This window comes from Streptomyces sp. NPDC093111 (genome assembly GCF_040683955.1).
Taxonomy (GTDB): Bacteria; Actinomycetota; Actinomycetes; order Streptomycetales; family Streptomycetaceae; genus Streptomyces.
In genome coordinates, this window is the sequence record NZ_JBFBNW010000014.1 from 54,326 (window position 1) to 109,579 (window position 55,254).

Here is a 55,254-nt window from a genome sequence, read left to right on the forward strand (position 1 = left end):
CGTCGTGGCCGGCGCCGGGGCCGAGGTCGATGATCCAGTCGGCGTGGGCCATGACCGCCTGGTGGTGCTCGACGACGATGACGGACTTGCCGGAGTCGACCAGCCGGTCGAGCAGGCCGAGGAGCTGCTCGACGTCGGCCAGGTGGAGGCCGGCGGTCGGCTCGTCGAGGACGTACACACCGCCCTTCTCGGCCATGTGGGTCGCCAGCTTGAGGCGCTGGCGCTCGCCGCCGGAGAGCGTGGTCAGCGGCTGTCCAAGGGTCAGGTAGCCGAGGCCGACGTCGGCGAGGCGTTCGAGGATCTTGTGCGCGGCCGGGGTCCTCGCCTCGCCCGCGCCGAAGAACCGCTCCGCCTCGCTCACCGGCATCGCGAGCACCTCGCTGATGTCCTTTCCGCCGAGGCGGTAGTCGAGCACCGAGGCGTCGAAGCGCTTGCCCTCGCAGTCCTCGCAGGTCGTGGCGACGCCCGCCATCATCCCCAGGTCGGTGTAGATGACCCCGGCGCCGTTGCAGGTCGGACAGGCGCCCTCGGAGTTGGCGCTGAACAGCGCCGGCTTGACGTCGTTGGCCTTGGCGAAGGCCTTGCGGATCGGGTCGAGCAGCCCCGTGTACGTCGCCGGGTTGGAGCGCCGCGAGCCGCGGATCGCGCCCTGGTCGACCGAGATCACCGACGCGGAGGAGGGGATCGACCCGTGCACGAGCGAGCTCTTGCCGGAACCCGCCACGCCGGTCACGACGGTCAGCACCCCGAGCGGGACGTCGACGTCGACGCCCTTCAGGTTGTGCGTCCGCGCGCCGCGGATCTCCAGGGCGCCGGTGGGCTCCCGTACCGCGTCCTTCAGGGAGGCCCGGTCGCCCAGGTGGCGGCCGGTGACCGTGCCGCTCGCGCGGAGCCCGGCGACCGTCCCCTCGAAGCAGACCGCGCCGCCCGCCGTGCCCGCGCCGGGGCCGAGGTCGACGACGTGGTCGGCGATCTCGATGACCTCCGGCTTGTGCTCGACGACCAGCACCGTGTTGCCCTTGTCGCGCAGCCGCAGCAGCAGGTCGTTCATGCGCTGGATGTCGTGCGGGTGCAGGCCCGTGGTCGGCTCGTCGAAGACGTACGTGACGTCGGTGAGCGAGGAGCCGAGGTGCCGGATCATCTTCACCCGCTGCGCCTCGCCGCCCGACAGCGTGCCCGCGGGGCGTTCGAGCGCGAGGTAGCCGAGACCGATCTCGACGAACGAGTCCAGCGTCTGCTGGAGCGCGGTGAGCAGCGGCGCCACCGAGGGGTCCTCGATGCCCCGCACCCACTCCGCCAGGTCGCTGATCTGCATCGCGCAGGCGTCGGCGATGCTGACCCGCTTGATCTTCGACGCCCGGGCGCCCTCGCTGAGCCGCGTCCCCTCGCACTCCGGGCAGGCCGTGAAGGTGACCGCCCGGTCCACGAACTCCCGGATGTGCGGCTGCATGCCCTCCTTGTCCTTGGCGAGCATCGACTTCTGGATCCGCGGGACCAGACCCTCGTAGGTCATGTTGATGCCCGCGATCTTCATCCGGACCGGCTCGTGGTGGAGGAAGTCGTGCAGCTCCTTCTTCGTGAACCTGCCGATCGGCTTGTCGGCGGGGAAGAAGCCGGACTCGCTGTAGAGGCGGTAGTTCCAGCCGCCCGGCTTGTAGCCGGGGATGGTGAGCGCGCCCTCGTCGAGGGACTTGGCGCCGTCGTAGAGCTGGCCGAGGTCGAGGTCGGTGACGCTGCCGCGGCCCTCGCAGCGCGTGCACATGCCGCCGGTGCGGTGGAAGGTCGCCTTCACCGTCTTCTTGTCGCCGCGCTCGACGGTGATCGCGCCGCTGGCCTTCACGGAGGGGACGTTGAAGGCGTACGCGCTGGGCGGGCCGATGTGCGGCTTGCCGAGCCGGCTGAAGAGGATCCGCAGCATCGCGTTGGCGTCGGTGGCGGTGCCGACCGTGGAGCGCGGGTCGGCGCCCATCCGCTGCTGGTCGACGGTGATCGCGGTGGTCAGCCCGTCGAGGACGTCGACCTCCGGGCGGGCCAGGGTCGGCATGAAGCCCTGCACGAAGGCGCTGTACGTCTCGTTGATCAGCCGCTGCGACTCGGCGGCGATCGTGTCGAAGACCAGCGAGCTCTTGCCCGAGCCCGAGACGCCGGTGAAGACGGTGAGGCGGCGCTTCGGGATCTCGATGCTGACGTCCTTGAGGTTGTTCTCGCGCGCGCCGAGCACGCGGATCACCTCGTGGCTGTCGGCGGCGTGCGGCGCGCTGGCCTTGCTCATCGTCTCGTCTCTCCTCATGTGGGACGGGCGGGCTCTGTCGGGCCGCCCCCGTCGGGCCGGATCCGGTGGACCGGCCCGCGTGCTCTCGGGCGGTCTTCCGCTACGGCTTGCGCGGCTGGTTGAAGCGGAGCATGTTGCCGGCCGGGTCGCGGAAGGCGCAGTCCCGCACACCGTACGGCTGATCGACCGGCTCCTGGAGGACTTCGCCGCCGGCCGCCCGGATCCGCTCGAAGGTGGCGTCCACGTCGTCGGTGGAGAAGATCACGCCGCGCAGCATGCCCTTGGCGAGCAGCTCGGACACGGCCTGCCGGTCGGCTTCCGAGGCCGAGGGGTCGGCGAGCGGCGGTTCGAGGACGATCTCCACGTCGGGCTGGTCCGGCGACCCGACGGTCACCCACCGCATGCCCTCGAAACCGACGTCGTTGCGGACCTCCAGGCCGAGCACGTCGCGGTAGAAGGCGAGTGCCTTGTCGTGGTCGTCGACGGCGATGAAGCACTGGGAGAGGCTGATGCTGTTCATGCCTCCGAAGCTACGAGGCCGCGGCGGATTCCGCTTCTCCGATACTGATCGGTTGCCCGGCCGGTGCGTCGGGGACGGGCCCGGGAGGGGCGTCGGTCCGCGGGTCGGGGTCGGGGTCCGGCTTCGGGCGCCCGTTCTTCAGCGGCCTGGTGATCACCTTGGCGACGCACGCCGGGATCGGGGCGCCCGACTCGTGGCCGCGGGCCCGGTAGGCGCTGGGCGTCTCGCCGACCAGCTCGGTGAAACGGGAGCTGAACGACCCCAGCGACGTACAGCCGACCTCGAAGCAGACCTCGGTCACGCTCAGGTCGCCCCGGCGCAGCAGCGCCTTGGCCCGCTCGACGCGGCGGGTCATCAGGTAGTTGTACGGGGTCTCCCCGTACGCGGCGCGGAAGCTGCGGGAGAAGTGCCCGGCGGACATGAGCGCGACCCGCGCGAGCGCCGGCACGTCCAGGGGCTGCGCGTAGTCGCGGTCCATGGCGTCCTTGGCGCGGCGCAGGCGCACGAGGTCCTCCAGGTTCATGCCGACCATGGTCCCACGCAGGCCCCCCGGGCGCGGGGGCTCCTGTCACATCCGCGCGGGCCCGGGCGTCAACGCGGTGACGGGCCGGGCCGGGCCCGCGAGGCCCCGACGAGGAGCGTTCCCCCATGCACGACGAGACCAGCTGCCTGACCGCCCGGTTCGACGCCCACCACGAGCAGCTGCGGGCCGTGGCGCGCCGGATGCTCGGCACCTCCGGCGGGGCCGAGGAGGCGCTCGCGCAGGCCCGCGCGGAACTCGGCGGCGGGGCGGGGATCCGCGCGTGGCTGCTCGTCTCGGTGGGACGGGCGTGCGTACGGCGGCTCCAGGGGCGGGCCGGGGCCGAGCCGCGCGCGGCGGACGCCCCCGACGGCCCGGACCCGGTGTGGCTCGCGCTGCTCGTCGTCCTGGAGGCCCTGGAGCCGGGCGAGCGGCTCGCGTACGTGCTGCACGACCTGTTCGGGCTGCCCCTCGACGACACCGCCCGGATCACGGGCGACACCCCCGAGGAGGCCGGCCGGCTCGCGAGGGCGGCGCGGCGGCGGGTGCGGGGCGCCCGTCCGAGCCGGCCGGACGGGGATCCGGCGCGGCGGCGGGCCGTGGTGGAGCGCTTCCTCACCGCCGCCCGCGCCCGCGACGCGCGCGCCCTCGCGGCCGTGCTCGACCCCGAGGTGGTCGCCTTCTCGGAGCGGGGCCCGGTGCACGGCGCCCCGGCGGTCGCCGAGGGCGCGGCCGCCTTCGCCCGCCGGGGCCGGGTGACGCGGCCGGCGCTGGTCGACGGGGCGGTCGGGGCGGTGGCCTTCGCCGACGGCCGGCCGGTCTCGGCGGTGGCGTTCACGCTGCGCGGCGACCGGATCGTGGCGCTGGACATCACGACCGGGGAGGAACGCGTACGGGGGCTGGTGCTGACCTTCCCGGACGCGTGAGCGGGTGGGCGGCGTGCGGCGGCGCGGGCGGGGTGACCGGCGGGTGGGCGGTGGCGGCTCCGGGGAAAACCGGATGCGGGGCCCCGGGCCCTCCCCGTACCCTGGGCCGCATGTCTACGCCCCGAATTTCCTAGCTCAAGGACCCGCTTCCACGCCACCCGTGTGTCCTTCTGCTTGTTCGGAGCGTTCCCTCATGATCACCCTTCGTGGTGCCGACGTGCGCGTCGGCGCCCGTCTCCTGCTGTCCGACATCTCCTTCCACATCGCGCCCGGCGACCGGATCGGCCTGGTCGGCCGCAACGGCGCGGGGAAGACGACCCTCCTCGACACCCTCGCCGGGCTGCGCGCCCCGGCCGCCGGCAGCGTGCTGCGGACCGGCGAGGTCGGGTACCTGGCGCAGGACTCGCGCGCCGCCGACCCGTCCGTCTCCGTCACCGACCGGATCCTGTCCGCGCGGGGCATGGACGTGGCCGTGCGCCGGCTGCGGGCCGCCGCCGACCGGCTCGGCGAGCGCGCCGACGAGCGGGCGATGGACGCGTACGTCCGGGCCGAGGCCGCGTTCGAGGCCCGTGGCGGGTACGCGGCCGAGGCCGAGGCGGCGCGGGTCGCCGCCGGGGTCGGGCTGCCCGCCGAGCTGATGGGGCGGCCGGTCGGCACGCTGTCCGGCGGACAGAAGCGCCGGGTGGAGCTGGCCCGGATCCTCTTCGCCGGGCACGGCCGCGAGGGCACCCTGCTGCTCGACGAGCCGACCAACCACCTGGACGCCGACTCGGTCGGCTGGCTGCGCGGGTTCCTCGCCGGGCACCAGGGCGGTCTCGTCCTCATCAGCCACGACCTCGAACTGATCGCCGCCACCGTCAACCGGGTCTTCCACCTGGACCCGCGGCGGGCGACCGTCGACGTCCACAACACCGGCTGGGCCGCCTACCTCGCCCAGCGGGACGCCGACGAGCGGCGCCGGACGCGCGAGCGCGCCAACACCGAGCGGAAGGCCGCCGCGCTGCACGCCCAGGCGGACCGGATGAAGGCCCGCTCGGCGACCGCGGTCACCGCCCGCAGCATGGCGCGGCGCGCCGACCGGATGCTCGGCGGCCTGGAGGAGGTCCGGCGGGCGGAGCGGGTGGCGCGGATCCGGCTGCCCGAGCCCGCGCTCTGCGGCCGCATGCCGCTGGGCGCGGTCTCGCTGACCAAGGGGTACGGGGGTGGGCGCCCGGTCCTCGACGGCGTGGACCTCGCGGTCGACCGGGGCTCGCGGCTCGTGGTGCTGGGGCTGAACGGCGCGGGGAAGACGACGCTGCTGCGGCTGCTCGCGGGGGTCGAGGCGCCGGACTCGGGGCGGGTCGTGCGCGGGCACGGGCTGCGGCTCGGCTACTTCGCGCAGGAGCACGAGACACTCGATCCGGCACGTACCGTCCGCGCGAACCTGGCGGCGGCGGCTCCGCACCTCACGGACGGCGAGGTCCGGCGGGTGCTGGGCGCGTTCCTGTTCCGGGGCGACGACGCCGACAAGCCCGCCGGGGTCCTCTCGGGCGGCGAGAAGACCCGGCTGGCGCTGGCCGGTCTGGTGCACTCGGGCGCCAACGTCCTGCTGCTCGACGAGCCGACCAACAACCTCGACCCGGCCTCGCGCGAGGAGGTGCTGGCCGCCGTCGGCACGTATCCGGGCGCGATCGTGATGGTCACGCACGACGAGGAAGCGATCGACGCGCTGCGTCCGGAGCGGGTCCTGCTGCTCCCGGACGCACAGGAGGACCTGTGGAACGAGGAGCACCGGGAGCTCGTGAGCCTGGCGTGACGGGCCGGGGTGGGACGGACCCGTACCGGACGGACCCTGGCCGGACGGCCCCGTACCGGAGGGGCGCCGGCCGGGCGGACCCTGGCGGGACGGACTCGTACCGGAGGGGCGCCGGCCGGGCGAACCCTGGCGGGACGGACTCGTACCGGACCGTCCCCGGCCGGACGGACCCCGACCGGACGACCCCCGGCCGGAGGGTCCCTCCCGCGGCTACCGCTTCACGGCTCTCAGCACCACGAACTTCCGGTCGCCGGCGACCAGTTCGCTGTTGCCGAAGATCCGGCGCAGGGTGACGTGATAGCCGAGGTGCCGGTTGCCGACCACCCAGAGTTCCCCGCCGGGCCGCAGCGCCCGGCGGGACTCGGCGAACATCCGGCGGGCGGTGCGGTCCGTGGTGGCCTGGTGGCTGTGGAACGGCGGGTTGTTCAGCACGAGGTCCACCGAGCCGTCGGCGACGTCCGCCAGGCCGTCGCCGACGGTGAACTCCGCCGTGCGTGCGGTCCCGGCGTGCGTGCGGAAGTTCTCCTCGGCCGAGGCGACGGCCTGGTACGACTCGTCGGTGAAGAGCAGTTCGGCCTCGGGCTCGGCGAGCGCGACGGCCAGTCCGACGACGCCGTTGCCGCAGCCGAGGTCGACCACGCGGGAGTGCCCGACGCCGTGCGGGAGGTGCTGGAGGAGGAAGCGGGTGCCGATGTCGAGCCGGTCGGCGCAGAACACCCCGGCCTGGTTGGCGACGGTGCGCCCGGCGAGCCCGGCCGGGGCGTCGGCGGGCAGCGCGTAGCGCAGGGGCCAGGGGTTCGTGGGCCGTCCCCCGGTCGGGGCGGCGGGGGTGGTGTGGATGAGCCGGGCCTTCTTCACCGCGAGGGAGGTCCGGGTCGGCCCGAGGATCCGCTCGAAGAGCCGCAGCGTGGAGGTGTGGATCTCCTTCACCATGCCGGTGCCGACCACGACGGTCCCCGCGTGCACGGCGGGGGCGAGGCGGTGGAGCTGGTCCTCCAGGAGCGCGAGGCTCTTGGGTACGCGGACCAGCAGCACGTCGACCCGTTCGGGCGGCGGGTCCTGCGTGGTGAGCAGCCGGACGGCGCCGGGCGCGGTGCCCGAGCGGGCGAGGTTGTCGCCGGTGGCCCGGCGGCCGAGGTACGAGTCGGAGATCTGCACGAGCTCCCCGGCCCCGGCCGCGGCGAGCGCGGTGACGAGGGCGCCCCAGCGGTCCCCGACGACGGCGACGGTCCCGGACAGGTCGGTGCCGCTCTCCGCGAGGTGCGCGAGCAGGTACTCGTCGGCGGCGTCCCAGGCGCGGAGGGGGTCGCGCGGGTCCTCGGGGTGCCGGGTGAGCGGGAAGGTGCCCCATGACGTGGTCAAACGGTTCATCGTGCCCCCAGGCTAGCGGTCCCGGCGGGCCGCGGGCGCCGTCGAGGGCGCGGGCCGGCGCGCGGCCGGCCGGCCGGACGGGCGGCTCAGCCCACCGCCGCAGCCAGCTGGAGGTGCCACAGGCCGGGGCGCCCGGTCAGGGTGACGGTGGAGAGCGGCCGGACGTCGACGTTCCAGTACGTGGCGGGCGGGGCCTTCAGGGCGTAGACGAGGGCCGCCCGGACGACGGCGGGCTCGGCGACGGCGACGATGGCGCCGCCGTCGGCGGGGCGAGTGTCGAGCCAGCCGCCGACCCGGGTGATGAAGGAGAGAAGCGTTTCCCCTCCGTGCGGCGCCGCGTGCGGGTCGCGGAGCCAGGCGTCGACGGCGCCCGGTTCGAGCGCGGCGACCTCGGCCAGGGTGAGCCCCCGCCAGCGCCCCATGTCGCAGTCGCGCAGGGCCGGCTGGACCAGCGGCGCGTAGCCGAGGGCCGTGCCGGTGGCGCGGCTGCGGGGCGTCGGGGAGCAGTAGCGCAGCTCCGCCGCGCCGAGCGGGATCAGCCGGGGCGCGGCGAGCTGCACCTCGTACCAGCCGGCCTCGTCGAGCGGCCGGTCGTCGTCGAAGCGTTCGGCCAGCAGGGAGGAGCTGCGTGCCGCCGCGACGAGCGTGACCCGAAGACCCATGGCGGCGATCGTGAGGCCGGGAGCCCCGCAGGTCAAGGGGTCATTGAGGGAAGCCGCGAGGGGCCGCGCTCACTGCTGTCCGAGTGCCATCCACTTGTCCGGATTCTGTAGTGGCGTGAAACCGACCTTCTCGTACACGCCGTGCGCGTCGGCCGTGGCGAGCATGATCCGGCGCAGCCCGTACGCCTCCAGGTCGTCACGGACGGCGGTGACGAGGGCGGTGCCGAGCCCGGTGCCGCGCGCCGGGTGGTCGACGTAGACGTCGCAGAGCCAGGCGAAGGTGGCGTAGTCGGTGACGACCCGGGCGTAGGCGCCCATCTCGCCCGTCTCGCGGTGGTAGGCCCCGTAGTTGAGCGAGCCGGCGATGGCGCGGTCCTGTTTCTCCCGAGGTCGGCCGAGGGCCCAGTACGCGTCGGTGGAGAGCCAGTGGTGGACGCGTGCCGCGTCGATCCGGGCGGGGTCGGCTGAGATCTCGTACGCCCCGTGCATGACGGGGCCGGGCGTGGTCGTGGTGTCGCTCATGGGCGCAGGCTGCCAGTCCCGGCGTCCCTTGTCAGGTGAATGTGCCGGGGGCGGCCGCCGGGGCGCCGGTGCGCGCCCCGGCCCGGACCGGGTCAGCCGAGGAGGCCGTCCACGGCGGTCCGCAGCCGCCGCACCCCCTCGGCGATCTCCGCGGGGCCCGCGACACCCGCGAAACTCAGCCGGATGTGGCCGGCGGGCGGCTCGGCGCAGAAGTACGGCCGGCCGGGCGCCACCGCGACGCCGTTGCGCAGGGCCGCGGCCACGAGCGCGGCCTCGGGAAGGGCGTCGGGGAGGCGGAACCAGATCTGGAAACCGCCGGAGGGGACGAAGGGCGGGGCGAGTTCGGGCAGGCGGTGGGCGACGGCGCTGGCCAGGGCGTCCCGGCGGCTCCTCAACTCGGCGGCGAGGGAGCGAAGGTGGCGGCTCCAGGCCGGGGAGCCGACGAGTTCGAGGGCGGCCTCCTGGAGGGGGCGCGGGACGAAGAAGCTGTCGACGACCTGGATGGCGCGCAGCCGTTCCAGGACGGGTCCACGGGCGGCCAGGGCACCGACCCGCAGGCTCGGGGAGGTCGGTTTGGTCAGCGAGCGGACGTGCACGACGACGCCGTCGGGGTCGTCGGCGACGAGCGGAGCCGGCAGCGGTCCGGCGTCCTCGTGGGCGAGCCGGCGGGCGAAGTCGTCCTCCACGACGAAGGCGCCGGCCGCGCGGGCGATCCGGACGACGGCGGCGCTCCGTTCGGCGCCGAGGACGGCGCCGGTGGGGTTCTGGAAGAGCGGCTGGCAGACGAAGACGCGGGCGCCGGTGGCCCGGAACGCGGCGTCGAGCAGCTCGGGCCGCACGCCGTCGGCATCGGTGGGGACGGGGACCGGGCGCAGTCCGGCGGCGCGGGCGATGGCGAGCATGCCCGGGTAGGTGGGCGACTCGACGAGGACCGGGGTGCCGGGCGGGGCGAGGGCGCGCAGCGCGGTGCTGAGGGCGGGCTGGCCCCCGGCGGTGACGAGGACCTCGGCGGCGGTGACGCCGCCGCCGATCTCGCGGGCGAACCATTCGCGCAGCTCGGGCAGCCCGTCGGTGGGCGGTCTGCCCCAGGCGCCGGGGCGGCGCCCGGCCCGGGCGAGGGCGCCGGAGAGGGCGCGCTCGGGCTGGAGGGAGGGGTGGAGGTAGCCGCCGTTGAACTCGACGACGCCCGGCTGGGGCGCGGCGAGGGTGACGAGGACACCGGAGGCGTCGACGGCCCGGGGGACGAGTTCGGTGGCGGTGTCGGCGCTGAGGGCGAGCTGCTGCCAGGAGGTGTCCCCGGCGGCGGGGGCGGTGGCGCGCGGCTCGGCCCGGTAGGCGCCGGCGCCGGGTCGGGTGACGACCAGACCCTCGGCGGCGAGCTGGGCGAGGGCCCGGGTGACGGTGACCGGGGAGACGCGGAAACGCTCGACGAGGGCCCGACTCGACGGCAGCTTCTCACCCACCGAGTAGCGGTCGAGCTCCGACTTCAGGGATTTTGCCAGTTCGGCGACGCTGCTACTCTCGTGCATGAGAGCAGAGAATAGCGCTACCCAGCCGATGACGATAGCGGTCACGAGCCCCCGGGCCGATTCGGCCGAGGCCGCCACAGCCACCGTCACGGCCACCGTCGCGGCCACGGCCGTCCCCACCGCTTCGGCCACCCCCGCCGCCGACCGCGGGACGCTGCTCGCCGCGCTCGGCGTGGTCGCCTTCTCGCTGACCTTCCCCTCCACCGTCTGGGGCCTGGAGAGCTTCGGCCCCTGGTCGCTGGTGGCCGTGCGTTCGGTGCTGGCCGCGCTGCTCGCCGGGGCCTTCCTGCTCGGGGGACGGGTGCCGCTGCCCGAGCGGCGCCACTGGGCCGGGCTCGCGGTCGTCGCGGGGGGCGTGGTGATCGGCTTCCCGCTGCTGACCACGCTGGCGCTGCGGACCTCCACCACCTCGCACGCCGCCGTGGTCGTCGGCCTGCTCCCGCTCACCACCGCGGCCTTCGCCGCGGTCCGCACCGGCCGGCGCCCGTCCCGTACCTTCTGGGGCGCGGCGGTCGCCGGGGCCGTCGTGGTGCTGGGCTTCACGCTCCAGCAGAGCGGCGGGGCGCTCGCACGCGGCGACCTCTACCTCTTCGGGGCGCTGCTCGTGTGCGCCGCCGGGTACACCGAGGGCGGCCGGCTCGCCCGGCTCATGCCGGGCTGGCAGGTCATCGGCTGGGCGCTGGTGCTCTGCCTGCCGCTGACGGCGGTGGGCTCGGCCGTGGCGCTGGCGCACGAGCCGGTGCACCTGACCGCCCACGGGGTCGCGGGGCTCGTCTGGGTGGCCGCCGGGTCCACGTTCTTCGGCCTGTACGTCTGGTACCGGGGCATGGCCGCGATCGGCATCCCGCGCGCCAGCCAGCTCCAGCTCGCCCAGCCGCTGCTCACGCTGGTCTGGTCGGTGACCCTGCTCGGCGAGCGGCTGTCGCCGGCCGCCCCGATCGCGGCGGGCGCGGTGCTGGTCTGCATCGCGGTGACCCAGCGGGCGAAGAGCTGACCAGGCCCGGCGGGACGACGGTCCCGCGTGACGGCGGGGGTGACCGGGGTCACAATGGCAGACAGAGGCAGACAGAGGCAGACAGGCAGCCATGGCCGGCCGAAGACCCTGCGCGGGGCGGGCCCGGCCGCGAGGAGGTCACCCCGATGCGTGCCAACGTGGGCGACGAGTTGCTGGTGCACGGCCGGACCGTCGGTCAGCACGACCGCATGGCCAAGGTCGTCCAGGTACTGGGGGAGAACGGCACTCCCCCGTACCGCGTCAAGTACGAGGACGACGGTCACGAGGCCCTGATGTCACCGGGCCCCGACACCGTCGTACGCCATCACCCGGAGACCCGGCCCACCGACCGCTGAGCCGGAGCCAGAGCCGGAGCCGGAACCGCCGGAATCACTGGAGTCACGGAGTCACGCCCCGCGCGGGGCGTCGTCCGCGAGGACCGCGGTGAGCGCCCCGAGCGGGTCCTTGGCGACCTCCTTCGTCGCGAAGTAGCAGTGCCCGCCGACGCCCGGGTACTCCCTGCCGAGCCGCACGTGGCGGACGAGCTCCTGCGGGTCCTGCCAGGCGGCGGGCTGCGCCGGGTCGCCGACCTTGTAGAGCGCCTCGCCGAGGTAGAGCCGTACGCCGGTGTCCCGGACCACGGCGTCCCACCAGGGCACCAGCTTGGCGTAGTCGGCGCGCTCGTTGCCGATGTGCCAGTAGAGCTGGGGGACCACGTAGTCGATCCAGCGTTTCCGGACCCACTTGCGGGTGTCGGCGTGCTGGTCGTCGTAGCTGGCGCCGGCCCGGGTGTCGGAGCCGAGCGGGTCGGTGGAGGCGTTGCGCCACACGCCGAAGGGGCTGATGCCGAAGGCGACGTGCGGCTTGAGCTGCTTGATGCGGGCCGAGGTCTCGGAGACGAGCAGGTCGACGTTGTTGCGCCGCCAGGCCGCCCGGTCCGCGAACCCGGCGCCGTACCGGCGGAAGCTGTCGTCGTCGGGGAAGGCCTTCCCGGCGACGGGATACGGGTAGAAGTAGTCGTCCCAGTGCAGCGCGTCCACGTCGTAGCGGCGTACCGCGTCGAGCATGGCGTCCTGCACGTGCCGCCGGACCTCCGGCAGGCCGGGGTCGTAGCAGAGCCCTCCCCCGTACTCGACCGCCCACTCGGGGTGGAGCCGCGCCGGGTGGTTCGGGACCAGTTGGTTCCGGTCGGTCTGCGTGGAGACCCGGTACGGGTTGCACCAGGCGTGCAGCTCCAGACCGCGCGCGTGCGCCTCCGCCACGGCGGTGCCGAGCGGGTCCCAGCCGGGGTCGCCGCCCTGGACGCCGGTGAGACAGCGCGCCCAGGGCTCGTACGGGGAGGGCCACAGCGCGTCGGCGCAGGACCGGACCTGGAACAGCACGGCGGTCATCCCGCGCCGCACCGCGAGGTCGAGCCGGGCGATCAGCTCGGCGCGCTGCTCGGCGGCGGTCAGACCGGTCCGGGAGGGGAAGTCGCGGTTGAAGACCGTCGTGATCCACATGCCCCGGAACCCGGCGGCCCGGCGCCGCCCGGCGGCCCCTTCGGCCTCCTTGGTCCCTCTGCTCCCTTCGGTCCTGCCGGCCCCTTCGGTCCTGTCGGCCCCTTCGGTCACGGTGGCCTCGTGCGCCCCGGCGGGTCCGGCGCTCCCGGTGCCGAGGGCGCCCAGAGCCACTCCCGCCACGAACCCTCTTCTGCCGATCAGCGGCATTTGTCATCCCTCGCTATCGGATACGTCACAGCCCCTCGCAGAGCATGCCCGGCTCAGAACGATCGATCATCCGCTCCGTCGGGAGTAACGTCGTGGAGTCGAGGCGGACGCACCGGAATCACACGGGCCCGCCGCCAGTAAAGAGCGAAAGGCACGAGGTGACGGACTCCATGGCCGACATTGAGCGCGTCGGAGTGGTGGGCTGCGGCCAGATGGGCGCGGGCATCGCGGAGGTGTGTGCCCGCAGCGGTCTCGAGGTGATGGTCGCCGAGACCACCGGCGAGGCGCTGGAGATCGGCCGCACGCGGCTCTACAACTCGCTGTCCAAGGCCGCCGAACGCGGCAAGATCAGCGAGGAGGAGCGGGACGCCACGCTGGCGCGCCTCAGCTTCACCACCGACCTCGGCGAGTTCGCCGACCGCGACCTCGTGATCGAGGCGGTCGTCGAGAACGAGCAGGTCAAGACCGAGATCTTCAAGGTGCTCGACCAGGTGGTGACCCGGCCGGACGCCATCCTGGCCTCCAACACCTCCTCGATCCCGCTGGTGAAGCTGGCCGTGGCGACCTCCCGCCCCGACTCGGTCATCGGCATCCACTTCTTCAACCCGGCCCCGGTGCAGAAGCTGGTCGAGCTGATCCCCGCCCTCACCACCTCCGAGGGCACGATCAGCCGGGCGCAGCTGTTCGCCGAGAAGACCCTGGGCAAGCACGCGATCCGTGCGCAGGACCGCTCGGGCTTCGTGGTGAACGCCCTGCTCGTGCCGTACCTGCTCTCCGCGATCCGGATGTTCGAGTCGGGCATCGCGAGCCGCGAGGACATCGACAACGGCATGGAGTTCGGCTGCGCCCACCCGATGGGCCCGCTGAAGCTGGCGGACCTGATCGGCCTGGACACGATCGTCTCGATCGCCGACTCGATGTACACCGAGTACAAGGAGCCGCTGTACGCGGCCCCGCCGCTGCTCCAGCGGATGGTGGACGCCGGCCGCCTCGGCCGCAAGACGGGCTCGGGCTTCTACCCGTACTCCTGACCCCGCTCGGCGCGCACCCCGGACGGCCCGTACACCGCACAGGTACGGGCCGTCCGGCGTTCCGCGTACGGGTGGGGTCAGCCGAGCCGCAGGTGGCGCAGCATCAGCAGCGCGGCGGCCATGTTGGCGGCCGGGACCTCGCCCCGGGCGATCAGCTCGGGGACGCGTTTGAGGGGCACCCAGTCGACCCGCGAGGACTCGAAGGCGTCCTGCGGCGGCCCGGTGCAGGTGGCCTCGTCCGACCAGTAGAGGTGGTGGCGGGCGTCGGTGAGGCCGTTGGCCGCCTCGACGGTGAGGAGCGGGCGCAGCGGCCCGGGGCGCCAGCCGGTCTCCTCCTCCATCTCGCGGGCGGCGGCGGTCTCGGTGTCCTCGCCGTCCTCGACGACGCCGGCGGCCAGTTCCCAGCCCCAGCTGTCGGTGATGAAGCGGTGGCGCCAGATCAGCAGGACCTCGTCGGCGTCGTTGACGACGGTCGCGGCGGCGACGGGGCGGAGCCGGATGAGGTAGTGGTCGAGGCGGCGGCCGTCGGGGAGTTCGACGTCCGCGAGGTTCACCCGGAACCAGCGGTTCTCATAGACGGGCTGCTCACTTAACTTCGTCCATTGCACGTTTTTGCCACCTTCCGACTGGTCGGTGATTGCTTGGTGGCAATATCGCAGAGCGGACTCAGAGGGGCACGCGCAGCGCCCCGTCGATCAGCTCGGCCGCCTCCCGGGCGTCCCCTCCCCCGCTGGCCAGCAGATGCTCGCGCACCTCACGGAGCCGGTCCCGCAGCCGCTGCGACTCCATCCCGCGGGCCCGCTCGGTCATCTCCACGGCCGTGCCCGCCGCGCGGTCCGTCTCCCCCTGCCGCAGCTCGATCCGGCACAGCATGGCGAGCCGGTGCACCCGGCCCCGGTCGTGCGCGGGGGTCTCGACGGCCGCCGCCGCGTGCTCGTGGGCCGCCGTCAGTTCACCCAGACTGAGGAGTGCCTCCGCGACCTGTACGTTGACGAGGCCGGGCTGGACGTACCCGGTCTCGGCCGGTTCGGCGCCGGGGCTGATCCGTGCCGCTTCCGTCTCCGCCCGCCGGATGCAGGCGAGCGCCGCCGGGCCGTCGCCGAGGTGCGCGTACGCCTTGGCCTGCATCGCCGTCAGATCGGCGGCGAGCGCGGGCGTGATGTCCCGCCCGGCCGCGCGCAGCGCCGCCTCCGCGAAGGCGACCGCCTGCCGGTACTCCGCCATGAACAGCGACTGGTTGACCAGCAGCGCGATCACATAGGCGCCGAGCCCCCGGTCGCCGCTCGCCTTCGCCAGCCGCAGCGCCTGGTGGAAGTAGCGCTGGGCGAGCCCCTGGGCGTCGGAGTCGTAGGCGCAGATCCCGGCCACCGCCACCAGCCCCCCGATGGCCCGGTGCAGCCGCCGCCCGAGGGAGTCGCCGTAGGCGCCGCGCAGCAGCGGCGCGGTCTCGGCCGTGAGGAAGCCGACGACGCGGGCGCGGGTCGCCATGCCGCCGGCCTTGCGGTACATCTGCTCGTAGTGCGCCCGGGCCGCGCTCAGCATCTGCACGTCGGCTGCGGAGACCCGGGTGCGCCCGTCGCGGGAGACGTCCTTGTCCTCCGGCGGGTTCTCCCACTCCCAGACCGGCATCACCGCCGGGGTGCCGGTGACCGCCTGGGCGCCGAGGACGTGCGGGCGCTGCTGCTCGTCGCAGCGCCACAGGGCGGTGGCCCGCTCGACGAAGCCGGAGAGCGGACAGCCGGCCGCGGGCAGCCCGGCGCCGGGCACGCCGAGGCCGATGTCGTCGAGGGTGACGGCCCGGTGCAGCCGGCCCGCGAGCACCTCACAGATCAGGTCGGGGACCTGGCCGCGCGGCCGCTGCCCCTTCAACCAGCGGGCCACGGCGGTGTGTTCGTAGCGCAGGGCGAGCCCGCGGGCCCGGCCGGCCTGGTTCACCCGGGTGGCGAGCCCGGCGTGGGACATCCCCGTCTCGTCGAGCAGGGAGTCCAGGAGGGTGTTGGGCTGGGGGCTCGGCGGGGACGGGGATCGGGACGCCGATGGGGGCTGGGACGGAGGTCGGGGCTGGGAGTGCATGGGACCGCTCCGGTGGATCGGGGGCGCGTTCACACGGGGTGTGAACGAAGTGCTCGTTCTTCCGGTCCGTACGCACTGTCACCGGTACGTCCGGACCGCTTGACTGAACTCCCTCGCCGCAGGGCGAGGACCGGGCCGCCGGCTCCCCCTCGAACAGTGCGGCCGCCCGGTCCGCGCCGTCCGCGCTGCTGATCTGCCCGACACTCCGTGGCAGCGCGGACGGCGCCGGCCTCCAGGCCCGACCCACTAGTGGGGGGAGGGCGCAGGCCGGGTACGGCGCAGCCCGGGTTCGGCGGGCTGCGCCGGTACCCGCACCCGGTCGTTGCGTACGACGAGCAGGGCGACGTCGTCGGTGAGCCGCCCGCGCGTGTGGCGCAGCAGCGCCGTGTGCACCAGGCGGACCAGCTCGGCCGGGGCCGCCCCCGTCGCTCCCGCGAGGACGGCGGCCAGCGGGAAGAACCGGCCCCGGCGGTCACGGGCCTCCTCCGCGCCGTCCGTGTGCAGGACCAGCGTCTCGCCGGGCCGCAGCCGGGTCGCCGGGTACGGCACGAGCTCGGCGGGGAGCGGGAGGACCCCGAGCGGGGGCAGCGGTTCGCCGACGGGCACGGGTACGGCCTCGGCTCGGTGGCCGAGGCGGTACGGGCCGGGGTGGCCGCAGTCCAGCACGTACACGAGTCCGTCGGCGCGGATCTCCAGGAGCAGCAGCGTCACGAACTCCTCGGCCGCCGGGTGTTCGGGGGCCCGCCCCGACCTGGCCGGGTGCTCCTCCCGGGCCCGCTCGCGCAGATGCCGTCCCAGCGCCCGGTCCAGCCGGCGCAGCACGCCCGCGAGTTCGGGCTCGTCGTGGGCGGCCTCGCGGAAGCTGCCGAGGACGGCGACCACCGCGCCGAGCGCGGCGAGCCCGTGGCCCCGCACGTCCCCGATGACGACGCGCACCCCGTACGGCGTGGCCATGGCCTCGTACAGGTCGCCGCCGACGACGGCGCCGCGGGACGCGGACAGCTGCCCGGCGGCCACCGCGAGCCCGTCGAGGCGCGCGGGCGGCGGGCGCAGCAGCACCTGCTGCGTGGCGTCGGCGACGGCCCGCACCCGCGCCAGCTCCCGCTTGAGGCCCCGCCGGGCGCCGAGCACGAGGCCCGTCCCGACGGTGAGGAACACGACGCCACTGGCGACCCGCATCGGCATCCCGGGCTGCCGGGCCAGCGGACAGCCGACCTTCCAGGCGACGGCGGCGAGCCCCCACACGACCGGAGCCGCCACCGGAGCCATCCGCCGCATCCGGGAGCCTTCGGCAACCAGTGCCCTGTCACGGAACATCCACGGCCCTTCCCGAGGCCCGCCAGCGCCCGAAGACCCTGCGGCACACAGGCCCGTCCCCTGTGGCCGGCTCGATTCTCGCCGGGGAGAGGGGACACGCGGGAACATCCGCCGGGGATCTCACCCGAAGGAGTGAGTGACCCCGTACGGGAGTGCGGCGGCCCGGAGGTCCGGCGGCGGCGGGGAAACGGGAAGGGGTCCCGCCCCGGGTGATCACCCGGGGCGGGACCCCTTGCCGCGACGGCTCACGCCACCGCGCGCGTCACGCGCCGCGCAGCACCGCTCCCGTGTGCTCCGCCGCCAGGGCGACCGCCGCGTCGCGGGCGGCCGTGGCCTCCTCGACCGTCAGGGTGCGGTCGGGGGCGCGGAACTTCAGGGCGTACGCGAGGGACTTCTTGCCCGCGTCGATCTGGTCGCCGGTGTAGACGTCGAACAGCCGGATGGACTCCAGGAGTTCACCCGCGCCGCCGGCCAGGTAGTACTCCACCATCGCCGAGGGGACGTCCTGGTCGACGACCAGGGCGACGTCCTGGGTCGCGACCGGGAACGAGGAGATGCGCGGGGCCTTCAGGGGCCCCTCGACCGCCCGCTCCAGGAGGTCCAGGTCCAGCTCCATCGCGCAGGTGCGGGCCGGGAGGCCCAGCGCCTTCACGACGCGCGGGTGGAGCTCGCCGCCGTGGCCGACCAGGGTCTTCTCGCCGTCGATCACGACGTGGAAGGCGGCGCAGCGGCCCGGGTGCCAGGGGGCGTGCTGGTCGGCGTCGACCAGCAGGCCGACACCGGCCTCGGCGGCCACCGTGCGGGCGGCCTGGATCGCGTCCGCCCAGTCGGACGGACGGCCCTTGCCCCACCAGCCGGCCTGCTCGCGGGCACCGGCGAGGACGACGGCGACGCGACGCGGCTGCGCGGGCAGCGCGGCGTTGACGCGGGCGATCTCCTCGTCGGTGGGACGCCGGTCGACGCCCAGGCGGACGGCGACGCCCGGCTGGCCCTCGGTCGGACGGAAGACCAGACCGGTCTCGAAGAGGGCCAGGTCGTGGCTGCCGCGCCCGTCGTTGCGGCGCAGCGCGCCGAGCAGGCCCGGCAGCAGCGTCGTACGGAGGGCGGGCTCCTCGTCGGAGAGCGGGTTGACCAGCTTGACGACCCGGCGGCGGGCGTCGTCCGCGTCGAGGCCGAGCTGGTCGAAGACCTGCTCGCCGATGAACGGGTAGTTCAGCGCCTCGACGTAGCCGGCGCCGGCCAGCGCGCGGCCCACCCGGCGGTGGGTGCGCTGACGCTCGGTCAGGCCACGGCCAGCGGGCGGCTTCGGCAGCGTGGAGGGCAGGTTCTCGTAGCCCTCCAGGCGGATGACCTCTTCGGCCAGGTCGTTCGGCACGTTGAGGTCGGGGCGCCAGGTCGGGACGGTGACGACGAGCTCGTCCTGCCCGTAGACGTCGCAGCCGATCTCCTGGAGACGGCGGACGACGGTCTCGCGGCCGTAGGCCACGCCCGCCACCCGGTCCGGGTGGTCGGCCGGCATGGCGATGGTGCGGGGCGCCGACGGGGCGATGACCTCGGTGACGCCGGCCTCGGCCGTGCCGCCCGCGAGCAGCACCAGCAGGTCGACCGTGCGCTGCGCGGCAGCGGCGGCGGCCTGCGGGTCGACACCGCGCTCGAAGCGCTTGGACGCCTCGGAGGCCAGCTTGTGGCGGCGGGCCGTGCGGGCGATCGAGATCGCGTCGAAGTGCGCGGCCTCGACGACGACCTCGGTGGTGCCGGTGACGATGCCGGTCTCCGGGTCGGTCACCGGGTCGGCGATCTCCGTGTCGGCACCGCCCATGACGCCCGCGAGGCCGATCGGCCCGCGGTTGTCGGTGATGACGAGGTCCCCGGAGTCGAGGACGCGCGCGGTGCCGTCGAGGGTGGTGATCTTCTCCCCGGCGGCGGCGCGGCGGACCCCGATGGGGCCGTCGACGCGGGTGCGGTCGTAGGCGTGCAGCGGCTGACCGAGCTCCAGCATCACGTAGTTGGTGATGTCGACGGCCAGCGAGATCGGGCGCATGCCCGCCTTCTGGAGCCGGCGCTGGAGCCAGATCGGGCTGCGGGCCTCGGGGTCGAGGCCGACGACGGTACGCGCGGTGAAGCGGTCGCAGCCGATCGGGTCGGCGATCTGGACCGGGTAGCCGTACGAGTTCGGCGCGGGCACGTCGAGCAGCGCCGGGTCGCGCAGCGGCAGGCCGTACGCGATGGCGGCCTCGCGGGCGACACCGCGCATCGAGAGGCAGTAGCCGCGGTCCGGGGTGACGGCGATGTCGAGGACCTCGTCGAACAGCTCCAGGAGGACCGTGGCGTCGAGGCCGACCTCGTGCTCCGGCGGCAGCACGATGATGCCGTGCGAGCCGTCGTCGCCCATGCCGAGCTCGCCGCCCGAGCAGATCATGCCCCGGGAGACCCGGCCGTACGTCGTGCGCTCGGCGATCCGGAAGTCGCCGGGCAGCACGGCGCCGGGCAGGGCCACGACGACCTTGTCGCCCTCGGCGAAGTTCCGGGCGCCGCAGATGATCTCCTGCGGCTCGCCGGTGCCGTTGGCCTGGCCGACGTCGACGGTGCAGAAGCGGATCGGCTTCTTGAACTCCGTCAGCTCCTCGATGGTGAGGACCTTGCCGACCACGAGCGGGCCGGTCAGGCCGGCCCCGAGCCGCTCGACGGTCTCGACCTCGAGGCCTGCCGAAATGAGCTTGGCCTGCACGTCACGGCCGGTCTCCGTGACCGGCAGGTCGACGTACTCCCGCAGCCAAGAAAGCGGGACCCGCATCAGATCTCCATCCCGAACGGCCGGGTGAACCGGACGTCACCCTCGACCATGTCTCGCATGTCTTCGACGTTGTGGCGGAACATCAGCATCCGCTCGATGCCGAACCCGAAGGCGAATCCGCTGTACTTCTCGGGGTCCACGCCACAGGCGACGAGCACCTTCGGGTTGACCATGCCGCAGCCGCCGAGCTCGATCCAGCCCTCGCTGCCGCAGGTGCGGCAGGGACGGTCCGGGTTGCCGACGGACTCGCCGCGGCAGACGTAGCAGAGCATGTCCATCTCGGCGGACGGCTCGGTGAAGGGGAAGAAGTTCGGGCGGAGCCGGGTCTTCATGTCGGCCCCGAACAGCGCCTGGACCATGTGGTCCAGGGTGCCCTTGAGGTCGGCCATGGTCAGGCCCTCGTCGACGGCCAGCAGCTCGATCTGGTGGAAGACCGGGGTGTGCGTGGCGTCGAGCTCGTCGGTGCGGTAGACGCGGCCGGGGCACACCACGTAGACCGGGGGCTCCCGGTCGATGAGGGTGCGGGCCTGGACCGGCGAGGTGTGGGTGCGGAGCACGACGCCGGACTCGTCGCCCGTGGTGCCCTCGGGGCCCTGGACGAAGAAGGTGTCCTGCATCTGCCGCGCCGGGTGGTCCGGAACGAAGTTCAGGGCGTCGAAGTTGAACCACTCGGCCTCGACCTCGGGGCCCTCGGCGACCTCGTAGCCCATCGACACGAAGACGTCGGCGACGCGCTCCATGAGGGTGGTCAGCGGGTGGCGGGCGCCGGCCGGGACACGGTCGTACGGCAGGGTGACGTCGACGGCCTCCTCGACGAGGACCCGCGCGTCGCGGTCGGCCTCCAGCTCGGTCTGGCGGGTGGCCAGCGCCTTGGAGACGGCGCCGCGGGCCTGGCCCACCAGCTTGCCGGCGGCGGCCTTGGCCTGCGGGGGCAGGGCGCCGATCTCGCGGTTGGCGAGCGCCAGCGGCGAGGTGCCGCCGGTGTGCGCGGTCTTCGCGTGGGCCAGCGCGTCGAGGTCGCCTGCGGCGGCGAAGGCGGCGAGCGCCTCGTCCCGCATGCGCTCGATCTCTTCCGGTTTCAAGGCCTCGACCTCGACCGGGTCGTACGACTTATTGGGTGCCGACATCTCTTCCCGTGCTTCCGTTGGCTGGGTGGGCGGCCCCGCTCGACGTCAAGGGCGCAAACGTGCCAAAGGACGAGTCTAACGGGGCGCGGGGACGCGAATGAGCCCGTGGGCGGCCCGGGCGGCTCCTGATGCCGTGCGATCTCGCCTGGTGAGACCGGAGGGCAGACCTCAGAGGAGGTGGGCCGGGGTGCCTACGGGCAGGATAAATCGGAACTCGGCGCCGCCCCGGGGGGCCCGTCCGACGGTGATCGTGCCGCCGTGGACCTCGACGACGCCCTTGACGATGTAGAGGCCGAGTCCGGTGCCGCCGCGCTTGCTGCCCCGCCAGAAGCGGGTGAAGACGCGGCCCATCGACTCCTCGGGGATGCCGGGTCCTTCGTCGCTCACGGTGACCTCCGTCCCCTTCTCTCCGTCGGTGGTGTCCGTGGTGGGTGCCACCTCGATGGTGACGGTTCCCTCGCCGTGGCGCACCGCGTTTTCCAGGAGGTTGCCGAGGATCTGGTCGATCTTGTCGGGATCGGCCCACAGTTCGGGCAGGTCGGGGCGGACCCGGACGAAGAAACGGTCCGGGGACTGGCCGCCGGTGGTGTGGGCCTGGATGTGGCGGCCGACGGCGGCGGCGATGTCGACGGGCTGGCGGCGCACCTCCAGCCGTCCGGAGTCGATCCGGGAGATGTCGAGGAGCTCGGCGATCAGGCGCTTGATGCGGCCGGCGTCGGCGTCGACGGTCTCCAGCATCAGCCGCTTCTGGTCGTCGGTGAACCGCTCCCACTTGTCGAGCAGGGTGGCGGTGAAGCCCTTGACGGAGGTGAGCGGCGAGCGGAGCTCGTGGGCGACGGTCGCGATCAGCTCGGCGTGGCTGCGCTCGCTGCGCCGCCGGGCCTCGGTGCCGCGCAGGGAGACGACCACCCGGCGGACGGGTCCGGTGGGGTGGGCGCGGAGGTAGCGGGCGGAGACCAGGACCTCGCGCCCGCCCGGCAGCAGCAGGTTGCGCTCGGGCTGGCCGCGGCGGGTGGCGAGCCCGCCGTACGGGTCGGTGAGCGCCCACCAGCGGCGGCCCTTGAGGTCCTCAAGGGGCAGCGCCTGGTCCAGCGGGCGGCCGAGGGCCTCGCGGCCGGGCAGGGCGGTGATGCGGCTGGCGGCGGCGTTGAAGCAGACGATCCGGCCGGTCTCGTCGGCGACGACGAGGCCGTCGGGCAGGTCGTCGGGGGCGAGGCCGAGCCCCGCGTCGAAACCGGGGGCCGCGCCGGTGCCGGGGACCACGTCGGTGCTGGGCCCCGCGTCGAGGACGGGAGCCGCGTCGGTGCCGGGGGCCGCGTCGGTGCCGGGGTCGGGCGGGGGCGGCGGTTCCGTGGCGTGCGGCGCGTTGCTCCGTGCCTGTGCGGGACTGTCCGTGCCGACCGTCATCCCCGTCATCCCACCCCTTCGTGTCACGCAGTGGGCCCCGAGTGCGTCACCCTACTAGGCGCGACGGCTCCGGTGGACCCCTCAGGCGGTGGTTCGGGGGCGCTGGGCGCGCGCGGAGGCGTACAGGCACACGGCGGCGGCGGTCGCGAGGTTGAGGCTCTCGGCCTTGCCGTGGATCGGGACGCGGACGACGGCGTCGGCGAGCGCCCGGGTCTCCTCGGGCAGTCCCCAGGCCTCGTTGCCGAAGACCCAGGCGGTGGGGCCGCCCATGGTGCCGGCGTCGAGTTCGGCGTCGAGGTCGTCCTCGCCCGCCCCGTCGGCGGCGAGGATGCGCACGCCGACGTCCTTGAGGCCGGCGACGGCCTGCTCGACCGGGACGCCGACGGCGACCGGGAGGTGGAAGAGGGAGCCGACGGAGGCGCGGACCGACTTGGGGTTGTACAGGTCCACGGAGGCGTCGGTGAGGATCACCGCGTCGGCGCCGGCGGCGTCGGCGCAGCGGAGCACGGTGCCGGCGTTCCCGGGGTCGCGGACGTGCGCGAGGACGGCGACCAGCTTGGGCCGGGCGGCCAGGATGTCCTCGAAGGGCGAGTCGAGGAAGCGGCAGACGCCGACGATGCCCTGCGGGGTGACGGTCTGGGAGACCTCGGCGAGCACGGCGTCGGAGGCGTGGTGGACGCGGGCTCCGGAGGCGCGGGCGGCGTCGATGATCGGCGCGTAGCGCTCGGCGGCCTCGACGGTGGTGAAGAGCTCCACGAGGGTGGGCTGTCCGGTGGCGCCGCGGTGCTCGACGGCCTCGCGGACGGCCTGCGGGCCCTCGGCGATGAAGAGGCGGTCCTTGCCCCGGAAGTTGCGCTTGGCGAGCCGCCGGGCGGCGACGACGCGCGGGGAACGCGGGGAGATCAGCTCGGGGGTGGACATGGTGCCTGCGGCTCTCTGACTCGTCGGGTTCGGCGGCGGAAAGGCCGGAAAGACCGGGGGAACGACGGGAACGGGGGGATCAACGCGCCGGACCCGCAGGCGCGAGGGCCTGCGGGTCCGGCGGAAGTACTGCGGCCTGGAAGATCAGGCAGCGGCCTTCGGGGCGTTGACATCGGCCGGGAGGGCCTTCTGCGCGACCTCGACCAGCGCGGCGAACGCGTTGGAGTCGTTGACGGCCAGCTCGGCGAGGATCTTGCGGTCCACCTCGATGTTGGCGGCCTTCAGACCCTGGATGAGGCGGTTGTACGTCATGCCGTTCTGGCGGGCAGCGGCGTTGATGCGCTGGATCCACAGCTGACGGAAGTCGCCCTTGCGCTTCTTGCGGTCGTTGTAGTTGTAGACCAGCGAGTGGGTGACCTGCTCCTTGGCCTTGCGGTACAGGCGCGAACGCTGACCGCGGTAGCCGGAGGCCGCCTCGAGGATCGCCCGGCGCTTCTTGTGGGCGTTGACTGCCCGCTTGACGCGTGCCACTTCTTAACTCCTTGTAGCGGGGCCGTGGTGGTGCTCACACGACCCGGAAATCGGATGGGTCCCGGTCTTGACCGGAAGCCCTCGTCGCCGAGGGCGGGAGATCAGATCAGATGCCCAGCATCTTCTTGATCTTGGCGGTGTCACCCGGGGCCATCTCGGCGTTGCCGGTGAGGCGACGCGTCAGCTTGGACGACTTGTGCTCGAGCAGGTGGCGCTTGCCGGCGCGCTCGCGCAGGATCTTGCCGGAGCCGGTGACCTTGAAGCGCTTCTTGGCACCGGAGTGCGTCTTGTTCTTCGGCATAGCGCCGTTATCTCCTCGTCAGTGGCGCTCCCCCCGGTGCGGGCACCGGACGACCGGGAGCGTCAATTCTTCGTTTGAGTGGTCCGGGCGGGAACCCCTGGGGCTGCCGGAGCGGCAGCCCCTCAGGATCACGCCTCGGCGTTCTCGGCCGACGTGTCGACCGGAGCCTGCTCGACCGGGGCCTCCTCGGCGGCGGGCGCCTCGGCCTCGACCGCTTCGGCCTCGGCCGGCTCGGCCTCGACCGCGTCGGGCGAGATGCCCTGGCGCTCGGCCTTACGCGCGGCCTGGGCCTCGCGGGCCTCGGCCATGGCCTCGGTCTTCTTCTTGTGCGGGCCCAGAACCATGATCATGTTCCGGCCGTCCTGCTTCGGGTTCGACTCGATGAAGCCAAGCTCCTGCACGTCCTCGGCGAGGCGCTGCAGCAGCCGGTACCCGAGCTCCGGGCGGGACTGCTCACGACCACGGAACATGATCGTGATCTTGACCTTGTCGCCCTGCTTGAGGAACCGGACGACGTGACCCTTCTTGGTGTCATAGTCGTGCGGGTCGATCTTCGGCCGGAGCTTCATCTCCTTGATGACCGTGTGCGCCTGGTTCTTGCGCGCCTCACGGGCCTTCATGGCCGACTCGTACTTGAACTTCCCGTAGTCCATGAGCTTGCACACGGGCGGACGGGCGTTGGCCGCGACCTCAACCAGGTCGAGGTCGTACTCCTGCGCGAGCTCCAGGGCCTTGGCAAGCGGCACAATGCCGACCTGCTCGCCACTGGGGCCGACAAGTCGCACCTCGGGAACGCGAATCCGCTCGTTGATGCGGGGCTCGGCGCTGATGGATCCTCCTCGGTAGCACCACGCGACCGCCTGGCGGACGGACACGTTCACGGTAGAACTGTTGAGACCAACCGAGCCGGCACATGAAAAACGCCCCGGACGGGACACAGGCGGGGCTCCATGGAAAACCGGAACACCGCCGCGGTCAACCGCGGGGCGTGCATCGGGTGGCTTCCATCGTCCGTACGGAACGATGGGCGCCACCTGACCGGTGACCCGCCACCCCTGAGGGCGGTCGGGTGGGAGAACGGAGCCTCCACTTGTGGGCCGGGCACATAGGTGTCCGGCCGGTCGTTACACAAGGTTAGCAGGACCCGCCGGTCGGCGCGAACCGTACGTCCGCTTATCGTGTGGGCATGAGCGAAACGCCCGACACCGAGTCTCCCGAGACCGCCGACTTCGACGCCATGACCCGCGACATCGCCGAGGTGCCCGCGGTGGAGGTCATCGTGACCGTCGCCGTCAACCTGATGAGCGCCGCCGCGGTGAAGCTGGGGCTCACCGAGGACGGCGACGAGCACAAGGACCTCGACGAGGCCCGCAAGCTGATCCACGCCCTCGCGGGCCTGCTGGACGCCGGCGTGACCGAGATCTCCTCGTTCCACGCGGCCCCGCTGCGGGACGGCCTGAAGTCCCTCCAGCTGGCCTTCCGCGAGGGCTCGTTCGTCCCGGACGAGCCGGGTCAGGGCCCGGGCGAGAAGTACACGGGCCCCGTTTACGGCTAGGACGTCCGGCCCCGGCGGGGCCGGAGCCGCGAGACGTCAGTTCTTTACGTAGAAGGGCTCGCCGGGAGGCGTGGCCGAGGCCGGCAGGAGTGCCAGGTCGAGGCCCCGCACCAGGCGGGCCCTCAGCGTTTCGTCGGCGGCCAGCAGGCGGGCGACCCGCTGGGCGGCCTCCGCGGGGGCGGCGTCCTCGGCGAGGACCAGGGCCAGGGTGCCGTCGGCCGTGCCGGGGCCCAGGTGGGCGCGGAGGACGGCGGGCTCGGCGGCGACCGCGGCGCGGACCGCGTCCCGTACCGCCGGGTCGTCCAGCGGGTCGGCGCTGCTGCGGCCCTCGGCGAGGGCGAGCAGGGCGGGCCCGGTCACCTGGTAGGGCACCGGCCCGGCCAGGTCGAGGACGAGGGTGTCGGCCTTCTCGTGGGCGAGGGCCTGGAGCGCCTGGTGGAGGGGGACGGCGACCGGCCGGGCGGCCGGGTCCCACAGCGCCAGCGAGGCGATCGAGGTGAAGGCGGGCAGCGCCCGCCGGTCGCCCGCGGTCAGCGTCGGGACGGCCATGTCGCTCGTCTTCTCCTGCTTGAGCCCCGTGACGGGGTCCACCTCGACCTCGCCGAGGACGGCGACGACGGGGACGAGCAGCCGGGCGTCCTGGAGGGCGGTCAGGACCGGGCCGTGCGCGGTCCGGTCCTCCGCCCAGGCGGCCAGGGCCGCGCCGAGCCGTGGGTCGGCGGTGCCGTCGTCGTCGGAGAAACCGGGGTCCGGGATGTTCTTGAGCGCCACCCCACGAGCCTAACCGCCGGGCCGTCAGCGGCTGCGGCTGCCCCGCCACAGGGCGACGGCGGCGGCGAGCAGCAGGACGCCGACGCCTCCGGCGATGGGGGCGAGCAGGCCGATGGGGCGGCCCTCCTCGGGCTCGAGCCGGGGTCCCGGGCCGAAGTACTGCGCGCCGTACCCGGCGACGGCCGCCTTGGGGTCGGCGCCCTTGAGCGCGTCCCCGGCCTCGATGGCGGCGGCCGGGTCGACCGTCCCGTACCCCTTCTGGTCGGTGCGCCCGCCCTTGGGGCGGCTGCGGGCGGTGTCGACGAGGAGCCGCTTGACCTGGGCGGGGGTGAGGTCGGGGTGGGCGCCGCGGACGAGGGCGACGGCGCCGGAGACGAACGCTGCGGCGGCGCTGGTGCCCCAGCCCTCGTAGTAGCGCCGGTCCGGGTCGGCGATGACGATGTCGACGCCGGGGGCGCTGACGGTGGCGTACCAGCGGCTGGTGGAGAAGGCGGCGTGGGTGCCGTAGCGGTCGACGGCGGTCACCGCGATGACGCCGGGGTAGGCGGCGGGGTACGAGATGTGGTCGCCCTTCTCGCCGCCGTTCCCGGCGGAGGCGACGACGGAGACGCCCTTGGCGAGGGCGTACTGGACGGCGGCGTCCTCGCCGGCGTCGGGGTGGGCGGACTCGGAGTCGTCGCCCAGGGAGAGGTTGATGACGTCGGCGCCGTGGTCGGCGGCCCAGCGGATGCCCTCGGCGAGGGCGGTGCCGCGGGTCTTGCGGGCCTTGTCGCGGGACTTGTCGGTGCCTTCGAGGATCACCCGCACGGGCAGGATCCGGACCCGGGGCGCGACGCCGAGGACGCCGTCCTCGGAGCCGGGCCCGTGGCCGTGTCCGGCGATGATGCCGGCCATGGCGGTGCCGTGGCGGGCCCAGGCGCGGTCGCCGCGGGAGGCGCCGAAGCCGACGAGGTCCGTGCCGGTGAGGACGGAGCCCTCCAGGTCGGGGTGGGTGGCGTCGACGCCGGTGTCCAGGACCGCGACGGTGACGCCCTCGCCGCGGGTGGTCTGCCAGGCGCGGGAGGTGTGCAGGGCGTCCAGGCCCCACTGGCGGGCGCGGATCGTGTCGGCGTACGCGGGGGTCGTGGTCGCGGGCAGGACGGCGAAGGCGGCGGCGAGGAGGGCGACGGCCGCGGTGCGGGGGCGGCGGATCACCGGGCGCCTTCCTTGAGGGTGGCGGCCACGGCGGTGCGCAGGGCGCGTTCGACGCCGTCGCCGACGCCCTTCGCCTCGTGGCCGAGGCCGGCCTGGGCGACGGCGGTGGTGCGCTTGGGCGTCATGGCGCGGGTGGCGGGCTCGGCCTCGGTGACGGCCCGGCCGTCGGCGAAGCCGGAGACGGAGGTGACGACCACGGGGAGGTCGGTCAGGATGTGCCGCCACCAGCTGGCCCGCTGGCGGTCGCCGAACCCCGCGGCGACGGTCGCGGGGGCGCCGAGGGCGGGCGGCGGGTCGTCCTCGGCGCGGGAGCCGAGGGTGCGCAGGGTGGCGGGGTCGGCCTGGGTGAAGACGAGGGCGACGGTGGTGACGTGGGAGGAGGTCGCGTCGGTGTACGTGGCGCGCAGCACGCGTTCGCAGCCGGGCACCTTCAGGGCGGTGAGCAGGCCCTTGGGGAGGACGGCGGCGGTGCAGGGCGTGTCGGGGGCGACGACGATCCGGGTCCAGGTGCGGGCCGCGCCGCCGGGTCCCGCGCTGGGGCCGGAGAGGGTGCGCGGGAACAGGGCGTCGACGGGGGCGTCGTGCCAGATGCCCTTCGCCCGGGCGTAGCCGGGCGGTTCGGCGGGCTCGCCGGCCCCGCTCTCGGCGAGCAGCGCGCCCGCGGCGGCACCCCCGATGAGCCCGAGCCCGAGGACGGCACAGCCGGCGGCGGCCAGGACCCGCCCGGGGCGCCGGTCCTGGACGGGCCGCAGCCGGGTGGTGGTCTCGGCGGGCACCTCGTCGGGCAGGGCCCAGCGGTCGACGCCGTACGGGTGGGGCGTGACGACCGGGCGGTGCGCGGGGGCCGGGACGGGCTCGGCGTCACGGATCGGGCGGTGCGCGGGGGCCGGGACGGGCTCGGTGTCACGGATCGGGCGCAGCCGGGTGGTGGTCTCGACGGCCGGCAGCGGCTGCGCGGGGGCGGCCGGGGGGCGCGGCGGAGCCGGGGGCGTGGTGGGCGTGTTGGGCGGGGTGCGCGGAGTGGCTACCGGGGGGCGCGGGGCCGGCTCCGGCGGGACCGCGGGGGTCGACGCGCGCGGCGCGGGCGCAGCCGAACGCGGCGTGGCGGCGGGCACCGGGGGGCGCGGGGAGGACGCGGGCGCCGCCGAACGCGGCGTGGCGGCGGGCGCCGGGGGGCGCTGGGCGTCGGCAGGCGGCATCGCGGGCGCCGAGGGGCGCGGGGAGGACGCGGGCGCGGCGGCGGGGGCCGGGAGGCGCGGGGCTGCGGGCGCCGGGGTGGCCGGAGGCGCGGTGGTGGCCGGAGGTGTGGGCGTGACCGGGGGTGGCGGGGTGGGCCGGTCCGGGGGCAGGAGGGCGTCGGTGATGCGGGACGCGGGACGCTGCGGCTCGGTGCTCATCCCCGTCCCCCTGGTCCCCCTGCTTGTTCCTCACAGCGATGGCGGCCACTCTACGGGCTGTTCCCCCGGGCGCGGGAACGCAGGGGCTACCCACCCGTAAACCCGTCTGGCAAGCTCGGCCCATGACTCCCCGTGCGGCCGACCGCGCCCGGTACGACCGGGCCACCGCCCTGCTCGACGCGCCCCTCGCCCTCGTCGATCTGGAGGCGTTCGACGCCAACGCCGCCGATCTCGTGCGCCGGGCGGGCGGGAAGCCGGTCCGGGTGGCGAGCAAGTCGGTGCGGTGCCGGGCACTCCTTGAGCGGGTGCTCGCGCGGGACGGCTTCGCCGGCGTCATGTCGTTCACGCTGGCCGAGTCGCTGTGGCTGGCCAGGGCCGGGATCGAGGACGTACTGCTCGCCTATCCGTCGGCGGACCGGGCGGGGTTCGGGGAGCTGGCGGGCGACGCGAAGCTGGCCGCGGCCGTGACGGTGATGGTCGACGACGTGGCGCAGCTCGACCTCATCGACGCGGCGCGGGCCGGCGGCACCGAGGAGGTGCGGATCTGCCTGGAGCTGGACACCTCGCTGCACCTGCTGGGCGGCCGGATACGGGTCGGGGCGCGCCGCTCGCCGCTGCGGCAGCCGGCCGAACTGGCCGAGCTGGCCCGCTCGGTGGCGCGCCGGCCGGGGTTCCGGCTGGTGGGCCTGATGGCGTACGAGGGGCATGTGGCGGGCGTCGGGGACGCGGTGGCCGGGCGGCCGCTGCGCTCGCGGGCAGTGCGGCTGATGCAGTCGGCGGCCCGCAAGGAGCTGGCGGCCCGCCGGGCGGCGGTGGTCCGGGCGGTGCGGGCGGTGGCGCCGGAGCTCGAGTTCGTCAACGGCGGGGGCACGGGCAGCGTGCAGCACACGGCGGCCGAGGACGCGGTGACGGAGATCGCGGCGGGTTCGGGACTGTTCCAGCCGCGCCTGTTCGACAACTACTCGTCGTTCTCGGGGCGGCCGGCGGCGCTGTTCGCGCTGCCGGTGGTGCGCCGTCCGGGCGTGGGCGCGGTGACGGTGCTCGGCGGCGGCTATCCGGCGTCGGGGGTGGCGGGCGCGGACCGGCTGCCCGTCCCGTACCTGCCGGAGGGGCTGCGGTACGACCCGCAGGAGGGTCCGGGCGAGGTGCAGACGCCGCTGCTGGGCTCGCCGGCCGACGATCTGCGGATCGGCGACAAGGTCTGGTTCCGGCACGCGAAGGCCGGCGAGCTGTGCGAGCGGTTCGACACCCTGCATCTGGTGGAGGGGGACCGGGTCACGGCCGCCGTCCCGACGTACCGGGGCGAGGGCCGGACCTTCCTCTGACCGACCGGGCCGGTCAGTACACGCTGTCCTGCTGGTCCGGTACGACGGTGCCGTCGGTGCGGCGGACCGGTTCGGCGGTGCCGTCGGGGGCGGTGTAGCCGGTGGTGGCGCAGGGGTACGCGCTCGTCTTCCGCTTCTTCGGCTCGATGAACATCGGGTTGACGACCCAGCGGCCGTCGCCGTTGTCGTAGGCCCGGCACATCAGTTCGTTCTTGTTGCGGTTGAGGACGAGCCGGAGGCCGGTCGCGTCGCGCAGGAAGGAGATGTCCGTGTCGGAGTCGCCGGCGGCGAGGACCTGGCGGCGGGCGGCGGGCTGGACGCGTTCGGCGGCGGGGCCGCGGACGCCGAAGATCTCCTGGTTGATCCAGCAGCGCTTGCCGTCGATGTAGGTGATCATCCGGTCCTCGCCGTCACGGACGCTCCCGCAGCCCTTGAGGTGGCTGGTGAGGCGCCCGTGCTCGGTGGTGTTGCGGATGCCGACGGCGTGGTCGGGGGCGACGTCGACGCCCCGGGCCCACACGTCGACGACGGGCTCGGGCGAGGCGGAGACGATCCACACGTCGAAGCCGGACGCCTTGAGGGCGCGGATCAGGTCGCGCTGCTGGGTGTAGTAGCGGACCCAGCCGGTGACCTTCGCGGTGCCGACCCGCTGGGTGGCGCCCTGCGGGGCGGCGAGGTTCTCGGCGCGGGCGGCGGCGGCGAAGGAGCTCACCTGGCGGGTGGTCCAGCCGTGCAGGAGCTGGGCGAGCCAGGCGTACTGCGGCTCGATGCGGCGGTGGTCGTACCCGTCGAAGGCCCTCTTCCCGGCGGTGGTGGTGCCGTTGCCGTACACGGAGAGCAGTTCGTCGGCGCAGCCGGTGTCCGTGGCGGTGGGCAGGGTGCGGACGTCGGCGGGGCAGGCCGCGCCGAGGGCGGTGGCGGCCTCGGGGGTGAGGTAGCGGCTGGTGGTGGACCAGTCGCCGTGGCGCGGGGGCCGGACGCGGTCGTTGCGCAGGAGCCAGTAGAAGGTGGCGTCGCCGACGTCGTTCTTGATGACGGTGTTGTCCCAGTCGAAGACGGCGACCGGCTTGTCGCCCTTCGTGCGGCAGTGGTCGGTCATCAGGCGTTCGAGGCGGGCCTTGTTGTCGCCGTACCAGCCCTCGGAGACGGTGAGGCCGGCGCAGTCGCGGGTGCGGCGGGCGTCGTGGGAGGCGGCCTGGGCGGTGCCCGCGGCGGGCAGCAGGCCGGTCGCGGCGAGGGCGAGGGCGGCGGCGACGGCGGGGGTGCGGAGCTTGTTGGTCATGAACACTCTCCATGGATGTACGCACGACAGCCGGGCGCCTCGCGACGCCCGGCTGTCTGGGGGGTGGATGCGGGGTGAACGCTTAGAGCGGGGTCACGTACGCGCCGGAGATGCCGCCGTCGACGAGGAAGTCGGTGGCGTTGACGAAGGAGGAGTCGTCGCTGGCGAGGAAGGCGACCGCGGCGGCGATCTCGTCGGCCTCGGCGAAGCGGCCGACCGGGATGTGCACCAGGCGGCGCGCGGCGCGCTCCGGGTCCTTGGCGAACAGTTCCTGGAGCAGCGGGGTGTTGACGGGGCCCGGGCACAGCGCGTTGACGCGGATGCCCTCGCGGGCGAACTGGACGCCGAGTTCGCGGGACATGGCGAGCACGCCGCCCTTGGAGGCGGTGTACGAGATCTGGCTGGTGGCGGCGCCCATGATGGCGACGAAGGAGGCGGTGTTGATGATGGAGCCCTTGCCCTGGCGCCGCATGTACGGGAGGGCGGCCTTGCAGCAGAGGAAGACGGAGGTCAGGTTGACGTCCTGGACGCGCTTCCACGCCTCCAGGCCGGTCTCCAGGATGGAGTCGTCGTCGGGGGGCGAGATGCCGGCGTTGTTGAAGGCGATGTCGACGGAGCCGTAGGTGTCGAAGGCCGTCTTGAACAGCGCCTCGACCTCCTCCGGGTCGGTGACGTCGACCTTGACGAAGGTGCCGCCGACCTCCTCGGCGGCGGCCTTGCCGGCCCGCTCGTCGATGTCGCCGCAGACCACGTTCGCGCCCTCGGCGGCGAGGCGGCGGGCGGTGGCGAGGCCGATGCCGCTGCCGGCTCCGGTGATGACGGCGGTACGGCCGACGAGGCGGCGGCAGATGGTCTCGTTCGTGCTCACAGTGCGGGGCCCTCCGTGCTGATGAAGACGTTCTTGGTTTCGGTGAAGGCGGTCAGGGCGTCGGGTCCCAGTTCACGGCCGAGTCCGGACTGGCGGAAGCCGCCGAACGGGGTCCAGTAGCGGACGCTGGAGTGGGAGTTGACGGAGAGGTTGCCGGCCCGGACGGCGCGGGAGGCGCGCAGGGCGCGGCCGACGTCGCGGGTCCAGATCGAGCCGGACAGGCCGTACTCGGTGGCGTTGGCGAGGCGGATCGCGTCGGCCTCGTCCTCGAAGGGGAGGACGACGGCGACGGGGCCGAAGACCTCCTCGACGGCGCAGGGCGCGTCCTCGGGCAGGCCGGTGAGGACGGTGGGCGGGAACCAGAAGCCGGGGCCCTCGGGGGCCTTGCCGCGGATGGCCTCGGCGGGCCCGGCGGAGCCGGTGGCCCCGGTGGCCCCTTCGACGTAGCCGCGGACCCGGTCGAGCTGGGCGCGGGAGATGAGCGGGCCCATCTGGGTGCGCTCGTCGAGGGGGTCGCCGACGACGATCTCCTCGATGGCGGGGGTGAGGAGCTCCAGGAAGCGGTCGTAGACGCTGCGCTGGACGAGGACGCGGGTGCGGGCGCAGCAGTCCTGGCCGCTGTTGTCGAGGAAGGACATCGGGGTGGCCGCCGCGGCGGCCTCCAGGTCCGCGTCGGCGAAGACGATGTTGGGGCTCTTGCCTCCGAGTTCGAGGGTGAGGCGCTTCACCCGGTCGGCGCACTTGGCCATGATGGACTTGCCGGTCCGGGTGGAGCCGGTGAAGACGATCTTGGCGATGCCGGGGTGCTCGACGAGCGCGTTCCCGGCGACCGGGCCCTCGCCCGGGAGGACCTGGAAGAGCCCTTCGGGGACGCCCGCCTCCAGGGCGAGTTCGGCGAGCCGCAGCGCGGTGAGCGGGGTGGTCTCGGCGGGCTTGAGGATCACGGCGTTGCCCGCGGCGAGGGCGGGGGCGGTGGCCCAGGCGGCGATCGGCATGGGGAAGTTCCAGGGCGCGATGACGCCGACGACCCCGAGGGGTTCGAGGATCGTGACGTCGAGGCCGCCAGGGACCGGGATCTGGCGCCCGTTGAGGCGTTCCACTCCCCCGGCCGCGTAGTCGAGCAGGTCGCGGACGTTGCCGGCCTCCCAGCGGGCGTTGCCGAGGGTGTGGCCGGCCTCGCGGACCTCCAGGAGGGCGAGTTCCTCGACGTGGGCGTCGACGGCGGCGGCGAAGCGGCGCAGGATCCGGGCCCGCTCGGCGGGGGCGGCGGCGGCCCAGGAGCGCTGGGCGGCGGTGGCGCGGGTGACGGCGGCGTCCACGTCGGCCGGGGTGGCGGCGGGGACGGTGGCGACGACCTCCTCGGTCGCCGGGTTCAGTACCTGGAGCAAGTCTTTCCTCACATGCGTTCGAAGGAGCGGCGCAGTTCCCAGTCGGTGATGGCGGCGTCGTACGCGTCGAGTTCGACGCGGGCCATGTTGCGGTAGTGGGCGACGACCTCGGGGCCGAAGGCCGCCTTGGCGATCTCGCTGTTCTCCCAGAGTTCGGCGGCCTCGCGCAGGGTGGCGGGGACGTGCGCGTAGTCGCCGGTGTACGCGTTGCCGGTACAGGCGTCGGGGAGCTCCAGGCCCTGCTCGATGCCGTGCAGTCCGGCGGCGATGAGTCCGGCGACGGCGAGGTAGGGGTTGACGTCGCCGCCGGGGAGGCGGTTCTCGAAGCGGGTGGAGCGGCCGTGGCCGACGACGCGCAGGGCGCAGGTGCGGTTGTCGTGGCCCCAGGCGACGGCGGTGGGGGCGAAGGAGCCGGGCTGGAACCGCTTGTAGGAGTTGATGTTCGGGGCGTAGAGGAGGGAGAAGTCGCGCAGGGCGGCGAGCTGTCCGGCGAGGAAGTGGCGCATGACCTCGGACATGCCGTCGGGGCCGTCGCCGGCCATGACGTTGTGGCCCGGCTGGTCGACGGCCTGGAGCGAGAGGTGGATGTGGCAGGAGTTGCCCTCGCGCTCGTTGTACTTGGCCATGAAGGTGAGCGAGCAGCCCTCCTGGGCGGCGATCTCCTTGGCGCCGGTCTTGTAGACGGCGTGGTGGTCGCAGGTGACCAGGGCCTCGTCGTACTTGAAGGCGATCTCGTGCTGGCCGGGGTTGCACTCGCCCTTGGCGGACTCGACGGTGAGTCCGGCGCCGGCCATCTCGTTGCGGATGCGGCGCAGGAGGGGTTCGACGCGGCCGGTGCCGAGGACGGAGTAGTCGATGTTGTACTGGTTGACCGGGGTGAGGCCGCGGTAGTTCGCGTCCCAGGCCTGCTCGTAGGTGTCCTTGAAGACGATGAACTCGAGCTCGGTGCCGACGTGGGCGGTGAAGCCGTGGGCGGCGAGGCGGTCGAGCTGGCGGCGGAGGATCTGCCGCGGGGCGGCGACGACCGGGCCGCCGTCGTTCCAGGCGAGGTCGGCCATGACCATCGCGGTCCCCTCGTTCCAGGGGACGCGGCGCAGGGTGGAGAGGTCGGGGTGCATGGCGAAGTCGCCGTAGCCGCGGTCCCAGGAGGACATCTCGTAGCCGTCGACGGTGTTCATCTCGGTGTCGACGGCCAGAAGATAGTTGCAGCCCTCGGTGCCGTGGCCGAGGACCTCGTCCAGGAAGAACGGTGCGGCGAACCGCTTGCCCTGGAGGCGTCCCTGCATGTCGGGGAAGGCCAGGACGACGGTGTCGATCTCGCCGCTCGCGACGAGGGCACGGAGCTCGTCGACGGCGAGCGGGGGTTTGCGGTCTGCCACGGGATTACTCCTCCTTGGGCCTGCCGGGAGCCATAAGGTATTGCTCAGGACCATTGCTTGGGAAGGGGAAACGGCGAGGTGGCGCAGACGAATGAATCCGCTGACCGGTTGACGCCGGTGCTGCGGCCGGTACGCGCGGGCAACGGCTTCGAGGAGGCGCTGGAGCAGATCCTCCAGATCGTCCGGCTCGGCCTGGTGCCCGGCGGGGAGCGACTGCCGGCCGAGCGGGAACTGGCGGACCGGATGGGGATCAGCCGGGTCACCCTGCGGGAGGTCCTGAAGGTGCTCCAGGAACAGGGCCTGGTGGAGAGCCGGCGCGGGCGGTACGGCGGCACCTTCGTGCTCCGGCGCCCGCAGACGGCGGACGAGGCGGAGCTGCGGCGCCGGATCGCGGCCGTCGACGTGGAGGACACGCTGCGCTTCCGGGAGGTCCTGGAGGTCGGCGCGGCCGGTCTCTGCGCGGCCCACGGCCTGGACGAGGAGGGTGCCGGGCGGCTGCGCACGGCGCTGGCGGCCACCCATGACGCCCCGCTCGGCGACTACCGGCGGCAGGACACGCTGCTGCACCTCACGCTCGCCGAGCTGTCCGGTTCGCCGACGCTGACCGCGCAGTACGCGGCGGTGCGCGCGACCGTCAACGACCTGCTCGACTGCATCCCGCTGCTCGTGCGGAACCTGGAGCACTCGCAGCACCAGCACACCGCGCTGGTGGAGGCGGTGCTCGACGGGGACGCGGACGCGGCGCGCGAGGTGATGCGGGAGCACTGCGGCGGGACGGCGGCGCTGTTGCGGGGGTTCCTGACCTGACGGCCGGGCCCGCCGCCCCCTTCACGTAACCCGAAAGTAACGCAGAGGGCTTGCGCTGCCCATCCGGGCGACGCAAAGGTATGGGACCAATCCATTGGGACCCTTGCGGGGAGCTGACCGCTGCCATGACGTTGGACGACACCTCAGGCACTCCAGGCACCACTCCAGGCACCACCGGCACGACCGGCACCACAGGAAAGAGCACCGCGCCCGACGACTACCTGGAGCGGCGCACCCTGCGCCGCGGCAGCGCCGGCTGGCTGCTGCTCACCGGGCTCGGCGTCGCCTACGTCGTCTCCGGCGACTTCTCCGGCTGGAACATCGGCCTGTCCAAGGGCGGCTTCGGCGGCCTCGCCATCGCGACCGTCCTGATGGGCGCGATGTACGCGTGCCTCGTCTTCTCGCTCGCCGAACTCTCCGCGATCCTGCCCACGGCGGGCGGCGGCTACGGCTTCGCCCGGCGGGCGCTCGGCACCTGGGGCGGCTTCCTCACCGGCACGGCCATCCTCATCGAGTACGTCCTGGCCCCCGCCGCCATCTCGATCTTCATCGGCGACTACGTCGAGTCCCTCGGGCTCTTCGGCCTGGAGTCGGGGTGGCCGGTCTACCTCGTCTGCTTCGCGCTCTTCATCGGCATCCACCTGTGGGGCGTCGGCGAGGCGCTGCGCTTCAGCCTGATCGTCACCGCCGTCGCGGTGGCGGCGCTACTGGTCTTCGCGCTCGGCGCGCTCAGCGACTTCCACGTCGACGGCCTGAACGACATCCCGGTCGACAAGGGGGCCGTCGGCTCCTCCTCCTGGCTGCCGTTCGGGCTGCTCGGGATCTGGGCCGCGTTCCCCTTCGGCATGTGGTTCTTCCTCGGCGTCGAGGGCGTGCCGCTGGCCGCCGAGGAGGCCAAGGACCCGGTGCGCTCGATGCCGAGGGCGCTCGCCCTGTCGATGGGCATCCTGGCGCTGCTCGCGGTGGTGACCTTCTTCGCGGCCACCGGGGCGCGCGGCTCCGCCGCCATCCAGGAGGCGGGCAACCCGCTGGTGGTGGCGCTCCAGGGCGACGGGGCGCCGACCGCGCTCAGCCGCTTCGTCAACTACGCGGGACTCGCGGGCCTGGTCGCCTCCTTCTTCTCCCTCATCTACGCGGGCTCCCGCCAGCTCTTCGCCCTGTCCCGGGCCGGCTACCTGCCCCGCTTCCTCTCCCTCACCAGCCGCCGCAAGTCGCCCTACCTGGGGCTGCTCATCCCGGGCGCCCTCGGCTTCGCGCTCGCCGCGGGGACCGGCAACGGGGCCCGGATGCTGAACATCGCGGTCTTCGGCGCCACCATCTCGTACGCCCTGATGGCGCTCTCCCACATCGTGCTGCGCCGCCGTGAGCCGGGGCTCGCCCGGCCGTACCGCACCCCGGGCGGGGTGGTCACCTCCTCGGTGGCCTTCGTCCTGGCCCTGTCGGCGCTCGTGGCGACCTTCCTGGTCGACAAGGACGCGGCCCTCATGGCCCTCGGGGTCTATGTCGTCGCCCTCGCCTACTTCGCGTTCTACAGTCGCCACCACCTGGTGGCGAAGGCGCCGGAGGAGGAGTTCGCCGCGCTCGCGGCGGCCGAGGCGGAACTCGAACGCTGAGGCGGCGGCAGCGGTCCCGGCCGTCGCCGGGGCCGCTGCCGCCGCCCCCTGGAATCCGTACCGGAGGAGAAGCCCATGCCCACGCCCAAGCCGCTCATCGGCGTGACGACCTATCTGGACCAGGCCCGCTGGGGGGTGTGGGACCTGCCCGCCGCGCTGCTGCCGGCCGCGTACCCGCGGCTCGTGCAGGCGAGCGGCGGGCTCGCCGCGATGCTGCCGCCGGACGACCCGTCGACGGCGGCGGAGGCGGTCGCCCGGCTCGACGGGCTGGTGGTCGCGGGCGGCGCCGACGTGGAGCCGGTACGGTACGGGGCCGCGCCCGACCCCCGCACCGGTCCGCCCGCCCGGGCCCGGGACGGCTGGGAGCTGGCCCTGATCGAGGCCGCCCTGGCCGCCGGGGTCCCCGTGCTCGGCATCTGCCGGGGCATGCAGCTCCTCAACGTGGCCCTCGGCGGCACCCTCGTCCAGCACCTGGACGGGCACACGGAGGCGGTCGGCGTGATGGGCCGCCACCCGGTCGAGCCGGTGCCCGGCACCCTGTACGCGTCCCTCGTCCCCGAGCGGTCCGAGGTGCCGACCTACCACCACCAGTGCGTCGACATCCTCGGCAAGGGCCTGACCGCCTCCGCGCACGCCCTGGACGGCACGGTGGAGGCGGTCGAGCTGGCCGGCCCCGCCTGGGCGCTCGGGGTGCAGTGGCACCCGGAGATGGGCGAGGACCTGCGGGTGACGCGGGCGCTGGTGGCGGCGGCTAGCCGGCGGTCGGCGGGGTGACGGGCGCGGGGATCCGGCCGCGCATGAGCAGGGCGTAGAGGACGGCGGCCACCGCCACGCCGGCCGGCAGCGACAGGTCCACTCCCCCGAGGGCGTCGGCGACCGGGCCGGTGTAGGCGGTGTTCACGCAGAGCGCCGCCACCGCCGCCCCGCCCGCCACGGCCACCGCACCGGCCGGGTTGACCCCGGCCACGTACCAGAAGGCGCTGTCCCGGGTCTCGTCCATGAGCGCCCGGCCGTCGTAGCGGTTGCGCCGCAGCAGGATGTCGACGGCGTAGACGGTCATGGCGGGGCCGAGCAGGATGACGGTGAGCTCCAGGACGTTGCTGACGGTGTCCAGGAAGTTGGAGACGAGCAGCGCGTAGAGGGTGAGGCCGACGGCGACGGCGCCGTCGGCGAGCACGCTGAGGGAACGCCGGATCCGCAGCCCGACCGCCTGCAGGGCGAGGCCCGCGCTGTAGGCGGTCATGGCGTTGATGGCGATCGTGCCGAGGACCAGGGACAGCAGGAAGAGCGGGGTGAACCAGCCCGGGAGCATGGTCTCCAGGGCGGCCTGCGGATCGGTCATGTCGACGACGGTCGCGGCGAGCGCGCCGAGGGAGCAGACCACGACGCTGGGCAGGAAGCCGCCGAGCGCGGTCCAGCCGACGACCGCGCGTCTGGAGGTGGTGGCCGGGAGGTAGCGGGAGAAGTCGGCGCTGGTCGTGTACGACAGCGGGCCCGCGGCGATGAGGGTGACGCCGCCGATCAGGGTCGCCCACAGGGCGGTGCCGGTCAGCGGGGCGTCGGGCGCGTAGCCGAAGTCGGCGTGCCGCAGCACCGCGTAGCCGACGACGCCGAACGCGGCGGTCAGCGCGATGGTGATCGGCAGGTAGAGCCGGATGATGAGGGCGTGCCCGTAGACGCCGATGGTGAGCGTGGCGGCGGCGATGAGCAGGACGACGCCGATCTTGACGCCGGTGCCGGCGTGCAGGCCGGCCTTCTCGACGAGCGCGAAGGCGGCGCCGGCCGCGGCGGCCAGGTTGAGGGCGAAGTAGCAGACCGAGATCATCCAGCCGGTGACGGCGTTGTTCACCCGGTTGCCCCGCACGCCGTACATGGCCCGGGTGATGACCTCGCTGGGGGCTCCGGCGGCGGGCCCGGAGACCGCGAGCACGCCCGTCAGCAGCCAGAACGCGTTGCCCACGACGATCACCGCGAGGGCCTGGCCGAGGCCGAGGCCCATGAGGACGAGCGCGCCGCCGATGACCAGGCTGAGGTAGTTCACGTTCGCCGCGGCCCAGACGGAGAACAGCTCGCGGGGACGCCCGTGGCGTTCGGTGTCGGGGATGTGGTCGATGCCGTGGGATTCGATCCGGGCGGGCCGGTCCGTGGCCGACCGCGCGGCGGGGGCGCTGGCGCGCGGGTCGGGGAACGTGGAAGCCATACGGCCCTCCGAGTGAACGTGTCGTGCACACCTGGTTGCTTATTGGTCGCACACTCAATAGCATCTCCGGTATGTCGTCAAGCGTCCCGCGCAAACGAGTTCGCAAATCTCCCGAGGCCCGGCGGGCCGAGATAGTGGAGGCCGCGGCCCGGGTGGCCCTCACCGAGGGCCTCGAATGCGTGACCCTGCGGCGCATCGCCGACGAGCTCGCCGTGCGCCCCGGACTGATCAGCCACTACTTCCCCTCGGCGGAGGACCTGGTGGCCGAGGCGTTCGCCGTCGCGGCCCTCGGCGAACTCGAATCCCTGCTCCCGGCCGACCGCCCCGACGGCACGCCCACGGAGTACCTGGCGCGCTACTTCGCCCTGTCCATGGGCGAGGCCTACGACGACATCAGCCGCCTCTGGATCAACGCCCGCCACCTCAGCCGCTACCGCCCCGTCCTGCGCGACCGCGTCACCGAGATGGAACTCGCCTCCGACGACCGCTTGGAAGCCCTCATCAAGGAAGGCATCGAGCGGGGCGAATTCCGCACGGACGACCCCCGGGCGACGGCCATCCAGATCCTCGTGGTCCTCGACGGCCTGGGCTCCCACGCCAACTCCGACCGCACGGACCGCCCGGCGTCGGTGACGCGCATGGCCGTGACGACGGCGGAACGAGAACTGAACCTGAAACCGGGAACGCTGACCCCGAACACCCCCTGACCAGCCCCTTCACCCTTCACCCTCCCCCCTCACACCCTCCGCTCCCTCCTGCCCCTTGGAGCCCCTGTGCGCACCCGCCTTGTCCTGTCCTCCGCCCGACTGCTCGACCCGGGTACCGGTACGTTCCTGCCACAGACGGCACTCGCCGTGTCGCAGGACGGGCGGATCTCGGCGCTCGGCGACGACCGGGAGATCCGCGGGCTCGCGGACGCCGGGACCGAGGTGGTCGACCTGAAGGGCGCCGTGGTCACGGCCGGCCTCGTCGACGGACACCTGCACCCGGTCATCGGGGCCGAACTGACCGACGGCCTCGACCTGTCGCACTGCGCGGACGTGGCCGACGTGCGGGACGCGCTGGCGGCGGCGGTACGGGAACTCGGGCGCGGCGACTGGCTGTTCGGCTGGGGCCTCGACCCGAACGTGTTCGGCGACGCGCCCGTGGGCATCGCCCCGTTCGACGCGGTGCTCGACGGGATCCCGGCCTTCCTGCTGCTCTTCGACGCGCACTCGGCGCTGGCGAGCCGGCGGGCGCTGGAGATCGCCGGGGTGGACGGCCCGCGCACCTTCGACCAGGCCTCGGCCGAGGTCGTCTGCGACGCGGACGGGCGCCCGACGGGCCTGCTCCAGGAGGACGCCGCGTGCGAGCTGGTCGAGCGGGTCGCGCCGCAGCCCACCCGGGAGGAGCGGCGGGACCGGCTGGCGGCGGCGCTGCGGGCGATGGCGGCGGCCGGACTGACCGGCGGGCACGTGATGGACGCGAACGGCGAGAGCCTCGCGCTGCTGGCCGAGCTCGACGCGGCGGGCGAGCTGCCGCTGCGGCTGCGGGTGGCGCCGTGGTGCCAGCCGGGCACGGACGCGGAGGGCGTACGGGAGCTGATCGCCCAGCAGGGCACGGGCGGCGGGCTGTGGCGGGTGGACGGCGTGAAGCTGTTCATGGACGGCACCATCGACAACGGCACGGCGTGGCTGGAACGGCCCGACTGCCACGGGGAGTCCACGCACGCGTTCTGGCCTGATCCGGCCGCGTACACGCACATCATCGGCGAGCTGCACCGGGCCGGGGTGCCGACGGCGACGCACGCGATCGGCGACGCGGCGGTACGGCACGCGCTGGACGCGGTGGAGAAGGCGGCGGCCGCGGGCGGTCCCGCTGTCCGGCACCGGGTGGAGCACATCGAGACGGTGCCGAACGACACGCTGCACCGCTTCGCGGAGCTGGGCGTACTGGCCTCGATGCAGCCCACGCACTGCTGCGACTTCACGCGGGCGGACCACACCGACAACTGGTCGCGGCGGCTGGGCGAGGAGCGCGCGTCGCGCGCCTGGCGCTGCCGTGACCTGTGGGACTCGGGGGCCACGGTGGTCCTGGGCTCGGACTGGCCGATCGCCCCGTTCCCGCCGCTCGGCGTACTGGCCGGCGCCCGCCACCGCCGCCCGAGCCGCGACCTGACCCAGCCGCCGCACGGCCCGGAGCAGGCACTGACGGGCCTGGAGGCGCTGCGCGCGATGACCGTGAACGCGGCCTACGCGTCGCACGAGGAACACGAGGCGGGCCGCCTCGCCCTGGGCCACCGCGCGGACCTCACGGTCCTGGCCGACGACCCGGTGACCACCCCGGCCACAACCCTCCCGGACCTGCCGGTCCTCCTGACGACGGTGGACGGCCGGGTGACGTTCCGCTCGGAACAGACGGGCTGAGTCGAGTCCGCCGGGCGCCCGGGGGGGGCGGGCGCGGTAGCCCTGGCCGCCCGGCAGCCGCCGACGGCCCGCCACGGTCACGTCGTCCGGGACCCCGCCGAAGCCCGCCCGTAAGGACGAGCAAGGCACGCCACCCCGCCCAGACCGGCCCCGACAGCCACCGACCGCCCGCCACAGTCACGTCATCCGGACCCCGCCGAAGCCCGCCCGCAAGGACGGGCACGGCGCAACACCCCGCCCCGGCCGCCCCGGCAGCCGCCGACGCCCCGCCACAGTCACATCATCCGGACCCCGCCGAATCCCGCCCGCAAGGACGGGCACGGCACACCACCCCACCCAGGCCAGCCCCGACAGCCACCGACAGCCCGCGCCCATGGCGCCGCGCAGACCCCCCTGGGCCCGCCCTCAAGGGCGGGCCCAGGGCGACACCCCGCCCAGGCCGGCCCCACCGACCGCCGACACCCACCCATGGCGCCGCCCTAACCGCTGCCGTGCCCGCCCGCGGGCGCGCCGCGACGCCCCGTCCCGGCCGAAGGCCGAACACGCGCGCACCCAGCCACCCTGCAGCCGCCGACGGCCCGCGCCCCCCACGGGGAAGACCCGCACCTCTGCCCTCCCACTCGCACGGGCGGTGCGGGTGGGAACGACAAGCCCGGCCGGAGGTCGGGCGCACCCCCGAACCGCCCTCGCCCCCCTACCCCCCCGGCCGCGCCCGCGTGAGCGACAGCAGGTCCCGGGCCGGGCCCGAGGGGCGGTGGCCGGTGGGCCAGACGGCTCGGAGGTCGCGGCGGAGGAGGACGCCGGCTACGGGGATGGCGACCAGGCGGCGGGAGGCGAGTTCCTCGGTGAGGGCGAGTTCGCTCAGGACTGCGGGGCCCGCGCCCGAGACGGCCGCCGCCTTCACCGCGGTCGTGGAGGCGAGTTCGAGGAGCGGCTGGGCCAGGCCGCCGTGGCCGGCGAGGGCCGCGTCGAGGACCTGGCGGGTGCCGGAGCCGCGTTCGCGCAGGACGAGCGGGGTCACGGCGAGCTCCGCCGGTTCGAGGGGCTTGCGGCGCCGGGCCCACGGGTGGGAGGGCGCGGCGACGACGGTCAGCCGGTCGTGCGCGATGACCGCCCCGTCCAGGCCCTCCGGTATGGCCAGGCCCTCCACGAAGCCCAGGTCCGCCTCCCCCGACAGCAGCCGCTCGGCGACGGCCGCGGAGTTGCCGGCCTGGAGGGACACGGCGGTGTCGGGCCGGTCCGCGCGCAGGGCGATGAGCCAGCCGGGCAGCAGGTACTCGGCGATGGTCATGGACGCGGCGACCCGCAGCCGCGAGTCCCGGCGCCCCCGCAGCGCCTGCACCCCCGCGTCGAACGCCTCCGCCGCCTCGACGATCCGCCGCGCCCAGTCCGTCACGAGCGCCCCCGCGTCGGTGAGCCGCGACCCGCGCGGGGAACGGTCGACGAGGGCGACGCCCAGCTGGCGTTCCATCGAGCGGATGCGGCTGCTGGCGGCGGGCTGGGTGATGCCGACGTCCCGGGCGGCCCGGCCGAGGCTGCCGTGCCGGGCCACCGCGAGGAGCAGTTCGAGCGCGCCGAGGTCGGGAACCCGGTGGGACAGGGGGTGCGGGATGTCGCTCGGCTCGCTGCTCATAAAGCCAGCTTATGGGCTCATAGTCACGATGTCCCTGGTGGGGGGGCGTGCGCGGGGGAGAAAGTCGAGACATGGCAACAATCGCTCCTTCCCGGTCGGTCCCCACCGCCGCCACCCCCGGCACCCGGTGGACCTCGGTCCGTCACCTCGGCCCCAACTGGTACGCCGCGGTCATGGGCACCTCCATCCTCGGCACCGCGGGAGCGACCCTCCCGGTGGACGTCCCAGGACTGCGTACCGTCTGCACCGCCGTGTGGGCGCTGTCCCTCGTGATGCTGGTGACGCTCCTCGGCGCCCGGTCGCTGCACTGGATCCACCACCGCGACCAGGCCCGCACCCACCTCCTGGACCCGGCGGTGGCCCCGTTCTACGGCTGTCTGTCGATGGCGCTGCTCGCGGTCGGCGGCGGTGCGCTGATCGTCGGCAAGGACTGGATGGGGCTGCCGGCGGCCGTCGCCCTCGACAGCGTGCTGTTCGTCGTCGGCACGCTGATCGGCCTGGCGGCCGCGGCGGGGATCCCGTACCTGATGGTGGCCCGCCACCGCATCGAGACCGCGTCGCCCGCCTGGCTGCTGCCCGTCGTCGCCCCCATGGTCTCGGCCGCCGTCGGCCCGCTGCTGGTGCCCCACGTGGCGGCCGGGCAGGCCCAGGAGACCCTGCTGCTCCTCTGCTACGCGATGTTCGGCGTCAGTCTGCTGGCGACCCTGGTGATGCTGCCGCTGGTCTTCGGGCGGCTCGTCACCGGCGGCCCGCTGCCCCTGGCGCTGACCCCCACGCTGTTCCTGGTCCTCGGCCCCCTGGGCCAGTCGACGACCGCCGCGAACAAGTTCGCCGACGCCGCCCAGGGCGTGCTGCCCGCCTCGTACGCGCACGGCTTCACCGCCTTCGCGGTCCTGTACGGCGTCCCCGTGATGGGCTTCGCGCTGCTGTGGCTGGTGTTCGCGAGCGCCCTCGTGGCCCGGGCACGCCGTCAGGGCATGGGGTTCGCGATGACCTTCTGGGCCTTCACCTTCCCCGTCGGCACCTGCGTGACCGGCGCCGAGGGCCTGGCCCAGCACACCGGGCTCGCCCTGTTCCGCTGGCTGGCGGTCGGGCTGTACGCGCTGCTGGTCGCCGCCTGGCTGGTGGCCGCGACCCACACCCTGCGCGGGCTGTTCAGCGGAGCGCTGCTCGCAGCACCCGGGGCGCCTCGGCCAGTGACGGCCCGTACCAGGTGAGATGACGTCCGTCGACGAGCGCGGCGACGGCCCCGGGGAACGCCTCGGGGCCGTCCTCGCGGGTGAAGCGGTACGGCTCGTCCGGCAGCACGACCAGCTCGGGCCCCAGGGCGTTGAGCTCCTCGACCGGGACGCGCGGGTAGCGCTCGGGATGCCCGGCGCAGAGGTTGCGGACGCCGAGCCGGGCGAGGAGGTCGCCGGCGAAGGTGTCGCGGCCGAGCACCATCCAGGGGCGGCGCCAGATCGGTACGACGGCGGTGCGGGGCGGCCCGTCCGGGGTCACGGCGGCCCAGGCGGCCTCGGCCGCGTCCAGCCAGCCGGGCCGGGCGCGTACCCCGCAGGCGGCCAGGACCCGGTCGAGCTCGGCGAGGGCCTGGTCGAGGGTGCGGATCTCGGTGACGAGGACGTCGAGCCCGGCGGCGCGCAGGGCGTCGAGGTCATGGGCCCGGTTCTCCTCCTCGTTGGCGATCACGAGGTCGGGGCGGAGGGCGGCGACGGCGGCCGGGTCCGGGTTCTTGGTGCCGCCGATCCGCACGGCGTCGCCGAGGTCCGCGGGGTGGGTGCACCAGTCGGTGACGCCGACGAGGGTGCCGGGCGGGGCGGAGACGGCGACGGCCTCGGTGAGCGAGGGCACCAGCGACACCACCCGCGGCCCGCTCATGCCTCCGCGGCCTCGATGTGGTCGGCGACGGAGACGAAGACCAGCCGGGTGCCGGGGAGGGTGGCCCGCCAGCGGTGCCGCACCCCGCCGGAGAGGTAGAGGGTGTCGCCGCGTCCCAGGCGGTACGCGCGGCCCTCGGCCTCGATCTCGGCGGCGCCGTCCGCGACGTACAGCAACTCGTCGTTGCGGTGCAGGAATTCACGGCCGGCGTCCTGTTCGCCGGTGAACTCCAGGGCCTGCAGCTGGTGTCGGCCGCGGACCAGCGGCCGGACGCCGGGCGGCATCTCCCACAGCTCCTCGTCGGCGCGGACGACGTCCACGGTGCGGGCGGCCTCGGCGGCGGCGAGGAGCTCGGCCGCGGTGGTCTCCAGGGCCACGGCGACCAGCTGGAGCGAGCGGTCGCTGGGGCGGGCCCGCTCGTTCTCGACCTGGCTGAGGAAGGGTACGGACAGGCCGCTGCGCTGCGCGACGACGGCCAGCGTGAGCTGGAGCGCCCTGCGGCGCCTTTTGACGGCCGCGCCCACGCGCAGCGACTCCTTGTCGTCCATGTCGGCCCCCTCCCTCGTGTCTCGTGCCTTACGCGTACTGGTCGGTTAACTGAACCTTACGCAGCTTTGGGCCGGGGTTTCGCGTCGTGGCGAAAAGGGGTGGTCGCCGAACACGCTCGGCGACCACCCCTTTTCGGACAGGAGTCGTTCCGGTGGGCTACTGCGGCGCGAGCCGCTTCGCTACGCCCGGGTTCCGGTCGAGCCAGGTGCGCACGGCCTCCTGCTCCTTGCCCTTGCCGGTCTCCTGGATGACGGCCTCCAGACCGGTGAGCTCCTTCTCGCTCAGCTCGAAGTTCTTCAGCCAGCCGGCGACCTCGGGGTTCTCGGCGCCGAAGCCCTTGCGGGCGAGGGTGTGGACGCCGTCGCCCTTGCCCCAGGCACCCCGCGGGTCGTCGAGCTTCTTGAGGTCGTAGGTGGAGTAGGCCCAGTGCGGCGACCAGAGGGTGACCGCGATCGGCTCCTTCTTGGCGTACGCGCGCTTGAGTTCGGCCAGCATGCCGGCGGTCGAGCCGTCGACGACCTTGTACTCGCCCTCCAGGCCGTACTCCTTGAGCACCTTGTCGTTGAGGATGCCCATCATTCCGGCGCTCGGCTCGATGCCGACGATCCGGCCCTTGAACTGCCCGCCCTTGCCCTTGAGATCGGCGAGGGAGTTCACGTCCTTCATGTACGAGGGGACGGTGAGCTCCAGCGAGGTGGGGCCGTACCAGGAGCCGAGGTCCTCCAGCTTGTCGTGGTACTTCGCCCAGTACTGGGAGTGGGTCACGGGCAGCCAGGCGTCGGTCTGGAAGTCGATCTGGCCGCCGGCGAGGCCGGTATAGAGAGCGCCGGCCTCCAGCTGCTTGGTGTCGACCTCGTAGCCGCGCCGCTCCAGGAGCTCCTTCCAGAGGAAGGTGGAGGCGATGCCCTCGTCCCACGGGATGTAGCCGAGGCTGATCTTCTTGCCGTGGCCGGTGTTCGCGCCGGACGCGGCGGTGGAGGAGGCGCCGCCGGAGCCGAGGAAGCCCATGCCGCCGGCGACGAGCGCGAGGACGACGACGCCGACGAGGGCGGTGACGGGCTGCGGGCGGTGGTCCCACAGGCGCGCGCCGGCACGGGCGGCGCTCGCGGCGCGGGCCTTGGCGAGGGCGCGGCGGCCGAGCGGGGAGACCTGGCGGCCGAGCGCTCCGGTCATCCGGTCGAGGTACATGGCCAGGATGACGATGGAGATGCCGGCCTCGAAGCCGAGACCGATGTCGACGTTGCCGATGGCCCGGTAGACGGCGCCGCCGAGCCCGCCGCCGCCGACCATGCCGGCGATGACGACCATGGAGAGGCCGAGCATGATCACCTGGTTGACGCCGGCCATGATCGTGGGCAGCGCGAGCGGCAGCTGGACCCGCAGCAGGGTGTTGCGCGGGGTGGTGCCGAATGCCTCGGCGGCCTCGACGAGCTCGCCGTCGACCTGGCGGATGCCGAGCTCGGTCATCCGGACGCCGGGCGGCAGCGCGAAGACGATGGTGGCGATGATGCCGGGGACGACGCCGACGCCGAAGAAGATGATGCCGGGGATGAGGTAGACCATCGCCGGCATGGTCTGCATGAAGTCCAGGACCGGGCGCAGCACGGCGCTCACCGTCTTGGAGCGGGCCGCCCAGATGCCGAGCGGCACGGCGATCACGAGGGTGACGAGGGTGGCGACCAGCACCAGCGAGAGGGTCGACATGGCGTCGTCCCACAGCTCGATGGAGTCGACGAGGGCGAAGCCCGCGAAGGCGAGGACGCCCGCGGTCAGCCCGCGCAGCCACCAGGCGACGATCGCGAGGATGCCCGCGAAGAGCAGCGGCTGAGGTGCGGAGAGGACGGTGTCGATGCCGTCGTAGAGGCCGGTGACGACGGTGGTGACGGCGTCGAAGAGCCAGGACAGCTGGGCCTGGAGCCAGTCGACGGTGCTGTCGACCCACTCGCCGAGGGGGAGCCTAGGCACGGGCGGTCACCTCCTGGCCGGCGAGGCTGCCCATGGCGGCGAGGAGACGTTCCTGCGGTACGACTCCGAGGGCGCGGCCGTCGGCGTCCTCGACGACCACGGGGTGCGGGGCCAGCGCGGAGACGGCGCACAGGTCGGCGAGGAGCGTGTCGGGCGTCACGGCGCGGCAGGAGCAGTCGGCCGGGCAGTCGCCGGGGGCGACGACGCCGTCGGTCATGACGGCGGAGGCGGTGAGCACCCGGGTGCGGTCGACGTCCTGGATGAAGGAGGCGACGTAGTCGTCGGAGGGGCGGACCAGGATGTCCTCGGCGGTGCCGAGCTGGACGATCCGGCCGTCGCGCATGACGGCGATGCGGTCGCCGAGGCGCATGGCCTCGTTGAGGTCGTGGGTGATGAAGACGATGGTCTTCTTCAGCTTCTGCTGGAGCACGAGGAGCTGGTCCTGCATGTCGCGGCGGATCAGCGGGTCGAGCGCGCTGAACGACTCGTCCATGAGCAGCAGGTCGGCGTCGGTCGCGAGGGCGCGGGCCAGGCCGACGCGCTGTTGCATGCCGCCGGAGAGCTCGTCGGGCCAGGAGGTCTCCCAGCCGCCGAGCCCGCACAGTTCGAGGGCCTCGGCGGCGCGCTTCTCGCGCTCGGCGCGCGGGACGCCCTGGACCTCCAGGCCGTAGGCGGCGTTCTCGAGGACGCTGCGGTGCGGGAAGAGAGCGAAGTGCTGGAAGACCATGCTGATCTTCCGGGAGCGGACGGTGCGCAGCTCCCGGGGGGACAGCGCGGTCAGGTCGGCGCCGTCGTACAGGACGCGGCCCGCGGTTGGTTCGAGCAGGCCGTTGAGCATGCGGAGGAGGGTGGACTTGCCCGACCCCGACAGACCCATGACAACGAAGATCTGGCCCGGTTCCACGGTGAAGGAGGCGTCGACGACGGCCGCCGTGGTCCCCTCGGCGCGCAGGGCCTCGCGGTCGGCTGCGCCCTCCGCGGCGGCCAGCTTGCGGACGGCTTCATCGGGTCGTCTGCCGAACACCTTGTACAGGTGGTCGGCCTGGAGCCTGGACACATACACCTCACGGGTAGGAACGAAAAACGGCCCGCCACCCCCGTAGCAGCCGGGCCGTGGAGCGGGGCGGGTTCTGTCCGCTCGGCCCGTCGCGTGCGGGATCCGTCGCCGTGAGGCGTCGCATCCCGCACCGGGTCCGCTCCGGGCTCGCGCCTGCCCCCGCCCTCGGGGGGCAAACGCGAAGGTGACGGGGGTCACGCGGGGGTGCGGGAACCGGGCGGCGGGTGCCCGGGGCGCGGGGAGGTCCGGGTGCGGTGGGGGCGGTGCCGGGGCGATGTCGGTGGGGTGCGGCATGATCGGGGTGTGACGCGACGCCTGATGCTCCTCGACACCGCCAGCCTCTACTTCCGCGCGTACTTCGGCGTGCCGGACTCGGTCCGCGCGCCCGACGGGACGCCGGTCAACGCCGTCCGGGGGCTGCTCGACTTCATCACCCGGCTCGTCCAGGACCACCACCCGGACGACCTGGTGGCCTGCTGGGACGAGGACTGGCGGCCGCAGTGGCGGGTGGACCTCATCCCCTCGTACAAGGCGCACCGGGTGGCCGAGGTGACGGAGTCGGGGCCGGACGAGGAGGAGATCCCGGACACCCTGTCGCCGCAGGTGCCGGTGATCGAGGAGGTGCTGGCGGCGCTGGGCATCGCCCGGGTCGGCGCCGCGGGCTTCGAGGCCGACGACGTGATCGGCACGCTGACCGCGCGGGCCGAGGGCCCGGTGGACATCGTCACGGGCGACCGGGACCTGTTCCAGCTGGTCGACGACGGGCGCGGGGTGCGGGTGCTGTATCCGCGCAAGGGCGTCGGCGACTGCGACCTGGTGGACGACGAGCTGATCCTGACGAGGTACGGGGTGCGGCCCGGCCAGTACGCGGACTTCGCGGCGCTGCGCGGGGACGCGAGCGACGGGCTGCCCGGCGTGAAGGGCATCGGGGAGAAGACGGCGGCGCAGCTGATCACGGAGTACGGCGACCTGGCGGGCGTCCGGGCGGCGGCGGCCGACCGGACCTCGAAGCTGACCCCGGCGAAGCGGCGCGGCATCGTGGAGGCGGCGGAGTACCTGGACGTGGCGCCGACGGTGGTCCGGGTGGCCCGGGACGTCCCGCTGCCGGAGTTCTCCGCCGCGCTGCCGTCCGCGCCCCGGGACCCGGCGGCGCTGGCCGCGCTGGTGGAGCGGTGGGGGCTGGGCGGGGCGGTGGGTCGCCTGCTGCCGGTCCTCGGGGCGGGGCACTGAGGAGAGCCCCTGGAGCCGCCCGAGCCGGGGTGCTAACTTAGGCAAACCTAAGTTTTTTGATCGGAACGGGGAGACCGTCGTGGCAGATCAGCCCGCACGCAAGGCACCGAAGGCCCACGAGGCCCAGGTGGTGCGCACCGAGCGGATCACCCCGCACATGGTGCGTCTGGTTCTGGGCGGCCCGGGGCTCGACGCGTTCGAGCTCGGCGCGTACACGGACCACTATGTGAAGCTGCTCTTCGCGCCGGAGGGCGTGAGCTATCCGGAGCCGTTCGACATGGAGCGGATCCGCGCGGAGTTCCCGCGCGAGCAGTGGCCGACGACGCGGACGTACACGGTGCGGGCCTGGGACCCGGTGCACCGGGAGCTCGCCGTCGACTTCGTGGTCCACGGCGACGAGGGCCTGGCGGGCCCGTGGGCGGCGCGGGCGCGGGTCGGCGACACGGTGCGGATGCTCGGCCCCGGCGGCGGCTACGCCCCGGACGAGGCGGCGGACTGGCACCTGCTCGTCGGCGACGAGAGCGCCCTGCCGGCCGTGGCGGTGGCCCTGGAGCGGCTGCCCGAGGGCTCCGTGGTGCACGCCTTCCTGGAGGTCTCGGACGCCTCGGAGGAGCAGAAGTTCGCGACCGCGGCGGGCGTCGAGGTCACCTGGCTGCACCGCGGCGAGCGCCCCGCGGGCGAGGCGCTGCTGGCGGCCGTCCGCGGCCTCGACTTCCCGGCCGGCGACGTCCACGCCTTCGTGCACGGCGAAGCGGGCTTCGTGAAGGACCTGCGCCGCCACCTGCGCATGGACCGCGCGGTGCCGCGCGAGCGCCTGTCGATCTCGGGCTACTGGCGCCTGGGCAAGACGGACGAGGCCTGGCGCGCGATCAAGCGCGACTGGAACGACCAGGTGGAGCGCGAGCAGGAGAACTGACGCACACCGGACGACGACGCCGAAGGGGCGGGAGCCGAGGGCTCCCGCCCCTTCGGCGTACCGTGACGCCCCGGCCCCCGGACTCCCCCGCTCACGTACCGGAGCCGAAGAGGCGTCCCGAGGCGTCCACTTGGGCCATCCGGCGCAGGGCGGCGAACATGGCCTCTCCCAGCACCGTGCCGATGACCACGCTCTCGACGATCTCCTCGCGGACCACGTTGCGCGCGACGTAGTCGACGTCGACGCGGGCCACCTGCTCCGCCGCGTCGGCGTAGGCGTCGAGGACCTCGGCGAAGGCGCCGTGCCCGACGCTCTCCAGGGCGGCGAGGGCGACGGCGAGTGCCTCGGCGGCGGGGCCCTGGGCGTGGGCGTGCCAGCCCCGGCGGGCGATCAGCTCCGCGACCGCCTCGCGGGCGGCGTCCAGGTCGTCGTCCTCCTCGCCCTCGTAGCGCGGCACCAGCCGCTCCGCGGCCGCGCCGAGCACCTGGTGCACCGGCAGCTCGGGATCGTCTATCGCCCCGATGACCTCCCGGATGCCCGCGACCGACATCCCCCCGACGTCCAGCAGTGCGCGGATCAGGCGGAGGCGCTGGACGTGCGTCTCCTCGTACGAGGCCTGGTTCGGGCTCGTGAGCCGCCCGGCGGGCAGCAGCCCTTCCCGCACGTAGTACTTGATGGTCGGCACGGACACACCCGCCCTGCGACTCAACTCTCCAATGCGCACCGCGCGTTCACCTTCCAGATCGCACTCCGGCCTTGCCACCGGTCCCCCCATCATAGATAGTGGCGCTATCGGATAGCGGAAAGCGCCACTATCCATTCTGTCCAACGGGGGATTCCACATGCCATCCACACCGACACCCACACCGATACCGACCTCGCCCGCGAACTCGGCACCACAACTACGCACCCTCCACCGCCCCCTGGTCTGGTTCACCGCCTCGATGGGCGTCCTGGCCCTCGTGTGCGTCGGCGGGCTCCTGTTCGACGACCGGGTTCTCGTCGGCGCCCCGATTTGGGCCAAGCCGTTCAAGTTCTCGGTCTCGTTCGTCGCGTACGGGCTGACGCTCGCCTGGATGCTCTCCCTGCTGCCGGGCACCCGCGCCCGCCGGGTCGGCTGGTGGTCGGGGACCGTCCTCACCGTCGCGAGCCTCGCGGAGATGGTCCTCATCACGACGCAGGTCGTCCGGGGGCAGCAGAGCCACTTCAACCGGGCGACGCCCTTCGACGCCGCCCTCTTCCAGGCGATGGGCATGACGGTCGTCGTGCTCTGGCTGGCCGCGCTCGTCATCGCCGTCCTGCTGCTGCGCGCCAGGATCCTGGACCGGGCCACGGCCTGGGCGGTGCGGATCTCCTCGTTCGTCGCGATCGCCGGCGCGGCCGTCGGCTTCGTGATGGTCCAGCCGACCTCCGAGCAGCTCGCCCAGAAGGACCCGGCGACGGTGGGGGCACACAGCGTCGGCGTCCCGGACGGCGGTCCCGGCATGCCGCTCACCGGCTGGTCCACCACCGGCGGGGACCTGCGCATAGCGCACTTCTTCGGCATGCACGCGCTGCAACTGATCCCGCTGGTCCTGCTGGTGCTGTCCGCGCTCGCCCCGCGCTTCGCCCGGCTCGCCGACGACCGGCTCCGGCTGCGGGTCGTCCTGGTGGCCTCGGCCGCGTACACGGCGACCTTCGCCCTGCTGGCCTGGCAGGCGCTCCGCGGCCGGCCGCTCCTCTCCCCCGACGGCCCGACCCTCGCCGCGGCCGGTGCCATAGCGGCCTTCGCCCTGGCGGGCACCGCGCTGGCCCTCCGCGCCCCGTCACCGTCCGCCCCGCGCCAGGAGCTCGCGGCATGACCGGCTTCCTCTTCGAGCTGACCTTCGTCCTCGCGGCACCGGTCTGGCTGCTCATGATCCTCGCGCCGGGCCGCCGGCTCACCGAGCGGGTGGCGGCCTCACCCCTGACCGTGCTGCCGGTCCTCGCGCTCTACCTGGTCCTCGTCGCCCCCGTACTGCCCGCGCTCTGGTCCGCGGTCAGCTCGCCCGACCTCGACGTCTTCCGCGCCCTGACGGCGTCACCGAACGGCGCCGCCGCCGTGTGGGCCCAGATCATCGCCTGGGACCTCCTGCTCGGCCAGTGGATCTACCGCGAGGGCCGCCGCCTGGCCCTCTCCCCCTTCCTGATGAGCCCCCTCCTCGTCCTCACGATCCTGCTCTCCCCGATCGCCCTGCTCCTGTTCCTGCCGATCCGGGCCACCGCACAGCGCGAACACCCCCGGGAACAACGGGCCTGACACCCCATGGAGCCCGCCGACCGATCACCGCGCCCGCACCGTCCCCAGCACCTCCCGGTCCGGCTGGAGGGTCAGGCCCGGGACGGGGTGGATCTCGCCGGGGTCGAGGTCGACGCGGAAGCGGCGGGCCAGGACGGCGAGGACGAGGACGGCCTCGACCATCGCGAAGCGGGTGCCGAGGCAGACGCGGGGGCCGCCGCCGAAGGGGTACCAGGCGTACTCGGGTATCTCCTCCGCCGGCTCGCCCTCCGCCGGGTCCAGCCAGCGCTCGGGGCGGAACTCCAGCGGGTCCCCGTACCAGCGGGCGTCGCGGTGGGTGGCCCACTGGCTGCTCCACACGCGGGTGCCGGCGGGGACCGGGGCGCCGCCCAGCACGGCGCCCTCCTTGGCGATGCCGGTGAGCAGCCAGATGGTGGGGAACAGGCGCAGGGTCTCCTTCACCACCGCCTGGGCGTAGGCGAGTTCGGCGTAGTCGTCGAAGCCGGGGTCCCGGTCGCCGAGGACCCGGTCGAGCTCGGCGGCGAGGGCCTCGGAGACACGGGGGTTGCGGGAGAGGAGGTACCAGGCCCAGACGAGGGTGGAGCTGGTGGTCTCGTGGCCGCCGATGTAGAGCGTGACGGTCTCGTCGCGGATCTCCCGGTCGGAGAGGTGGGCGCCGGTCTCGTCCCGGGCGGCGAGCAGGCGGCTGAGGAGGTCGGGCCGCTCGGTGTCGCCGTCGCGGTGGCGGGCGACGACCCGGGAGACCTCGGCGTCGATGACGGCGGTGGCCCGCTTGATCCTGGCCCGGCCGGGTGTCGGCATCCAGTCGGGCAGGAGGGCGCCGATGCCGCTGAACTCGGCGCCGATCTCCTGCTGGGCGATGTCCATGGCGCGGCCGATGGCCTCGGCGTCGGCCGCCGTGTCGACGCCGAAGATGGTCCGGACGGCGATGAGCTGGGTGAGGGCCGCCATCTCCTTCTTGACGTCCACGCGCTGGCCGTCGCTCCACCGTCCGGCGAGGTCGACGGCGCACTCGGCCATGGTGGCGGCGTAGGACTTGACCTGCCGGGGCCGTACGGAGGGCTGCACGAGCGAGCGCTTGCGCCGCCAGTCGGCGCCCTTGGCGACCACGACCCCGTCGCCGAGCAGGGTGCGGAAGGCGATGCCGAGGTCGGGCTGGTCGAAGGTCCGCTCGACCTCGGTGAGGAGCTCCCCGATGGTCTCGGGGTGGGCGATGAACAGGGCGGGCGTGTTCCCGAAGCG

The 55,254-nt window shown here is 73.9% G+C and carries 50 protein-coding genes (2 of these 50 only partly in view); 17 read left to right on the top strand and 33 right to left on the bottom strand.

What is annotated here, in order from left to right:
• From AB0Q96_RS24705 to AB0Q96_RS24715, 3 genes are all read right to left on the bottom strand, one after another.
• Window positions 1-2,272, bottom strand: the 5' portion of a protein-coding gene (locus AB0Q96_RS24705) for an excinuclease ABC subunit UvrA (RefSeq protein WP_365328964.1). Its footprint begins 95 nt before the window's first position; 2,272 of the gene's 2,367 nt are visible here — the first part of the coding sequence; it begins with the start codon at window positions 2,270-2,272; its stop codon lies off the left edge, out of view.
• 100 nt (window positions 2,273-2,372) lie between these two features.
• Complete coding sequence (locus AB0Q96_RS24710; RefSeq protein WP_365328966.1) at window positions 2,373-2,792, bottom strand: VOC family protein; 420 nt, start codon at window positions 2,790-2,792, stop codon at window positions 2,373-2,375.
• Between the two features lie 10 nt (window positions 2,793-2,802).
• Window positions 2,803-3,315: a helix-turn-helix transcriptional regulator gene (locus tag AB0Q96_RS24715; RefSeq protein ID WP_365328968.1), complete on the bottom strand. Its 513-nt coding sequence runs from the start codon at window positions 3,313-3,315 to the stop codon at window positions 2,803-2,805.
• A 125-nt stretch (window positions 3,316-3,440) separates the two neighbouring features.
• Here AB0Q96_RS24715 and AB0Q96_RS24720 point away from each other — a divergent pair, with 125 nt between their 5' ends.
• Together AB0Q96_RS24720 and AB0Q96_RS24725 are read left to right on the top strand one after the other, a co-directional pair.
• Window positions 3,441-4,238, top strand: a complete 798-nt coding sequence (locus AB0Q96_RS24720; protein WP_365328970.1) for an RNA polymerase subunit sigma-70 — start codon at window positions 3,441-3,443, stop codon at window positions 4,236-4,238.
• 193 nt (window positions 4,239-4,431) lie between these two features.
• Window positions 4,432-6,033 (top strand): ABC-F family ATP-binding cassette domain-containing protein, encoded by a 1,602-nt coding sequence (locus AB0Q96_RS24725; RefSeq protein WP_365328973.1) that lies wholly within the window; start codon window positions 4,432-4,434, stop codon window positions 6,031-6,033.
• A gap of 210 nt (window positions 6,034-6,243) precedes the next feature.
• Here AB0Q96_RS24725 and AB0Q96_RS24730 read toward each other — a convergent pair whose 3' ends face one another.
• From AB0Q96_RS24730 to AB0Q96_RS24745, 4 genes are all read right to left on the bottom strand, one after another.
• Entirely contained in the window at window positions 6,244-7,404 is a 1,161-nt protein-coding gene (locus AB0Q96_RS24730; RefSeq protein ID WP_365328975.1) for a methyltransferase, read from the bottom strand.
• A gap of 86 nt (window positions 7,405-7,490) precedes the next feature.
• Window positions 7,491-8,066, bottom strand: a complete 576-nt coding sequence (locus tag AB0Q96_RS24735; protein ID WP_365328977.1) for a histidine phosphatase family protein — start codon at window positions 8,064-8,066, stop codon at window positions 7,491-7,493.
• 69 nt (window positions 8,067-8,135) lie between these two features.
• A complete protein-coding gene (locus tag AB0Q96_RS24740; RefSeq protein ID WP_365328979.1) occupies window positions 8,136-8,588 on the bottom strand; it encodes a GNAT family N-acetyltransferase in 453 nt (150 codons plus the stop codon).
• A gap of 92 nt (window positions 8,589-8,680) precedes the next feature.
• Window positions 8,681-10,117 carry a PLP-dependent aminotransferase family protein gene (locus AB0Q96_RS24745; RefSeq protein WP_365328981.1) on the bottom strand — a complete coding sequence of 479 codons (1,437 nt, stop codon included), beginning with the start codon at window positions 10,115-10,117 and terminating at the stop codon, window positions 8,681-8,683.
• Here AB0Q96_RS24745 and AB0Q96_RS24750 point away from each other — a divergent pair.
• Both AB0Q96_RS24750 and AB0Q96_RS24755 read left to right on the top strand, forming a co-directional pair.
• A complete protein-coding gene (locus AB0Q96_RS24750; protein ID WP_365328983.1) occupies window positions 10,116-11,111 on the top strand; it encodes a DMT family transporter in 996 nt (331 codons plus the stop codon). The genes AB0Q96_RS24745 and AB0Q96_RS24750 overlap by 2 nt on opposite strands.
• 146 nt (window positions 11,112-11,257) lie before the next feature.
• Entirely contained in the window at window positions 11,258-11,467 is a 210-nt protein-coding gene (locus AB0Q96_RS24755; RefSeq protein WP_365328985.1) for a DUF1918 domain-containing protein, read from the top strand.
• A gap of 51 nt (window positions 11,468-11,518) precedes the next feature.
• On the opposite strand, the gene AB0Q96_RS24760 is transcribed toward AB0Q96_RS24755, so the two are convergent.
• Window positions 11,519-12,820, bottom strand: coding sequence for a family 10 glycosylhydrolase (locus AB0Q96_RS24760; RefSeq protein WP_365328988.1), 1,302 nt, complete (start codon window positions 12,818-12,820; stop codon window positions 11,519-11,521).
• A 170-nt stretch (window positions 12,821-12,990) separates the two neighbouring features.
• Here AB0Q96_RS24760 and AB0Q96_RS24765 point away from each other — a divergent pair, with 170 nt between their 5' ends.
• Complete coding sequence (locus AB0Q96_RS24765) at window positions 12,991-13,851, top strand: 3-hydroxybutyryl-CoA dehydrogenase (protein ID WP_365328990.1); 861 nt, start codon at window positions 12,991-12,993, stop codon at window positions 13,849-13,851.
• 77 nt (window positions 13,852-13,928) lie between these two features.
• Here AB0Q96_RS24765 and AB0Q96_RS24770 read toward each other — a convergent pair whose 3' ends face one another.
• From AB0Q96_RS24770 to infC, 10 genes are all read right to left on the bottom strand, one after another.
• Entirely contained in the window at window positions 13,929-14,459 is a 531-nt protein-coding gene (locus AB0Q96_RS24770) for an NUDIX hydrolase (RefSeq protein ID WP_365328992.1), read from the bottom strand.
• A gap of 58 nt (window positions 14,460-14,517) precedes the next feature.
• On the bottom strand, window positions 14,518-15,813 hold the full coding sequence (locus AB0Q96_RS24775) for a transcriptional regulator (protein ID WP_365328994.1): 1,296 nt from the start codon (window positions 15,811-15,813) through the stop codon (window positions 14,518-14,520).
• Between the two features lie 357 nt (window positions 15,814-16,170).
• Entirely contained in the window at window positions 16,171-17,202 is a 1,032-nt protein-coding gene (locus AB0Q96_RS24780; RefSeq protein WP_365328997.1) for a PP2C family protein-serine/threonine phosphatase, read from the bottom strand.
• A 301-nt stretch (window positions 17,203-17,503) separates the two neighbouring features.
• Window positions 17,504-20,035 carry a phenylalanine--tRNA ligase subunit beta gene (gene pheT, locus AB0Q96_RS24785; protein ID WP_365328999.1) on the bottom strand — a complete coding sequence of 844 codons (2,532 nt, stop codon included), beginning with the start codon at window positions 20,033-20,035 and terminating at the stop codon, window positions 17,504-17,506.
• Window positions 20,035-21,162 carry a phenylalanine--tRNA ligase subunit alpha gene (gene pheS / locus AB0Q96_RS24790; RefSeq protein ID WP_365329001.1) on the bottom strand — a complete coding sequence of 376 codons (1,128 nt, stop codon included), beginning with the start codon at window positions 21,160-21,162 and terminating at the stop codon, window positions 20,035-20,037. The genes pheT and pheS overlap by 1 nt, the downstream gene beginning before the upstream one ends.
• A gap of 168 nt (window positions 21,163-21,330) precedes the next feature.
• Window positions 21,331-22,569, bottom strand: coding sequence for an ATP-binding protein (locus tag AB0Q96_RS24795; RefSeq protein ID WP_365329378.1), 1,239 nt, complete (start codon window positions 22,567-22,569; stop codon window positions 21,331-21,333).
• 81 nt (window positions 22,570-22,650) lie between these two features.
• Window positions 22,651-23,490 carry an RNA methyltransferase gene (locus tag AB0Q96_RS24800; RefSeq protein ID WP_365329003.1) on the bottom strand — a complete coding sequence of 280 codons (840 nt, stop codon included), beginning with the start codon at window positions 23,488-23,490 and terminating at the stop codon, window positions 22,651-22,653.
• A 144-nt stretch (window positions 23,491-23,634) separates the two neighbouring features.
• Complete coding sequence (gene rplT / locus AB0Q96_RS24805) at window positions 23,635-24,021, bottom strand: 50S ribosomal protein L20 (RefSeq protein WP_043227974.1); 387 nt, start codon at window positions 24,019-24,021, stop codon at window positions 23,635-23,637.
• 106 nt (window positions 24,022-24,127) lie between these two features.
• Window positions 24,128-24,322: a 50S ribosomal protein L35 gene (gene rpmI, locus AB0Q96_RS24810; RefSeq protein WP_030691942.1), complete on the bottom strand. Its 195-nt coding sequence runs from the start codon at window positions 24,320-24,322 to the stop codon at window positions 24,128-24,130.
• A gap of 128 nt (window positions 24,323-24,450) precedes the next feature.
• Window positions 24,451-25,197 carry a translation initiation factor IF-3 gene (infC, locus tag AB0Q96_RS24815; protein ID WP_365329006.1) on the bottom strand — a complete coding sequence of 249 codons (747 nt, stop codon included), beginning with the start codon at window positions 25,195-25,197 and terminating at the stop codon, window positions 24,451-24,453.
• 311 nt (window positions 25,198-25,508) lie between these two features.
• On the opposite strand from infC, the gene AB0Q96_RS24820 reads away from it, so the two are divergent.
• Complete coding sequence (locus tag AB0Q96_RS24820; RefSeq protein ID WP_365329008.1) at window positions 25,509-25,877, top strand: DUF1844 domain-containing protein; 369 nt, start codon at window positions 25,509-25,511, stop codon at window positions 25,875-25,877.
• 36 nt (window positions 25,878-25,913) lie between these two features.
• On the opposite strand, the gene AB0Q96_RS24825 is transcribed toward AB0Q96_RS24820, so the two are convergent.
• Genes AB0Q96_RS24825 through AB0Q96_RS24835 form a run of 3 tightly spaced genes read right to left on the bottom strand, consistent with a single transcriptional unit; the run spans window position 25,914 to window position 29,239 of the window.
• Window positions 25,914-26,648, bottom strand: a complete 735-nt coding sequence (locus AB0Q96_RS24825; RefSeq protein ID WP_365329010.1) for an SseB family protein — start codon at window positions 26,646-26,648, stop codon at window positions 25,914-25,916.
• 24 nt (window positions 26,649-26,672) lie between these two features.
• Window positions 26,673-27,839: a type VII secretion-associated serine protease mycosin gene (gene mycP / locus AB0Q96_RS24830; protein WP_365329380.1), complete on the bottom strand. Its 1,167-nt coding sequence runs from the start codon at window positions 27,837-27,839 to the stop codon at window positions 26,673-26,675.
• The gene (locus AB0Q96_RS24835; RefSeq protein ID WP_365329012.1) at window positions 27,839-29,239 is read right to left on the bottom strand and encodes a hypothetical protein; all 1,401 of its coding nucleotides are present in this window, start codon (window positions 29,237-29,239) and stop codon (window positions 27,839-27,841) included. The genes mycP and AB0Q96_RS24835 overlap by 1 nt, the downstream gene beginning before the upstream one ends.
• Before the next feature lie 122 nt (window positions 29,240-29,361).
• On the opposite strand from AB0Q96_RS24835, the gene AB0Q96_RS24840 reads away from it, so the two are divergent.
• Window positions 29,362-30,564 (top strand): amino acid deaminase/aldolase, encoded by a 1,203-nt coding sequence (locus AB0Q96_RS24840; RefSeq protein ID WP_365329014.1) that lies wholly within the window; start codon window positions 29,362-29,364, stop codon window positions 30,562-30,564.
• Window positions 30,565-30,577: 13 nt separating this feature from the next.
• Here AB0Q96_RS24840 and AB0Q96_RS24845 read toward each other — a convergent pair whose 3' ends face one another.
• The 4 genes from AB0Q96_RS24845 to AB0Q96_RS24860 all read right to left on the bottom strand — a co-directional run bounded on the left by AB0Q96_RS24845 (window position 30,578) and on the right by AB0Q96_RS24860 (window position 35,481).
• Window positions 30,578-31,846 carry a haloacid dehalogenase-like hydrolase gene (locus AB0Q96_RS24845; RefSeq protein ID WP_365329016.1) on the bottom strand — a complete coding sequence of 423 codons (1,269 nt, stop codon included), beginning with the start codon at window positions 31,844-31,846 and terminating at the stop codon, window positions 30,578-30,580.
• A gap of 82 nt (window positions 31,847-31,928) precedes the next feature.
• Window positions 31,929-32,714 carry a 3-oxoacyl-ACP reductase gene (locus AB0Q96_RS24850; protein WP_365329018.1) on the bottom strand — a complete coding sequence of 262 codons (786 nt, stop codon included), beginning with the start codon at window positions 32,712-32,714 and terminating at the stop codon, window positions 31,929-31,931.
• A complete protein-coding gene (locus tag AB0Q96_RS24855) occupies window positions 32,711-34,102 on the bottom strand; it encodes an aldehyde dehydrogenase family protein (protein WP_365329020.1) in 1,392 nt (463 codons plus the stop codon). The genes AB0Q96_RS24850 and AB0Q96_RS24855 overlap by 4 nt, the downstream gene beginning before the upstream one ends.
• An 8-nt stretch (window positions 34,103-34,110) precedes the next feature.
• A complete protein-coding gene (locus AB0Q96_RS24860) occupies window positions 34,111-35,481 on the bottom strand; it encodes a glutamine synthetase family protein (RefSeq protein ID WP_365329022.1) in 1,371 nt (456 codons plus the stop codon).
• A 78-nt stretch (window positions 35,482-35,559) separates the two neighbouring features.
• On the opposite strand from AB0Q96_RS24860, the gene AB0Q96_RS24865 reads away from it, so the two are divergent.
• From AB0Q96_RS24865 to AB0Q96_RS24875, 3 genes are all read left to right on the top strand, one after another.
• Window positions 35,560-36,288: an FCD domain-containing protein gene (locus AB0Q96_RS24865; protein WP_365329024.1), complete on the top strand. Its 729-nt coding sequence runs from the start codon at window positions 35,560-35,562 to the stop codon at window positions 36,286-36,288.
• Window positions 36,289-36,413: 125 nt separating this feature from the next.
• Window positions 36,414-37,901: an ethanolamine permease gene (gene eat / locus AB0Q96_RS24870; RefSeq protein ID WP_365329026.1), complete on the top strand. Its 1,488-nt coding sequence runs from the start codon at window positions 36,414-36,416 to the stop codon at window positions 37,899-37,901.
• 75 nt (window positions 37,902-37,976) lie between these two features.
• A complete protein-coding gene (locus AB0Q96_RS24875) occupies window positions 37,977-38,675 on the top strand; it encodes a gamma-glutamyl-gamma-aminobutyrate hydrolase family protein (protein ID WP_365329028.1) in 699 nt (232 codons plus the stop codon).
• Here AB0Q96_RS24875 and AB0Q96_RS24880 read toward each other — a convergent pair.
• Complete coding sequence (locus tag AB0Q96_RS24880) at window positions 38,653-40,101, bottom strand: cytosine permease (protein WP_365329030.1); 1,449 nt, start codon at window positions 40,099-40,101, stop codon at window positions 38,653-38,655. The two genes, AB0Q96_RS24875 and AB0Q96_RS24880, sit on opposite strands and share 23 nt — an antisense overlap.
• Window positions 40,102-40,172: 71 nt before the next feature.
• Between AB0Q96_RS24880 and AB0Q96_RS24885 the strand changes: the two genes are divergently transcribed.
• Together AB0Q96_RS24885 and AB0Q96_RS24890 are read left to right on the top strand one after the other, a co-directional pair.
• Window positions 40,173-40,808, top strand: coding sequence for a TetR family transcriptional regulator (locus AB0Q96_RS24885; protein ID WP_365329032.1), 636 nt, complete (start codon window positions 40,173-40,175; stop codon window positions 40,806-40,808).
• 66 nt (window positions 40,809-40,874) lie between these two features.
• On the top strand, window positions 40,875-42,506 hold the full coding sequence (locus AB0Q96_RS24890) for an amidohydrolase (protein ID WP_365329035.1): 1,632 nt from the start codon (window positions 40,875-40,877) through the stop codon (window positions 42,504-42,506).
• Between the two features lie 694 nt (window positions 42,507-43,200).
• Here AB0Q96_RS24890 and AB0Q96_RS24895 read toward each other — a convergent pair.
• Complete coding sequence (locus AB0Q96_RS24895; RefSeq protein ID WP_365329037.1) at window positions 43,201-44,139, bottom strand: LysR family transcriptional regulator; 939 nt, start codon at window positions 44,137-44,139, stop codon at window positions 43,201-43,203.
• 71 nt (window positions 44,140-44,210) lie between these two features.
• On the opposite strand from AB0Q96_RS24895, the gene AB0Q96_RS24900 reads away from it, so the two are divergent.
• The gene (locus tag AB0Q96_RS24900) at window positions 44,211-45,356 is read left to right on the top strand and encodes a TDT family transporter (RefSeq protein ID WP_365329038.1); all 1,146 of its coding nucleotides are present in this window, start codon (window positions 44,211-44,213) and stop codon (window positions 45,354-45,356) included.
• Here the strand turns inward: AB0Q96_RS24900 and AB0Q96_RS24905 are convergent.
• The 4 genes from AB0Q96_RS24905 to AB0Q96_RS24920 form a co-directional block, all read right to left on the bottom strand.
• Entirely contained in the window at window positions 45,295-46,017 is a 723-nt protein-coding gene (locus AB0Q96_RS24905; protein WP_365329040.1) for a helical backbone metal receptor, read from the bottom strand. The genes AB0Q96_RS24900 and AB0Q96_RS24905 overlap by 62 nt on opposite strands.
• Window positions 46,014-46,565: a helix-turn-helix domain-containing protein gene (locus AB0Q96_RS24910; protein WP_365329042.1), complete on the bottom strand. Its 552-nt coding sequence runs from the start codon at window positions 46,563-46,565 to the stop codon at window positions 46,014-46,016. Before AB0Q96_RS24910 ends, AB0Q96_RS24905 begins: the two co-directional genes overlap by 4 nt.
• A 157-nt stretch (window positions 46,566-46,722) precedes the next feature.
• The gene (locus tag AB0Q96_RS24915) at window positions 46,723-48,531 is read right to left on the bottom strand and encodes an ABC transporter permease/substrate binding protein (protein ID WP_365329044.1); all 1,809 of its coding nucleotides are present in this window, start codon (window positions 48,529-48,531) and stop codon (window positions 46,723-46,725) included.
• The gene (locus tag AB0Q96_RS24920; protein ID WP_365329046.1) at window positions 48,524-49,588 is read right to left on the bottom strand and encodes a betaine/proline/choline family ABC transporter ATP-binding protein; all 1,065 of its coding nucleotides are present in this window, start codon (window positions 49,586-49,588) and stop codon (window positions 48,524-48,526) included. The genes AB0Q96_RS24915 and AB0Q96_RS24920 overlap by 8 nt, the downstream gene beginning before the upstream one ends.
• 318 nt (window positions 49,589-49,906) lie before the next feature.
• Between AB0Q96_RS24920 and AB0Q96_RS24925 the strand changes: the two genes are divergently transcribed.
• On the top strand, window positions 49,907-50,818 hold the full coding sequence (locus AB0Q96_RS24925) for a 5'-3' exonuclease (RefSeq protein ID WP_365329382.1): 912 nt from the start codon (window positions 49,907-49,909) through the stop codon (window positions 50,816-50,818).
• A 79-nt stretch (window positions 50,819-50,897) separates the two neighbouring features.
• Entirely contained in the window at window positions 50,898-51,734 is an 837-nt protein-coding gene (locus AB0Q96_RS24930) for a siderophore-interacting protein (RefSeq protein WP_365329049.1), read from the top strand.
• Between the two features lie 91 nt (window positions 51,735-51,825).
• On the opposite strand, the gene AB0Q96_RS24935 is transcribed toward AB0Q96_RS24930, so the two are convergent.
• On the bottom strand, window positions 51,826-52,458 hold the full coding sequence (locus tag AB0Q96_RS24935) for a MerR family transcriptional regulator (protein ID WP_365329051.1): 633 nt from the start codon (window positions 52,456-52,458) through the stop codon (window positions 51,826-51,828).
• A gap of 220 nt (window positions 52,459-52,678) precedes the next feature.
• Between AB0Q96_RS24935 and AB0Q96_RS24940 the strand changes: the two genes are divergently transcribed.
• On the top strand, window positions 52,679-53,575 hold the full coding sequence (locus tag AB0Q96_RS24940) for a hypothetical protein (protein ID WP_365329383.1): 897 nt from the start codon (window positions 52,679-52,681) through the stop codon (window positions 53,573-53,575).
• Window positions 53,572-54,012 (top strand): ABA4-like family protein, encoded by a 441-nt coding sequence (locus AB0Q96_RS24945; protein WP_365329053.1) that lies wholly within the window; start codon window positions 53,572-53,574, stop codon window positions 54,010-54,012. Before AB0Q96_RS24940 ends, AB0Q96_RS24945 begins: the two co-directional genes overlap by 4 nt.
• Window positions 54,013-54,036: 24 nt before the next feature.
• On the opposite strand, the gene AB0Q96_RS24950 is transcribed toward AB0Q96_RS24945, so the two are convergent.
• On the bottom strand, window positions 54,037-55,254 hold the 3' portion of the coding sequence (locus tag AB0Q96_RS24950) for a cytochrome P450 (protein WP_365329056.1). 168 nt of this gene lie beyond the right edge of the window; only the last 1,218 of its 1,386 coding nucleotides appear in the window; the start codon falls outside the window, past its right edge; it ends in the stop codon at window positions 54,037-54,039.

What these genes read in the sequence shown, in the direction of transcription:
- AB0Q96_RS24895 (WP_365329037.1), bottom strand. Translation starts at nt 44,139, where the DNA reads ATGAGCAGCGAGCCGAGCGACATCCCGCACCCCCTGTCCCACCGGGTT.
- AB0Q96_RS24755 (WP_365328985.1), top strand. Translation starts at nt 11,258, where the DNA reads ATGCGTGCCAACGTGGGCGACGAGTTGCTGGTGCACGGCCGGACCGTC.
- AB0Q96_RS24710 (WP_365328966.1), bottom strand. Translation starts at nt 2,792, where the DNA reads ATGAACAGCATCAGCCTCTCCCAGTGCTTCATCGCCGTCGACGACCAC.
- AB0Q96_RS24795 (WP_365329378.1), bottom strand. Translation starts at nt 22,569, where the DNA reads ATGACGGTCGGCACGGACAGTCCCGCACAGGCACGGAGCAACGCGCCG.
- AB0Q96_RS24925 (WP_365329382.1), top strand. Translation starts at nt 49,907, where the DNA reads ATGCTCCTCGACACCGCCAGCCTCTACTTCCGCGCGTACTTCGGCGTG.
- AB0Q96_RS24905 (WP_365329040.1), bottom strand. Translation starts at nt 46,017, where the DNA reads ATGAGCGGGCCGCGGGTGGTGTCGCTGGTGCCCTCGCTCACCGAGGCC.
- AB0Q96_RS24845 (WP_365329016.1), bottom strand. Translation starts at nt 31,846, where the DNA reads ATGACCAACAAGCTCCGCACCCCCGCCGTCGCCGCCGCCCTCGCCCTC.
- AB0Q96_RS24820 (WP_365329008.1), top strand. Translation starts at nt 25,509, where the DNA reads ATGAGCGAAACGCCCGACACCGAGTCTCCCGAGACCGCCGACTTCGAC.
- AB0Q96_RS24835 (WP_365329012.1), bottom strand. Translation starts at nt 29,239, where the DNA reads ATGAGCACCGAGCCGCAGCGTCCCGCGTCCCGCATCACCGACGCCCTC.
- pheS (WP_365329001.1), bottom strand. Translation starts at nt 21,162, where the DNA reads ATGTCGGCACCCAATAAGTCGTACGACCCGGTCGAGGTCGAGGCCTTG.
- eat (WP_365329026.1), top strand. Translation starts at nt 36,414, where the DNA reads ATGACGTTGGACGACACCTCAGGCACTCCAGGCACCACTCCAGGCACC.
- AB0Q96_RS24745 (WP_365328981.1), bottom strand. Translation starts at nt 10,117, where the DNA reads ATGCACGAGAGTAGCAGCGTCGCCGAACTGGCAAAATCCCTGAAGTCG.
- AB0Q96_RS24780 (WP_365328997.1), bottom strand. Translation starts at nt 17,202, where the DNA reads ATGCGGCGGATGGCTCCGGTGGCGGCTCCGGTCGTGTGGGGGCTCGCC.
- AB0Q96_RS24765 (WP_365328990.1), top strand. Translation starts at nt 12,991, where the DNA reads ATGGCCGACATTGAGCGCGTCGGAGTGGTGGGCTGCGGCCAGATGGGC.
- AB0Q96_RS24775 (WP_365328994.1), bottom strand. Translation starts at nt 15,813, where the DNA reads ATGTCCCACGCCGGGCTCGCCACCCGGGTGAACCAGGCCGGCCGGGCC.
- AB0Q96_RS24715 (WP_365328968.1), bottom strand. Translation starts at nt 3,315, where the DNA reads ATGAACCTGGAGGACCTCGTGCGCCTGCGCCGCGCCAAGGACGCCATG.
- AB0Q96_RS24740 (WP_365328979.1), bottom strand. Translation starts at nt 8,588, where the DNA reads ATGAGCGACACCACGACCACGCCCGGCCCCGTCATGCACGGGGCGTAC.
- AB0Q96_RS24875 (WP_365329028.1), top strand. Translation starts at nt 37,977, where the DNA reads ATGCCCACGCCCAAGCCGCTCATCGGCGTGACGACCTATCTGGACCAG.
- AB0Q96_RS24910 (WP_365329042.1), bottom strand. Translation starts at nt 46,565, where the DNA reads ATGGACGACAAGGAGTCGCTGCGCGTGGGCGCGGCCGTCAAAAGGCGC.
- AB0Q96_RS24735 (WP_365328977.1), bottom strand. Translation starts at nt 8,066, where the DNA reads ATGGGTCTTCGGGTCACGCTCGTCGCGGCGGCACGCAGCTCCTCCCTG.
- AB0Q96_RS24800 (WP_365329003.1), bottom strand. Translation starts at nt 23,490, where the DNA reads ATGTCCACCCCCGAGCTGATCTCCCCGCGTTCCCCGCGCGTCGTCGCC.
- AB0Q96_RS24730 (WP_365328975.1), bottom strand. Translation starts at nt 7,404, where the DNA reads ATGAACCGTTTGACCACGTCATGGGGCACCTTCCCGCTCACCCGGCAC.
- AB0Q96_RS24900 (WP_365329038.1), top strand. Translation starts at nt 44,211, where the DNA reads ATGGCAACAATCGCTCCTTCCCGGTCGGTCCCCACCGCCGCCACCCCC.
- AB0Q96_RS24945 (WP_365329053.1), top strand. Translation starts at nt 53,572, where the DNA reads ATGACCGGCTTCCTCTTCGAGCTGACCTTCGTCCTCGCGGCACCGGTC.
- rpmI (WP_030691942.1), bottom strand. Translation starts at nt 24,322, where the DNA reads ATGCCGAAGAACAAGACGCACTCCGGTGCCAAGAAGCGCTTCAAGGTC.
- AB0Q96_RS24760 (WP_365328988.1), bottom strand. Translation starts at nt 12,820, where the DNA reads ATGCCGCTGATCGGCAGAAGAGGGTTCGTGGCGGGAGTGGCTCTGGGC.
- pheT (WP_365328999.1), bottom strand. Translation starts at nt 20,035, where the DNA reads ATGCGGGTCCCGCTTTCTTGGCTGCGGGAGTACGTCGACCTGCCGGTC.
- AB0Q96_RS24750 (WP_365328983.1), top strand. Translation starts at nt 10,116, where the DNA reads ATGAGAGCAGAGAATAGCGCTACCCAGCCGATGACGATAGCGGTCACG.
- AB0Q96_RS24940 (WP_365329383.1), top strand. Translation starts at nt 52,679, where the DNA reads ATGGGCGTCCTGGCCCTCGTGTGCGTCGGCGGGCTCCTGTTCGACGAC.
- AB0Q96_RS24880 (WP_365329030.1), bottom strand. Translation starts at nt 40,101, where the DNA reads ATGGCTTCCACGTTCCCCGACCCGCGCGCCAGCGCCCCCGCCGCGCGG.
- AB0Q96_RS24885 (WP_365329032.1), top strand. Translation starts at nt 40,173, where the DNA reads ATGTCGTCAAGCGTCCCGCGCAAACGAGTTCGCAAATCTCCCGAGGCC.
- AB0Q96_RS24725 (WP_365328973.1), top strand. Translation starts at nt 4,432, where the DNA reads ATGATCACCCTTCGTGGTGCCGACGTGCGCGTCGGCGCCCGTCTCCTG.
- AB0Q96_RS24840 (WP_365329014.1), top strand. Translation starts at nt 29,362, where the DNA reads ATGACTCCCCGTGCGGCCGACCGCGCCCGGTACGACCGGGCCACCGCC.
- AB0Q96_RS24720 (WP_365328970.1), top strand. Translation starts at nt 3,441, where the DNA reads ATGCACGACGAGACCAGCTGCCTGACCGCCCGGTTCGACGCCCACCAC.